The sequence below is a fragment of the Burkholderia sp. BCC0097 genome (genome assembly GCF_902832985.1).
Classification (GTDB): Bacteria; Pseudomonadota; Gammaproteobacteria; order Burkholderiales; family Burkholderiaceae; genus Burkholderia; species Burkholderia orbicola.
In genome coordinates, this window is record NZ_CADFDM010000002.1 from 739,066 (window position 1) to 796,736 (window position 57,671).

General features: G+C 68.2%; 46 protein-coding genes and 1 pseudogene (1 of these 47 running past the window's edge). 22 read left to right on the forward strand and 25 right to left on the reverse strand.

Annotation, left to right across the window (positions count from 1 at the left end):
* Nucleotides 1-79: 79 nt before the first annotated feature.
* On the forward strand, nt 80-631 hold the full coding sequence (locus HWX07_RS08590; RefSeq protein ID WP_175875980.1) for a sigma-70 family RNA polymerase sigma factor: 552 nt from the start codon (nt 80-82) through the stop codon (nt 629-631).
* Nucleotides 632-702: 71 nt separating this feature from the next.
* Here HWX07_RS08590 and HWX07_RS08595 read toward each other — a convergent pair whose 3' ends face one another.
* The 12 genes from HWX07_RS08595 to HWX07_RS08650 form a co-directional block, all read right to left on the reverse strand.
* On the reverse strand, nt 703-1,131 hold the full coding sequence (locus HWX07_RS08595) for a Fis family transcriptional regulator (protein WP_175875981.1): 429 nt from the start codon (nt 1,129-1,131) through the stop codon (nt 703-705).
* Nucleotides 1,132-1,162: 31 nt separating this feature from the next.
* Complete coding sequence (gene tldD / locus HWX07_RS08600) at nt 1,163-2,650, reverse strand: metalloprotease TldD (RefSeq protein WP_175875982.1); 1,488 nt, start codon at nt 2,648-2,650, stop codon at nt 1,163-1,165.
* A gap of 49 nt (nt 2,651-2,699) precedes the next feature.
* A complete protein-coding gene (locus HWX07_RS08605) occupies nt 2,700-4,058 on the reverse strand; it encodes a metallopeptidase TldD-related protein (protein WP_175875983.1) in 1,359 nt (452 codons plus the stop codon).
* A gap of 224 nt (nt 4,059-4,282) precedes the next feature.
* Entirely contained in the window at nt 4,283-5,503 is a 1,221-nt protein-coding gene (gene trxA, locus HWX07_RS08610; RefSeq protein ID WP_175875984.1) for a thioredoxin, read from the reverse strand.
* 78 nt (nt 5,504-5,581) lie between these two features.
* Nucleotides 5,582-7,384: an ABC transporter ATP-binding protein/permease gene (locus HWX07_RS08615; protein ID WP_175876161.1), complete on the reverse strand. Its 1,803-nt coding sequence runs from the start codon at nt 7,382-7,384 to the stop codon at nt 5,582-5,584.
* Nucleotides 7,381-7,803, reverse strand: a complete 423-nt coding sequence (locus tag HWX07_RS08620; protein ID WP_175875985.1) for a biopolymer transporter ExbD — start codon at nt 7,801-7,803, stop codon at nt 7,381-7,383. The genes HWX07_RS08615 and HWX07_RS08620 overlap by 4 nt, the downstream gene beginning before the upstream one ends.
* Nucleotides 7,804-7,814: 11 nt before the next feature.
* Entirely contained in the window at nt 7,815-8,555 is a 741-nt protein-coding gene (locus tag HWX07_RS08625; RefSeq protein ID WP_027808560.1) for a MotA/TolQ/ExbB proton channel family protein, read from the reverse strand.
* A gap of 23 nt (nt 8,556-8,578) precedes the next feature.
* On the reverse strand, nt 8,579-9,367 hold the full coding sequence (locus tag HWX07_RS08630) for an energy transducer TonB (protein ID WP_175875986.1): 789 nt from the start codon (nt 9,365-9,367) through the stop codon (nt 8,579-8,581).
* Nucleotides 9,357-11,744: a TonB-dependent receptor gene (locus HWX07_RS08635; RefSeq protein ID WP_244129956.1), complete on the reverse strand. Its 2,388-nt coding sequence runs from the start codon at nt 11,742-11,744 to the stop codon at nt 9,357-9,359. Before HWX07_RS08635 ends, HWX07_RS08630 begins: the two co-directional genes overlap by 11 nt.
* Before the next feature lie 294 nt (nt 11,745-12,038).
* Complete coding sequence (locus tag HWX07_RS08640; RefSeq protein WP_122478310.1) at nt 12,039-12,503, reverse strand: Lrp/AsnC family transcriptional regulator; 465 nt, start codon at nt 12,501-12,503, stop codon at nt 12,039-12,041.
* A gap of 135 nt (nt 12,504-12,638) precedes the next feature.
* Nucleotides 12,639-13,586: a DUF4880 domain-containing protein gene (locus HWX07_RS08645; RefSeq protein WP_175876163.1), complete on the reverse strand. Its 948-nt coding sequence runs from the start codon at nt 13,584-13,586 to the stop codon at nt 12,639-12,641.
* A gap of 183 nt (nt 13,587-13,769) precedes the next feature.
* A complete protein-coding gene (locus HWX07_RS08650; RefSeq protein WP_175875987.1) occupies nt 13,770-14,972 on the reverse strand; it encodes a sugar transporter in 1,203 nt (400 codons plus the stop codon).
* Between the two features lie 202 nt (nt 14,973-15,174).
* On the opposite strand from HWX07_RS08650, the gene HWX07_RS08655 reads away from it, so the two are divergent.
* From HWX07_RS08655 to HWX07_RS08675, 5 genes are all read left to right on the forward strand, one after another.
* On the forward strand, nt 15,175-15,849 hold the full coding sequence (locus HWX07_RS08655) for an HAD family hydrolase (protein ID WP_175875988.1): 675 nt from the start codon (nt 15,175-15,177) through the stop codon (nt 15,847-15,849).
* Between the two features lie 640 nt (nt 15,850-16,489).
* Nucleotides 16,490-17,452, forward strand: a complete 963-nt coding sequence (locus HWX07_RS08660; protein ID WP_175875989.1) for a class I SAM-dependent methyltransferase — start codon at nt 16,490-16,492, stop codon at nt 17,450-17,452.
* 13 nt (nt 17,453-17,465) lie between these two features.
* Nucleotides 17,466-18,566, forward strand: a complete 1,101-nt coding sequence (locus HWX07_RS08665) for a methyltransferase type 12 (protein ID WP_175875990.1) — start codon at nt 17,466-17,468, stop codon at nt 18,564-18,566.
* 12 nt (nt 18,567-18,578) lie between these two features.
* Entirely contained in the window at nt 18,579-19,634 is a 1,056-nt protein-coding gene (locus HWX07_RS08670; protein ID WP_175875991.1) for a Rieske 2Fe-2S domain-containing protein, read from the forward strand.
* Nucleotides 19,631-20,683, forward strand: coding sequence for a Rieske (2Fe-2S) protein (locus HWX07_RS08675; protein ID WP_175875992.1), 1,053 nt, complete (start codon nt 19,631-19,633; stop codon nt 20,681-20,683). Before HWX07_RS08670 ends, HWX07_RS08675 begins: the two co-directional genes overlap by 4 nt.
* A 36-nt stretch (nt 20,684-20,719) precedes the next feature.
* Here HWX07_RS08675 and HWX07_RS08680 read toward each other — a convergent pair.
* From HWX07_RS08680 to HWX07_RS08705, 6 genes and pseudogenes are all read right to left on the reverse strand, one after another.
* Nucleotides 20,720-21,088, reverse strand: a pseudogene (locus HWX07_RS08680) (4Fe-4S dicluster domain-containing protein); the annotation flags it as partial.
* 124 nt (nt 21,089-21,212) lie between these two features.
* Nucleotides 21,213-21,434, reverse strand: a complete 222-nt coding sequence (locus tag HWX07_RS08685) for a hypothetical protein (RefSeq protein ID WP_175875993.1) — start codon at nt 21,432-21,434, stop codon at nt 21,213-21,215.
* Nucleotides 21,435-21,582: 148 nt separating this feature from the next.
* Complete coding sequence (locus HWX07_RS08690) at nt 21,583-22,707, reverse strand: putative zinc-binding metallopeptidase (RefSeq protein WP_175875994.1); 1,125 nt, start codon at nt 22,705-22,707, stop codon at nt 21,583-21,585.
* A gap of 33 nt (nt 22,708-22,740) precedes the next feature.
* Nucleotides 22,741-23,220, reverse strand: coding sequence for a hemerythrin domain-containing protein (locus tag HWX07_RS08695; protein WP_175875995.1), 480 nt, complete (start codon nt 23,218-23,220; stop codon nt 22,741-22,743).
* A gap of 320 nt (nt 23,221-23,540) precedes the next feature.
* On the reverse strand, nt 23,541-24,248 hold the full coding sequence (locus tag HWX07_RS08700) for a succinate dehydrogenase/fumarate reductase iron-sulfur subunit (protein ID WP_175875996.1): 708 nt from the start codon (nt 24,246-24,248) through the stop codon (nt 23,541-23,543).
* 89 nt (nt 24,249-24,337) lie between these two features.
* Nucleotides 24,338-24,580, reverse strand: a complete 243-nt coding sequence (locus HWX07_RS08705) for a DUF6566 family protein (RefSeq protein WP_023476627.1) — start codon at nt 24,578-24,580, stop codon at nt 24,338-24,340.
* A gap of 176 nt (nt 24,581-24,756) precedes the next feature.
* On the opposite strand from HWX07_RS08705, the gene HWX07_RS08710 reads away from it, so the two are divergent.
* The 13 genes from HWX07_RS08710 to HWX07_RS08770 all read left to right on the forward strand — a co-directional run bounded on the left by HWX07_RS08710 (nt 24,757) and on the right by HWX07_RS08770 (nt 49,322).
* Entirely contained in the window at nt 24,757-25,452 is a 696-nt protein-coding gene (locus tag HWX07_RS08710) for an MgtC/SapB family protein (protein ID WP_027808544.1), read from the forward strand.
* Nucleotides 25,449-25,772 carry a hypothetical protein gene (locus tag HWX07_RS08715; RefSeq protein ID WP_175875997.1) on the forward strand — a complete coding sequence of 108 codons (324 nt, stop codon included), beginning with the start codon at nt 25,449-25,451 and terminating at the stop codon, nt 25,770-25,772. The genes HWX07_RS08710 and HWX07_RS08715 overlap by 4 nt, the downstream gene beginning before the upstream one ends.
* Nucleotides 25,773-25,786: 14 nt before the next feature.
* A complete protein-coding gene (locus HWX07_RS08720; RefSeq protein ID WP_244129957.1) occupies nt 25,787-27,964 on the forward strand; it encodes a VTT domain-containing protein in 2,178 nt (725 codons plus the stop codon).
* A complete protein-coding gene (locus tag HWX07_RS08725) occupies nt 27,955-28,746 on the forward strand; it encodes an endonuclease/exonuclease/phosphatase family protein (RefSeq protein ID WP_175875999.1) in 792 nt (263 codons plus the stop codon). The genes HWX07_RS08720 and HWX07_RS08725 overlap by 10 nt, the downstream gene beginning before the upstream one ends.
* Nucleotides 28,747-28,775: 29 nt before the next feature.
* The gene (locus tag HWX07_RS08730) at nt 28,776-29,264 is read left to right on the forward strand and encodes a phage protein NinX family protein (RefSeq protein WP_175876000.1); all 489 of its coding nucleotides are present in this window, start codon (nt 28,776-28,778) and stop codon (nt 29,262-29,264) included.
* Between the two features lie 154 nt (nt 29,265-29,418).
* Nucleotides 29,419-32,811: a maltotransferase domain-containing protein gene (locus HWX07_RS08735; RefSeq protein ID WP_175876001.1), complete on the forward strand. Its 3,393-nt coding sequence runs from the start codon at nt 29,419-29,421 to the stop codon at nt 32,809-32,811.
* The gene (gene treS, locus HWX07_RS08740) at nt 32,811-36,221 is read left to right on the forward strand and encodes a maltose alpha-D-glucosyltransferase (protein WP_175876164.1); all 3,411 of its coding nucleotides are present in this window, start codon (nt 32,811-32,813) and stop codon (nt 36,219-36,221) included. Before HWX07_RS08735 ends, treS begins: the two co-directional genes overlap by 1 nt.
* Nucleotides 36,218-38,428 carry a 1,4-alpha-glucan branching protein GlgB gene (gene glgB / locus HWX07_RS08745; protein ID WP_175876002.1) on the forward strand — a complete coding sequence of 737 codons (2,211 nt, stop codon included), beginning with the start codon at nt 36,218-36,220 and terminating at the stop codon, nt 38,426-38,428. The genes treS and glgB overlap by 4 nt, the downstream gene beginning before the upstream one ends.
* Nucleotides 38,429-38,466: 38 nt before the next feature.
* The gene (glgX, locus tag HWX07_RS08750) at nt 38,467-40,584 is read left to right on the forward strand and encodes a glycogen debranching protein GlgX (RefSeq protein WP_175876003.1); all 2,118 of its coding nucleotides are present in this window, start codon (nt 38,467-38,469) and stop codon (nt 40,582-40,584) included.
* Between the two features lie 8 nt (nt 40,585-40,592).
* A complete protein-coding gene (gene treZ, locus HWX07_RS08755; protein ID WP_175876004.1) occupies nt 40,593-42,464 on the forward strand; it encodes a malto-oligosyltrehalose trehalohydrolase in 1,872 nt (623 codons plus the stop codon).
* Entirely contained in the window at nt 42,461-44,680 is a 2,220-nt protein-coding gene (gene malQ, locus HWX07_RS08760; protein ID WP_175876005.1) for a 4-alpha-glucanotransferase, read from the forward strand. Before treZ ends, malQ begins: the two co-directional genes overlap by 4 nt.
* Nucleotides 44,677-47,469: a malto-oligosyltrehalose synthase gene (gene treY, locus HWX07_RS08765; RefSeq protein WP_175876006.1), complete on the forward strand. Its 2,793-nt coding sequence runs from the start codon at nt 44,677-44,679 to the stop codon at nt 47,467-47,469. Before malQ ends, treY begins: the two co-directional genes overlap by 4 nt.
* A 239-nt stretch (nt 47,470-47,708) precedes the next feature.
* On the forward strand, nt 47,709-49,322 hold the full coding sequence (locus HWX07_RS08770) for a Fic family protein (RefSeq protein ID WP_175876007.1): 1,614 nt from the start codon (nt 47,709-47,711) through the stop codon (nt 49,320-49,322).
* 10 nt (nt 49,323-49,332) lie between these two features.
* Here HWX07_RS08770 and HWX07_RS08775 read toward each other — a convergent pair whose 3' ends face one another.
* On the reverse strand, nt 49,333-49,566 hold the full coding sequence (locus tag HWX07_RS08775) for a hypothetical protein (protein ID WP_175876008.1): 234 nt from the start codon (nt 49,564-49,566) through the stop codon (nt 49,333-49,335).
* Between the two features lie 116 nt (nt 49,567-49,682).
* On the opposite strand from HWX07_RS08775, the gene HWX07_RS08780 reads away from it, so the two are divergent.
* Nucleotides 49,683-50,933 carry a phosphatidylserine decarboxylase family protein gene (locus tag HWX07_RS08780; protein WP_175876009.1) on the forward strand — a complete coding sequence of 417 codons (1,251 nt, stop codon included), beginning with the start codon at nt 49,683-49,685 and terminating at the stop codon, nt 50,931-50,933.
* 22 nt (nt 50,934-50,955) lie between these two features.
* On the opposite strand, the gene HWX07_RS08785 is transcribed toward HWX07_RS08780, so the two are convergent.
* The 5 genes from HWX07_RS08785 to HWX07_RS08805 form a co-directional block, all read right to left on the reverse strand.
* Nucleotides 50,956-51,201, reverse strand: a complete 246-nt coding sequence (locus HWX07_RS08785) for a hypothetical protein (RefSeq protein ID WP_175876010.1) — start codon at nt 51,199-51,201, stop codon at nt 50,956-50,958.
* Nucleotides 51,202-51,489: 288 nt separating this feature from the next.
* Nucleotides 51,490-51,822 (reverse strand): DUF1488 domain-containing protein, encoded by a 333-nt coding sequence (locus HWX07_RS08790; RefSeq protein WP_175876011.1) that lies wholly within the window; start codon nt 51,820-51,822, stop codon nt 51,490-51,492.
* A 4-nt stretch (nt 51,823-51,826) separates the two neighbouring features.
* Entirely contained in the window at nt 51,827-52,375 is a 549-nt protein-coding gene (locus HWX07_RS08795) for a type 1 glutamine amidotransferase domain-containing protein (protein WP_175876012.1), read from the reverse strand.
* A gap of 247 nt (nt 52,376-52,622) precedes the next feature.
* Nucleotides 52,623-52,988, reverse strand: coding sequence for a DUF3022 domain-containing protein (locus HWX07_RS08800; protein ID WP_012336625.1), 366 nt, complete (start codon nt 52,986-52,988; stop codon nt 52,623-52,625).
* Between the two features lie 85 nt (nt 52,989-53,073).
* On the reverse strand, nt 53,074-53,523 hold the full coding sequence (locus HWX07_RS08805) for a hypothetical protein (RefSeq protein ID WP_175876013.1): 450 nt from the start codon (nt 53,521-53,523) through the stop codon (nt 53,074-53,076).
* A gap of 157 nt (nt 53,524-53,680) precedes the next feature.
* Here HWX07_RS08805 and HWX07_RS08810 point away from each other — a divergent pair, with 157 nt between their 5' ends.
* Both HWX07_RS08810 and HWX07_RS08815 read left to right on the forward strand, forming a co-directional pair.
* A complete protein-coding gene (locus tag HWX07_RS08810; protein WP_175876014.1) occupies nt 53,681-54,049 on the forward strand; it encodes a DUF3175 domain-containing protein in 369 nt (122 codons plus the stop codon).
* A 54-nt stretch (nt 54,050-54,103) separates the two neighbouring features.
* The gene (locus HWX07_RS08815) at nt 54,104-55,426 is read left to right on the forward strand and encodes a cation:proton antiporter (RefSeq protein WP_175876015.1); all 1,323 of its coding nucleotides are present in this window, start codon (nt 54,104-54,106) and stop codon (nt 55,424-55,426) included.
* A 4-nt stretch (nt 55,427-55,430) separates the two neighbouring features.
* Here the strand turns inward: HWX07_RS08815 and ligD are convergent, their stop codons facing one another.
* A protein-coding gene (gene ligD / locus HWX07_RS08820) for a DNA ligase D (RefSeq protein ID WP_175876016.1) crosses the window boundary here: on the reverse strand, nt 55,431-57,671 show its 3' portion. Its footprint extends 567 nt past the window's final position; 2,241 of the gene's 2,808 nt are visible here — the last part of the coding sequence; the start codon falls outside the window, past its right edge; its stop codon occupies nt 55,431-55,433.

The following is a 57,671-nucleotide window of genomic DNA, read 5'->3' on the forward strand; positions in this document are numbered from 1 at the left end:
AATAATATGCGCTTCTTCATGTGCTGTTTTCGTGCACGCTTGCGTGCGTTGACGCCGCAGGTCCAGGAATCCGTTTCATATGAATTACAGTTCACCGATCGGTGGCTCCCCCACGAGATGCAATGTCGACGACGAACGCACGCGCTCGCGCGCGGCATGGCTGACCAGTGAATTCCGCGCGAGCTATGCATGGCTGAAGTCGAAACTGCAGAGGCGCGTCGGCTCGCCTGCCGATGCGGAGGATCTCGCGTCGTCGTCGTTCGCGGAACTTGCCGGTATGCAGGACCTGACAGCAGTGCGCGATGCACGAGCCTTTCTCACGGTCATCGCCCAGCGCCTCACCTACGAGATGTGGCGGCGCCGCGACCTGGAGCGCGCGTATCTGGAAACGCTCGTCCATCGGGAAGAAGCCGTCACGCCGTCGGCGGAAAGCATGGCGGAAGTGACGCAGGCGCTCTTGCTCGTGGATCAGGCGTTGAACGGCCTGTCACCCAATGCGAAAAGCGCTTTCGTGATGAGTCAGATAGACGGCCTCACGCACGCTGAAATCGCCGAGCGGCTCGGCGTGTCGGTGAGCATGGTGCGCAAATATATCGCGCAGGCACTGACGCAGTGCTATCTGATGGCATGAGCCGGCTGCGTCGGCGCTCGGCTGCCGGCTGACATCCTCCCCTGCCGTTCGTTGTCGCGAACGTGCCGCTTTCACTGCGCCGCACCGGGTCGCTCCAGTTGTCGTGCGACGATGTCGATCACCCGGACGGGCGCTGTCTCCAGTTGGGAGTCGTGATCCGTCACGAGCGCCGCGAACACGCGGAAGGCGGCCGAATCGAATCCGTAGCGGCCTTCCTCTCCCGATTCATAGGCATAGCCGGCAATGCGCTCGTATTCGTCGGCCGCGTGCAGGCGTTGCCCGCCGTAGCCGAGCTCGCGCAGGATCGCCGCGGCCATCGCCACCCGCAGCAGGATGCGCAGCGCGGTCAGCGAGCCGGCCCCGGCGCGCAGCGCTTCGAGCTGAAGGTGATACTCCAGCGAAAGCGCGTCGCGAATGGCTTTCGGCAAAGGCAGAAGTTCCGTCTTGTCAGCCCGCGACCGGACCCTCGACTGGTCGAGACGCTGCGTCCACCCTCTCATCTTCGGCTCGCCATCCGTCCGCACGCATTCGTCATGCCGTGCCGCCGACCGTCATGTCGTCCACGCGAACGGTAGGCTGCCCCACGCTCACGGGCACCGACTGGCCGGCCTTGCCGCACACGGCGCGGCCCGTGTCGAGTTCGAGGTTGTTGCCGACCATGCTGATTTTCTGGATCGTTTCCAGCCCGTTGCCGGTGATCGTCGCGCCTTTCACCGGTGCGCAGAGCTTGCCGTTTTCGATCAGGAATGCTTCCGAGGCCTCGAACACGAACTGCCCGCTCGTGATGTCGACCTGCCCGCCCTCGAGCCCCGCCACGTATATCCCGCGCTTTACCGACGCGATGATCTCCTCGTGCTCGCGATCGCCGTTGAGCATGAACGTGTTGGTCATACGGGGCATCGGTAACACCGCATAACCCTCGCGGCGGCCATTGCCCGTCGGCCGCATGTTCATCAGTCGTGCGTTGAGCGAATCCTGCATGCAGCCGCGCAACACGCCGTCCTCGATCAACACCGTGCGTTGCGTCGGACAGCCCTCGTCGTCGACATTGAGCGAGCCGCGGCGGCCTTCGAGCGTGCCGTCGTCGACGATGGTGACGTCGCGCGCCGCCACGCGCTCGCCAATGCGGCCCGCGAACACCGAGGTCTTCCGCCGTATGCCATCGGCCTCGAGACCATGGCCCACGGCTTCGTGCAACAGCACGCCGTTCCAGCCCGGCCCGACGACGACAGTCATCGTTCCCGCCGGCGCGGGCCGTGCATCCAGTTTCGTCAGCGCGGCTTCGACGCGGTCGTGCACCAGCGCGCGGAGGTCGTCGTCCGACCACGAAGCGAGCCCGTAGCGGCCGCCGATCCCGCCGCTCGCGCTTTCGACCCGGTCGCCCGATTTGACCCGAACGTTGATCGCCAACCGCAGCATGGGCCGCACGTCGCCGACGCCGAGCCCGTCGCAACGCGCGATCCACACCGTCTCGTGCGTCGCGGCGAGCATGGCGTTGACCTCGACCACGCGCCGATCCTTCGAACGCGCCAGTTCGTCGACGCGCTTGAGCAGCGCGAGTTTCCGCTCCGCGCCGATCGCGCCAAGCGAGGCGCGCGGAAGATAGATCGATCGCGCCGCCGCGGAACCGGCTGGTTCGCCGCGACGCGTTACGCGGGAAAGAACCTCCGGTCCCGACCGAATCTGCCGCGCGATCGTGCGCAACGCGTCAGCCCCGATTCGTTGCGAACTTGCGAACGTCGTCTCCTCGCCGTTCAGCACGCGAATGCCGAATCCCGAATCGCACTGCCAGGCGCCGCCCCGCACGGCGCCGCCTTCGAGTGACCACGATTCGGCGATCGACTCCTTCAGATAGATGTCGGCGAAGTCGCCGGACTGCCCGAGCGCGCTGTTCAGCGCGGCGAACAAATGCGTTTCGTCGATGCCGTGTTTGTCGAGCAGCCCGGTATACGCCGCGCGACGCATGTCGTCGAGCGAGGGGCCGCGGGTGTCAGTCAGGGTTTCGTGCGTGTCCAGCATGGTGTCGTACCGGTATGTGACAGGAAAGGATGGCCGCGCATCGCGCGCGTCAGCTGCCGCCGATTCTCATTTCATCGATCAGCCACGAACCCGTGCGGAAGCTCCCTCTGGTCACGGTGTCGGCCCCCACGGCGAGCAGGCCGGAAAACATCGCATTCAGATTCGACGCGATCGTGATGCCGGTGACCGGAAAGCGGATCTGGCCGTTCTCCACCCAAAACCCCTTCGCGGCACGCGAGAAATCGCCGGTCAGCCGGTTTACGCCGCCGCCTGCCATCTCGGTGACGAACAAGCCGCGATCGAGCCTTTCCAGCATCGCGTCGATCCCGTCCGAGTTCGCGGTTTTCGCACTGAGCACTTCGAGGTTGTGCGGACCCCGGCCGTTGCCGGTCGGCGCCATGCCGAGACGGCGGGCCGCGTACAAGCCAAGAAAATAGCCGCGCAACACACCCGCTTCGACGACCGATCGCCGGGATACGGCAACGCCATCGGAGTCGAAGCAGCGACTCGCCATTCCCCTGGCGACGAATGGATCTTCGTACAACTGAATGTGATCGGCAAAGACTGGGGTACCGAGACGGCGAGTCAGGTACGAACCCGTCCGATAAAGCGCATCGCCCGACGCCGCGTTGACGAATTCGCCGAGCAGCGACATCGCGGCCATCGGCTCGAACAACACGGGGCAACGCTGCGTTTCAATCTGCGTGCCGCCCAGCAGCGCGAGCGCGCGCGTCGCGGCTTGCGTGCCGATCCGTGCGGGTGCGTCGAGATCGACATAGGCGCGCGCGCCGTCGCTCCAGAATCCCATTTGCTTCTCGCCGCTGCCTGCGGCGACGGGCATGCACGACACGAAATGCGCGGACCACGGCACGCTGTGCCCGAACCCCTCGCTGGTCGCGAGCAGCGACAACCCCGCGGAAGTCCCGACGCTGGCGCCGTTGGTCGTCACGATGGCGGGGCTCGTGGAAAATGCGGCCTCTTCCGCGCGACGGGCGTCGTCGAGCATGTCGTCGAGCGACAGATCGAGCGGATGATACAAGTCCAGATCGATGAAGTCCGTGGCGAGCAAGTCCGCCGGGGCCAAGCCGGCAGCAGCATCGACGTCCGTGACCGACGCGATGTCGATGGCGGCCGCCACCGCACCGGCAAGGCCGTCGGGGGACAAATCGGACGAGGTCGTCGCGCCGCGTCGGCCATTGCGATAGACCGCGAGCGAGACAGATGAAGACAGTCGAAGGCTCCGTTCGGTCGGCATCCGGTTGCGCACGGTGGCTGTCCGCGATTCGACATGATCGACCTCCACACGAACGCCGTCGGCCCCTGCGCGTCGTGCGAGATCGAGTGCACATTCGGCCGCCGCCTCCAGGCTGGATTTCACGTCGCGCCACTGCGTACCGCCGTCATGCATGAAAATTACTCCGAGTGTTGGAATGCCGTGTGCCCAATGAGTCCGCTCATCTGGCGAGACGTTTTCGCGTCATGTCGAGCGGGAGCACATTGGAAATAGTCTATCGAGCGCGATCGGAATTTTTTTACGAAAGAAATCACCGTCTCGCGAATTCGTGGAATCGTTTTGCGCGCACGCCGGCGTATCCGGAATTTACGTTCGACGCGCGCTTTTTCTCACATGACTTACGCGCAGCGCTGCGTGATCGCGATCAAACGATCGCCGATGCTCGTGCCGGCCTTTTTCATGGCCTGCGTGCCCTCGCCGTAGTGAGATCGAAACCGCGCGATGAGTTCAGCATCCACCAGCCCGATTCGCTCGAGGGTCTTGTCGCCTTGCGAAGCCTCTTCGCCGCGCTCCACCGCGCGCTTCGACGTTTCATCCGCGAGCTGCATGAAGCGTCGGTCGTCGTCGGGCGTCCAGTTGCAGGCCGCGCGCAACAACTCCCAATGCGCGCCCGCAAGGCCGAATATGAAATCGGTGACGATCCCGGCATCGCCGAGCGGCTGAGCGATCAACACGAGAAGCCGTGTCGCCAACGCGTGTGCGGCGCCGGCCGGGGTGGTATCGGCTTTCGCGAGCGCCTGCTTGATCGCGGCCAGTTCCGGGTCCAGGAGCCCTTCCGCCCGAGCGGGGTCATGCTGCGCGGCCAGCCGGTCGCGAATCGACAGCAACGCCGCATCGCCGCCGATCAACTCGGTCATCTCGTCGCCGGACAGCAGATCCGTGACCAGCATTTGCGGCAGCCACGAGAGATTCGCTCCCACCGGAATGGCGTCAAGCCACTGCGCGACGAACTCCGCCCCGTTCAGATGGGTGCTGCGATAGCTCGACAGCGATTCCACCACGGCCAGCACGTTGGCCGGAATACCCAGCGTTCTTGCGCAATCGTCCACGTCCGCGGTGTTGCAGACGAACTGAATGGCGCTGCCGATTTCGCCGTCCCACATCGCTTCGGAAGGCGCGGCTCGCTTGCGATCCAGCCACACGCGCAACGCGGCAAGGCGTTCCGTCTTGAGCTGGGCGTTGCCGCCGAATGCATTCGGTGCAACGGCGATCGCCGCCGGCAACGGCGTCACGGAGCCGAGGTGATTGTCGATGAAGCCGGCCAGTTGCGTGGCGGAGCGATTGCCGACCACGCGGCCGAGCTCCTTGCCGCCGCTCAGCAGGATCAGTGTCGGAATACCGCGGACACCGAATCGTTCTCGCACGCCTTCATTCTCGTCCACGTCGATCTTCACGAACGCCACGTTGCCCTGAAACTGCTCGCTCACTTTCGACAGCGTCGGCGCGAGCGCCTTGCACGGACCGCACCAGGGCGCCCAGAAGTCGATCAGTACGGGCAGCGGGTTGTTGATCACGTCGGCTTCGATGGTTTCCAGCGTCACTGCTTTCAGATTGCTCATGGATCGACCTTGTCCTGTTTCGTTTGTTGGCGCGCCGTACATTGTTCAAATGCACGGCGTCGGTTGGGATCGTGGCGCTCAGCACAGTTGCGTTCCGACGGATGCGCGACCGCCGGCGTGTGCGCCCTCCGTTTCGTCGGCCGCGTCCTGTCGTGCTTCCGGTGCCGCCGGTGCGGGAAAATCGAGCGTCGTGTCGTGAAACGCCAGCAGTTCCTTGCGATGCGCGACGCTGACGACCGTGGCCTGAGGCAAACGCTCGATTAGCAGACCGTAAAGTTCCTTCTCGCTCTGGCTATCGAGTGCGGACGTGCATTCGTCGAGGAACACCGTGGAAGGTTTGGCGAGCAGCACGCGCGCAAATGCCACGCGCTGTTGCTCGCCGCCGGACAACCGTGTGCTCCAGCGGTCCTCCACATGGAGCTGGGAGGCATAGGTCGACAATCCGCACGCATGCAGCAGTGCCTCGCATTCGCTGTCCGGGTACGCCGAAGCGTCGCGCGGATAGGTCACGGCCGCCTTCAGCGTGCCCGGCGGGATATAGCTGCGTTGCGGCAAGAAAAACGTGCCGACTGCCGGACGCACGATCGTGCCTTCGCCGTAGGGCCATAGGCCGGCCAGCGCGCGCAGCAACGTGCTTTTTCCGCACCCCGAGCGACCTCGCACGAGGCACCGCCGGCCGGCCAGGAGCACGAAGTCGGGCACGCGCGACAGTGTGGCGCCGGACGCGTCGCGCAAGACGAGCCCGCTCGCGGCGACCGCTCCAGTGTGGCTTTCGTCCAGCGCGATGTCCTGCCGCGGCTCATGCTCGCTCACGTGCAGGAATTCGCGCAAACGGTTGGCCTCCGCACGCCACGACGTAAATCCTGGATACACTTGCGGAAAAAATGCCAGCGCTCCCGTGACGGAATGAAATGCGCCGTTCGACTTCATCAGCCCGCCGAGCGTCAGCCCACCCGACATCAGTTGCGGCAGCACCAGCAAGGTCGGAATGACCGAACTGACCTGACCGACGATATTGGTGAAGAATAAGAGGCGCGTATTCACCCACAGCGTCGCGTAGAGATTCGATACCACGAAGCGAAACGATGCCCGCAGACGCCCATGCTCGGACGTTTGCCCCTGAAAGAACGCGATCTGTTCCGCGAATTCACGCACGCCCACCATGAGCACGCGAAAATCGCCCTCGACACGATGCTGTCTGGCCGTCAGCGTGATGAGCCTGCGGCCCAGATAATGCGTCGCTGCGAAAATGACGGCGGTGTAGGCAAATGCGGCGAATACCAGATAACCGTGCAATACGTATGACGATCCGCCGACGTGCATTTGAAACGGGCCGCCCATGCGCCACAGCACGACGCTGAACGACACGACGCTGACCGGTACCGAAAGAAACCCGAGACCCAGCAGCAGCGTGTCGTTGACGAACAGCTTCACGTCTTCAGCGATACGCTGGTCGACGTTCTCGAGTTCCCGGTCGCGTTCGATCCGATAATAGTTGTTGCGTGCGAGCCATTTTTCGGCGAGCCAGGTCGTGAGCCACCGGCGCCAGCGAATCTGCACGATTTGCTGCAGCACCACCCCGGTAATCTGCACGACCGCGCCGGCCATCGCCACGAGCAGGAAACGCACGAGCAGCTCCGGCAGCACCTTGAATCGGGAAGCACCGATCGCATCGTAGAACGTGCCGGTCCAGTTGTTGTTCCACAGCATCACGTACGTCGTGGCCCAACTCGACCCGATCACGAGCATCAGCAATATCAGCGAGAACACGCCTTCGCGCGTACGCCAGTACGGCAGCAGCAGGCGCCACACCGGCGGAAAGCGGCGGCGCGCTTGCGCGTCTTCCGCGCGGTCAACGGGGAAAGCGCCGTTCACCGTCATTGGTGCGCCTCGGGCGGTTGCATCACGAAGTTGATCTTGTTGAGACCACCGCCCTGGAGCGCCGCCAGAATGGTCGCGACCTTGCCGTACTCGACGTGCTGATCCGCGTTGATGTTGACCGCGGGCGGCTCGCCCTGCGCCGCGGCCTCGGCCACGTGCGCCTTCAACGCATCCGCGTCGACCGGTTGCTTGTTCCACAGCACCGTCTTGTCGGCCGTGATCGACAGATCGATGTCCTGCGTTTTCGACACGGCCGGCTGCGCCGCCGCCTGCGGAAGATCGACCTTCACCGCCTTGTTGATGACGGGCAGCGTCACGATGAAGATGATCAGCAACACCAGCATGACGTCGATCAGCGGCGTCATGTTGATGTCGTTCATGACGCCTTCGTCGCCGCCGCCATCGGTAATCATTGACATGGCGGGCTCCTTCAGGCGGCCAGGTTGGGCGTGGCGCGCTTGGTCGCGACTGGTGCGCCGACCGGTCGGCTAGCGTCGGCGCGGGCCTTTGCGCCGGTGACGAAATACACGTGCAGCTCGTGCGCGAAGCGGTTCAGCCGATGGCTCACGCGCTTGTTGCCGCGGTTCACGTAGTTGAAGCCGAGCACCGCCGGAATGGCGACGAACAGCCCGATCGCCGTCATCACGAGCGACTCGCCCACCGGGCCGGCAACGTGATCGAGGCTGGCCTGCCCCGACATGCCGATCGCCATGAGTGCGTGATAGATGCCCCAGACGGTACCGAACAGCCCCACGAACGGCGCGGTGCTGCCGATCGAGCCCAGCACGGCCAGGCCGTTCTGCAGGCGCGCGACTTCATCGTCGAATGCGTTGCGCAGCCCGCGCGCCACCCATTCGCTCGCGCTCAGGCTGCCCTGCATCGACGGTTCGTTGCCCGCATGCTGTTCATTCGCTTCGCGCCCGGCAAGCACCAGCGCACGATAAGGATTGTCACCGCGCTCGCCCAGCGCCGCGATGCCGTCGCTGATCGACGCACTGGACCAGAAACCCGTTTGCGCGCGCTTGCCGAGCGATTCGAGGCGCCGATTGGCGAATCCTTTCGTCAGTATCACGAACCACGAGACGACGGACATGCCGATCAGGAAAACGAAGATGAAGCGGGTAACGAAGTCACCCTGTTGCCAGACGTTGGCGATGCCATACTGTTCCATGTATTGCTCCGATTGGTGCGGGTTCAGTCGTTCAGGTTGAATGCAATGGGTTGGGAAGCTTCGACCGAGCGCGCGATGCCCGCGGTCTCGTACGGGTGACAGCGGCCGGCACGGATCGCCGCGACGGCGGCCGCGTCGAGCAGCGGCGAGCCGCTGCTCTGCGCCACGCGCGCGGACGTCACCGCGCCGTCGGTGCCGATGCTCAGATGCACGACCACGGTGCCTTCCTGTTGCAGCCGTCGCGCTTTCGCCGGGTAGTCGGGGCGCGGTATCTGGCATCCCAACTGCTTCAACTCGCCCGCGCTGATTTGCTTAGGCGCGTCCAGCAGGTTCGGCCCCGGCGCGGGTTGCGCGACAGGTTGCGCGGGCGCCGCTTCGGGTGCGGGATGCGGCGTGGGCGACGGCGCGGCCGACCGCGTTTCGGCCGGTTTCGGCGCCTCCTGGGGCGCCGCTTCGACCGTACGCGGGCTCGGCGCGTGCGACGCCAACACGTGCGCCTTTTCCGGCTTCGCCGGCGCCACCGGTTTCGGTGGCTCGGTCCGCGGCTTGGGCGGCGCAGGCGGGGTTGGCGCGGGCCGCGGCGCCGGCGCGGCAACCAATTGCACCTGCACCGTGCCGCCCGCGGGACGCCCGGCCTCGAGCCTGAGCGTCACCGCGCTTTGGTGGACTGCGACGTACAGCCCCAGCGCATGGGCGAGCAGCACCCCTGCGGCACACGCGATGCGGCGTGTGCGTGCATGGGGTACCTGGGACGGATTCTCGCGCGCGGCGACGTCGTCCCAGGTGCGGGCGGGCAAGGAATCAGAAGTCATAGGTACCGGTCAGCATGACCGTCCGCTCCGGTCCCATCGGGATCAGGCTGGGCGTCGTGCTGCTGTAGTAGAGCTTGCGATTGAATACGTTCTTGATCGAAAGATTCAGGCCGTAACCTTTCTTCCGATAGAACACACCGAGATCCGTCTCCACCTGGCTGGGGATGCGGTACGCCGAGCCCGAGCCGATGTACTGCCCGCTCGCGAAGAAGAGCCCCGCGCCGACCCCGAAACCCCGGAGCTTTTCGGTCTGGAAGTTGTAGGTCGCCCACAGGCTGGCGCTGTTCTTGGGGAGGTTCACCGCCAGCTTGGTGTCCGGGGGCTGCACGAAGTCGTTGTACGTATAGCTGCCCACCACATTGACGCCAGGCAGCGGCTGCCCGGTAATCTCCGCTTCGAATCCGCGGCTCACGGCGCCGCCGGCGGGAAGATAGAAACCGCGATGAAGCGGATCGGCAACGTTGTAATTGCTGAACGAGGTGCGATAAGCCGAGGTCGTGATGGCCAGCTTGTCGTCCAGCAGATTGAACTTCATGCCCACTTCGACTTGCTGGCTGATCTGCGGAGGAAGGATGCCGCCGCCGAATTGAGTCGCCGTGCCTGGCTCAAAGCCGCGGTTATAGCTGGCATAAGCCGAAACCTCGGAGGTCAGTTCATAGAGTAGGCCGACGCTTGGGCTATAAGCGTTCTGATGGTTTCCCGGTGATCCGTCGCCGCCGATCGTATTCGTCAGATAGGTATCCCGCCGCACGGAAGCGAGCGCGTGGAAATTCCTGTAGGAAAACTGATCTTGAAGGTACAACCCTGTTTGCACGAAGTGACTTCCGAACGTCGGCGCCACGTTCCCCGTATCGGACGAAGGCAACGAAGGAGGGCCGAAAACATTCAGAACGGAAATGAATTTCGAGGTCGTGGTGTCAGCCTGATACTGGTTGTAACGACTGAGATCCCAACCTGCTATTACGGTGTTCTTCACACCGCCGATATCGAACTTGGCTCGCAGGTAATTCTGGAAGCTCCAGCTGTAGTAATCCGAAATAGAATCGAAGTTGAAGAACGCCGCGCCATTGGTCGGCGAGAGCGTCGTCGCCGTCGCCCAAACCTGCTGCGTTTGCTGGGTACGCGTATAGGAACCCTTGCTCACGAAGGTCAGCGCCTTGCCGAGCTTTTGTTCGAGGTGAAAGAAAATATTGTCGGTTTGCGCGCCGAAGTGGTCGGACGGTGAGCCAAGCGGACGATCGATATAGTTTCGGTAGATATCGCCCGCGGCATAACCGACCGTGAACTGCGGAACCGGCTGGCGATCAACCGTGCGCTCATAGCCGACCGTCAGGTCCGTGGTCGAATCCTTCCATTGCACGGTCGGCGCAAAGTAGAAATTTCTCTGGCCGTCATACCCCATGGCATTCTGGCCGACCCGCTCCCCCGAGATGATGAAGCGATACCGGAGCTTCTTGTCGTCGGTAATCGCGCCCGTGGTGTCCAGCGCGATCTGCGTGTCACCGTACGTGCCATAGCCTAGTTTGATTTCGTGAAACGGGTCGGCCTGCGGTGTCTTCTTGACGATATTGATCACGCCACCCGGCGGGCTGTTACCGTTCACGATCGCCGACGGCCCCTTGATCACTTCCACGCTCGAGATCGCGATCGTCGGCGTGACGTTGGGCGCTGATCCGACTGTCGCGAGGCCGTCCGAGGTCAGGTTTTCCGCAGCAAACCCGCGAATCATGTACTGCGGCACGCCCAGCGGCCCCGGCCGCGTGACGACACCGGAAGCATTCCTCAGCACATCGGAGAGCGACTGAGCGGCCTGGCTCTGGATCACCGCCGCGTTGATGACGCTGACCGATTTCGGCGTCTCGCTCAGCGGCACATCCGATCGCGCATAGGTGGACGACGATTCCGCGACGAAGCCGGTGCCGCCGGAGTCCCGGCTGGCTGCCACGCTGATGAGCGGAAGCGTGGTATCGACAGGCCCCACGGAGGCTGCCGCCGCCGACGCCGCGACGGGCGCCGCCGCGGCCGGCTTCGCAACCGCCTTCTGAATGGTCAGACCACCGCTGCCCGTCGCGACAAGGTCGAGGCCGGTGCCTCGGAGCGCTTGTCGAATCGCGGCCTCGGCGGTGTAGCTGCCCTCCACGGGCGACGATTTCAACGATTGCACGAGGCCCGCGTCGTAGCTCAACCTCACGTTGGCCGCCTGCGCAATTTCGACCAGCGTACGGTCCAGCGGACCGCTCGCGAGATGCCATGAATGCTGGGCAGCCTGTTGTGCATGCGCCGACGCCGCAATGAAAACCTGTGCAACGGCGACCGCGATGGCAACCCCTGATGCCTGGCTCGAGATGGCCCGGCGCGTTCTGATGTTGAGCTTCACGTTTGAACCGCTCCCTTGTCGAATGTATTGGCTCTTCGTCCGTTCTGTCAGTATTCCTACGCGTAATCGCGTCATCATCGTGTCGCAAAGTACCGTCATGCTTCAAATCGGGCTTCGGTCAGCCTCTGCCCGAACGCGTCATCGATGAAACAAGTCTATCGTCCGGGCCTGGAATGTTTTTTTGAAACAATTCCGTTGCGCCGCCCGTTTTGGAATTCCATTCCGCGGTTTCCGCCGCGCCGGTGAAATTCCGTCCTTCTCCGTCCCTGTCGATAAACTGCGCGACCCGTGAGGTCACAGCATGTAATCGAGCGGTAATACGGTGGTCTGCTTAATGGTCTCCATCGCGAAGCTCGAACTGACGTCGAAGATGTCGACCGCGCCGATCAGACGCCTGTATACGCTGTCGTACGCGTCGATATGCGGCACCACGACCTTGAGCATGTAGTCGATGTGCCCGCTCATGCGATGGACTTCCACCACTTCGGGAATCGTCGCCACCACGTCGCAGAAACGCCGCAACCATGCGGCGGTATGTTCCGCGGTCTTGATTTCCACCAGAACGGTCACGCCCACGTTGAGCTTCTTCGCGTCCAGAAGCGCCACGCGGCGCGCGATCACGCCGTCCTGCTCGAGCTTCTGAATGCGTCGCCAGCATGGCGTGGTCGAAAGGTTCACGCGGTCGGCGATTTCGGCCACCGAGAGCGTGCTGTCCTGCTGCAGCACGGACAATATGGCCTTGTCGATAGCGTCGAACACACTTCCTCCACTCGAGTGCACGGGTTGATGTCGAGCGATTCGATGCGCTCTTGATTACCTTGTGCAACGAGCGGCGAAAAGTGACACCGCGAATCGAAAAAATTTCGGAGGGGACTGGAGGGGCTGCCTGCGATTTCAGGCAGGTGTGGCGACGGCGAGCATGTTGCCGTACAGATTCAGGGAAAACCCGAGGCTTTCGGCCAGTTGCCGGAGTGCGGCCGGCGCGTCGTCGAGCGGAAAGACGCCGCTCACGCGGCGCGACAGCGCGGCCTCCGGAAACCGGATATAGCCGCCAAAGTAACGGCCCAGCGTTTCGATCACGTCCGGCACCGCGCGGTCGAGCACGACCAGCGTGCCGCGTGTCCACGAGAAGATGTCGGCCGACGTTTCGGGCATGCGGGCGATCTGCCCGCCGGACAGCGACCATGCCGATCCATCGGGCACCCGCAAGCGGCGCCCGCGAGGCACGGCCAGGACCGCGTCGCCGCCTTGCACGGCCACGACGGTATGCAGGCGCAGAACGTCCACGCTCACGCGCGCCCGCTCGGTGCGGACCATGCCGTCGCGGGTGGTCACGACGACCGGCTGATCGCCCGCGCGATTCGGATCGGTTGCAACCTGGCCGGCGGCCAGATAGAGGTCGGCCTGCTCACGTGCATGGGTATACACCCGCGTGGCCGCGCCGGCCGTGACCGAAACATTGCCGTCGAACTGGACCCGTTGTGGGACCACCTCGCCATTGTGGTAGTCCGCGTCGAGCGAAAACGTCGAAACGAGCTGACGCGTGCCGATCCCGGCGAGCACGATGCCTCCCAGGCCCGCGCCGGCTTTCAGCCATCGTCTGCGGTGACGCGACGGCTCGTCGAGCGCCCGCCGCACCGCCGTACTCGACGTGCCCTGCAACGGGCCCAGCCTGCCGAGCCGCTGCTGCAGCCGCGCCCACGCTTCTTCGTGGGCCGGGTCCGCGCGCCGCCATGCCAGGAATGCGTCGCGCTCCTCCTGCGAAATCTCGCCGGAGCGCAGCCTCACTTCCCAGTCAATCGCCTCTTGCGCCACGGGATCGAGCGTGGAGTTACCGTTCATGAGCGTCAATCAATCGAGGGCGAACGGCCGTGCCGCTCGAACGCGGCCCGTTGCCGAGCCGCTCATTCCGGAGCACGGTTTCGCGCGGAGCATAACACGCCGTAACGAGCGCATCGCAACGAACGATGCGGCGAAATGCGCGTGGGTCAGGTGCGTAATCTCGGGCCTCGCGGCGCGGCGGCCTTAACGCGCGGGGGCCGCGACCGCCGCTTCCCGTTTCGCATGCAGCCGCAACGCGAGCCACGCGACACCGCCCGCGAAGATCGCGACCACGCCGCCGAAGGTGCCGATCCACGGCAGCCCGAAGTCGCCCGCGATATGGTTGCCGAGCAGCGCGCCAGCGCCGATGCCGACGTTGTACAGCCCCGAGTAGATCGACACGGCCAGGTCGGTCGCGTCCGGCGCCAGCTTCAGCACCCATGCCTGCATCGCCAGCCCGAAGCAGACGATCGCGCCGCCCCACACCAGCGTGTGCACGGACAGCGTGACGATGTTCAGCGCGCACGGGAACAGGATCAGCAGGCAGCCCGACAGCGCGACGATCGACGCCAGCAGGAAATCGTCGGGCCGGTGCGGATAGACGCGATTGAAGCAGACCGCGGCCGGCAGGCCGGCGATGCCGAACAGGATCAGCACGTACGTGATCCGGCTGTTGCTCGCATGGTTGATGCTCTGCACGAACGGCTCGATGTACGTGTACGACGTGAAGTGCGCGGACACGACCAGCACGGTGATCGCATACAGCGCGACCAGCGCCGGCTTGCGCAGGAACACGCCGATGCTGCTCAGCGACCCGGCGCCCTGGCTCGGCAGCAACGGCAACGTGGCGCGCAGCAACAGCAGCGCGATGCCCGCCGTGCCCGCGATGATCAGGAACGTGACGCGCCAGCCGAACGCCTCGCCGATCACGCGGCCGAGCGGAATCCCGGCGACCATCGCGATCGCCGAGCCCATCGCGATCAGGCTGAGCGCACGGCTTTTGCGGTCGCTCGGCGCGAGCCGCACCGCGAGCGGGATCGAAATCGACCAGAACACCGCATGCGCGCACGCGATGCCGAGCCGGCCGATCATCAGCACCGTGAAATTCCACGCGACGCCGGTTACCACATGGCTGCCGATGAACACCAGCAGCGCCACGCTCAACAGCTTGCGGCGCTCGACGTGGCGCGTGACGAACGTCAGCGGCAGCGACACGACCGCGACGGCCCACGCGTAGATCGTCAGCATCAGGCCCACGGCGGTCGGCTGCATCTGCAGGCTGTCGCCGATCGCGCTCAGCAGCGCGACGGGCACGAATTCGGTGGTATTGAAGATGAAGGCGGTGAGTGCGAGGGCCAGAACGCCCCACCACGATTGTTCGGAACTGACGGCGTCGGGGGTTGCCATACGGGGATTCGACGAGGGTTGGGCGCGCGCGGGCGGCTCGCCCGGCGCATCCGCGCGATTGTACCAGCGCGGTTCGACACGCTGCCGCCAGGCGCGGCGCGTGCGGCGCGGGACATGGCGGCGACACGGCCGTGCACCGATAATGTGACGAATTGGGTTTTGCCGACGATTTGCCCGAATGCCATCGGGCCAGGAGATTCACATGCGCATTGAAACGTCATTTCTGTTCGATCTCGACGGCACGCTCGTCGACAGCGTCTATCAGCACGTACTCGCGTGGAAGGAAGCGCTCGATGCCGAAGGCATCGAACTGTCGGTGTGGCGCATCCACCGCAAGATCGGGATGAGCGGCGGCCTGTTCCTGAACCAGCTGCTGCGCGAAACGGACGGCGACATCGACGCCGACCGTGTCGAACGGCTCGCGCGGCTGCACGCGGCCGCGTACCAGCGGCTGCGCGCTCAGGTCCGGCCGCTGCCGGGCGCGCGCGAGCTGCTGGCCGCGCTGTCGAATGCCGGCATTCGCTGGGCGATCGCGACCAGCGGGCGGATGGAAACGGCGGCGATCAATCTGGAGGCGCTCGGCGTCGATCCGACGAAGAACGTGGTCGTCACGCGCGATCAGGTGAAATATGCGAAGCCGGACCCGGACCTGTTCCTGACTGCCGCCGCGAAATTGAACGTGCCGATCGAGCATACGGTGGTGGTCGGCGACAGCATCTGGGACATGCTCGCCGCGGCCCGCTGCCGCGCGCTCGGCGTCGGGCTGCTGGCGGGCGGGTATGGCAGCGACGAACTGGAACGGGCGGGCGCGCTGCGCGTGTACGACGATCCGGCGGATCTGCTGTGGCATCTGGACGAGGTAGCCGCGCGACCGTAGGCGCCGGTCCACCGCGCCCGGTCCGCTCCTGCGTGAGCGGGCATGTCAGTCGAGCTTGACATCATGCGGCCCCCCCGGACCCGGCCGGCCGCGCAGCCGCGCGCACGATCGTTCGCGGCGCGGCTGCCTTTTTGATTCATCGAATCGAAATAATCCCCACCGCCATTGACAAGCGCGATTTTAATATTTTTATCGGCGCCTGTTTTCCCGTGTTTTTAAAACACACGGGAAGATTCTTGAAAAATCGAATCGCCTTTCATATAACAAAAACACTTCGCTTCCGGTTCACGATCGTAGTGCCAGAATCGTGAAAATACGAGCGACGTACGGAGCCGAACCGGCCAGCCGGCGCCAGCCCGCGTCGCGTCGCCAGACGCCCCAGGCATGATATGGGGCCTGTGTCGCGATGTGGCGTCGTAGCGCCCTTTCCGCCATTTATCCGGGGATTCTATAAATGCGCACGGATCTTTCACCTTCATAACGTTTCGACAGAAGCATTACCCCGATTTATTCAGTCGCACGATCACAGGTATCGGCCGGCGTATTTTTGTGCCGACGTTTCGTGAAGACGTGCGCCGCCGCTCGATCGGCGGACATTGTTTTGTCCGGTTTGACGGAAATGGACGACGCGAGGATTTCGATGAATCAGATCAGCGAACAGGCGATCGCCGAACTGCGCGCGCCGCACCTGGAACCCGCCCTGCCTATCCGGGTGCTCCATGGCGAGACGGTGAGCGATTACGAGCGGAAAGTGCAGACGACCTACGCCGGCAGCCCGGACGACTGGCGCAAGGCGATCGGCGAGTACCTGTTGTTCCAGTTCGGTGTGTACGACGATCCGCGCTCCACGCCGCCGATCTCGCTCGATGAATCGGGCATTCGGTACTTCGAACGCCAGCTTCACCTCGCCGGCTTCGACGACCCCGTTCCCGCGCGCGTCGAACGCATTCTCGACATCGGCTGCGGCTGGGGCTACATCCTCAAGTATCTGGCCGCCCGCTTCCCCGGCTGCATGCGCCTCGACGGTGTCAACGTCAGTCGCGAACAACTCGACTACTGCGCCCGCTTTCATGCGCAACACGGGCTCGCGGAACGCGTCAACCTGTATCAGTGCAACGCACAGGACGTCGATCGACTGCCCGATCCCGCAACGCCGTACGATCTCGTGATCATTCGCGGCGTGATCTCGCATTTCCCGAACCCGCTGTACGAAAAGGCGATGCGCGCGCTGCATGCGCGTGTGCGCGGCGGCGGCTCGGTGGTCATCTCGGACAATCTGTACAACGTCGACCTGAGCGAATACGAGTCCGACACGCCGGACGAGATCGACCGGATCGCATGCAAGCACCGCAAGACGCCCGATTATTTCAGGCAGGTGCTGATCGACGCCGGATTCGCGATCCGCGACATGCGCGTGTTGCCGTCGAACATCGACGTCGCACGCTGGCTGATGGATGCCAAGGCCAACATCGACCGCCATTTTCCGCACCGTGCACCGGACACGCTGGAAGAGCTGCGCGTGCTCGCCGAAAACTGGTCCGTCGCGCTGATCAAGAACAAGGTGTCGACCTACAGCATCGTCGCGGTCAAACCCGACGCGTAGGCCGGAGAGCCGCATGCAAGCATCCGGAACGCCGCGCGCCATGAGCGCCCCGCCCGGCGAGACGCAAACGCAAACGCTGGTGCTGCCGCTGCCGCGTCTCGTGCTGCCCGTCGCACGGCACCCGCAGCATGAAGCAATCGAGCGGCAGCTCGCGATCGACGACTACCCGTACATCGTGCAGCACTATCGCAGCGACGCAGCGGCGCGCCGTTTTCTCGCGCAGCGCATTCCCGCGTATGGCAGCCTGTGCTACCCGAATGCGCGGCCCGATCGCGTGTACGCGCTCCATCGCATGATGAACGTCACGACGCTGATGGACGACGCCTTCACGCATCTGGCGCGCACCGGCGATCAGGCGGGGCTCGACGCGTTGCGCGAGCATTTCCTTGCCGCCGTCGACGGCACGCCGCCGCCGGCCGACGTGCCTTCCGCGCGGCTGCTGTACGACACGCTGCAGTTGATGCGCGCCCAGGGCGAAGCGCGCCCGGCCTTCTGGCGGCGGTTCGTCGAATGCATCCGCGAGCAGATCCATACGCAGGCCAGCCCGACGGCAACCGATGCAGCGCGCCTGTCGCTGGCCGACTATCTGGCGTTTCGCCGGGTCGAGGGCTTCGGCCACTGGATCACGCTGCTCACCGAATACGCGCTCGACATCGACATGGGGCAGCGCCTCGCGCAACACGCGGCACTCGCCGATGCGCGCGATGCGACGATCGATTCGGTGATCCTCGTCAACGACCTGTTTTCGTTTCGCAAGGAATGGTCCGCGCACGAGCGATTCAATGCCGTGTGGATCCTGATGCGCGTCGAGCAACTGAACGCGCAGGCGGCGCTCGACCGGCTGGCGGTACTCTGCACGTCGAACGAACACCGTCTGATCGACGCACGTGAAGCGGTCGCGACGGGCGCGCTGGCCGGCGACGCCGACGCGCAGGCCTACGTGACGGAGCTGGGTTACATGAGTGCGGGGAATGCGGAGTTTCATGCATTCAGCACCCGCTATCACGGCGACGATCTCGGCGGCGGCCGCTTCGCTGGCGGCGCAGTCGCGATGACGGCGCTGCCGACGCTCGAGGAAATCGCGGCGGCGGACCGGCATGCTTCGCCCCGGTGACTGGAGACGCACATGCACGCACCGATCCCTGTTGTGCCCGAACCCGCCGCCGCTTCGCGACATCGCTATCCGGACGGCTGGTTCGCACTGGCCTACAGCCGCGACGTCAAACCCGGCGCGCTCGTCGTGACACGTTTCATGGGCGCGGATGTCGTGCTGTATCGAACGGCATCCGGCCTGATTCGCGCGGTCGCGCCGCATTGTCCGCACCTCGGCGCGCATCTCGGGCACGGCGGCGTCGTGCGCGGCGAGGAGATCGTGTGCCCGTTCCATCACCTCGCGTTCGCGCCGGACGGCACCTGCGTGCGCGCCGGGGGGGACGGCAAGCCGCCCGCGGCCACGCTGCGGCAGCGCCACGTGCTCGAATGGAACGGCCTCGTGCTCGCGTGGCAGGACCGTGCGGGCGCAGCGCCGTCGTGGTCGCTGCCCGAACTCGACCTCGACGGCTATTCGCGGCCGCGCGGCCAGTGCCATACGCTGAACGGCAGCCTGCAGAATCCGGCCGAGAACGGCGTCGACGTCAACCATTTCAGCCCGGTGCACGGCTGGTCGAATCCGGTGCTGGAGCCGCCGCAAGCCGACGGCCACCGGATGACGATGCGCTCGACGCTCGTGCTGCTCGGGCAGCGGCTGCTGCTGGACATCACGATGCACGGCCTGGGCTGCATGGCCGCGCGCATGGAACTGCCGGACCTCGGGCTGCACGCGCGGGTCGTGCTGTTCCCGACGCAGATCGAACCCGATCGCTGGACCTGCCGTGAATTCGTCGCGCTGCGCGTCGAACGCGCGTCGGCGTGGCCGTCGCCGCTGCGTCGGGCCCTGCACGAGGTCCTCGCGAGCGCCGCGTACCGGTTGTGGTTCGTACCGCAATTCAAGCGTGACCTGCGCATCTGGGATCACCGCGACTACGACGCACGCCCGACGCTGATGGCCGGCGAGCTGCCGATCATGACGTTCCGGCGCTGGGCCGCGCAGTTCTACCCGGCGCCCGGCGGCGACGCACCCCACGGGCAAGACGGCGCAGGGCCGCGGGCCGTCATGCAAGCCGATCGGGAATTCGCGCGATGAGTGCCATGCCGATGCAGGAGCACGCGATCCATGCAGCCGGCCCCGTCGACGAAACCGCGCCACTGCCCTATCCGGACGGCTGGTTCGCGCTGTGTTTCAGCCGCGAGCTGAAGCCCGGGGCCGTGCTCACGACGCCTTTCATGGGACGCGATGTCGTGCTGTACCGGACGGCCTCGGGCGCCGCCTGCGCGGTCGACGCGTATTGCCCGCACCAGGGCGCGCATCTCGGCCACGGCGGTACGGTCGACGGCGAACAGATCGTCTGTCCGTTCCATCACTACGCGTACGGCCCCGACGGCCGGCGCATCACAGCAGGCTGCGCGAAGGGCGGCCAAGGGCTGACGCTTCACACCCGGCATGTGCGCGAGTGGAACGGCTTCGTGTTCGTATGGCAGAACGCCGACGGCCTGGCGCCGACCTGGGAACTGCCGGAAGTGGACATGACCGGCTTCTCGGCACCCGTCGGCCAGGCATTCACGCTACGCGGCGTGATGCAGAACCTGCCGGAAAACGGCTTCGATCTCGAACATTTCGGCGCGCTGCACCGCTGGAAGGACATGAAGCCGCATACGCCCGTGATCGACGGCCCGCGCATTTCGATGCAGGTGGACATGGCGTGGAAGAACATCAGATGGAGCACGCTGATCGGCGTTCACGGCCTTGGCTGCGTGTCGTCCGATCATGAAATGAAGGCGATCGGCCTCGAAGCGAAGATCTTCGCGTGCGGCGTGCAGATCGCGCCGCTGCGCTGGACCTTCCGGGACGGTATTTCGTTCCGCTTTTCGTGGCTGTCGAGGTGGCCGGCTCCGTTGCAGCGGATCGTCTACGCCGCGCTCGGCCGGTTGCTGCACCGGCTGTGGCTGGTACCGGTGTTCAAGGAAGACATCATGGTGTGGGGCAATCGCGACTACACCGGCTACGGTACCCCGGTCGCAGGCGACGGGCCGTATCCGGTGTTCCAGCGATGGGCGCGGCAGTTCTATCCGGGTGGCGATCGCGTTGCGGCACGGCATCGCGCCGCGCAGGCGGACGCGTTCGTTGAGAAATAGCGCGAGCCGGCGGCATCCGCCTCGTAGCGCTCTGCACTAAACCGTCCGCCTGACCAGCGTCGTCCGGATCTCCGAAATCGCCGTGGTCGGATTCAGCCCCTTCGGACACACGTCCATGCAATTCATGATCGTCCGGCAACGGAACAGCCGGTACGGATCCTCCAGATCGTCGAACCGCTCGGCCGTCGCCAGATCTCGCGATTCGGCGATGAACCGGTACGCCTGCAGCAGCCCGGCCGGCCCGACGAACTTGTCCGAATTCCACCAGTAGCTCGGGCACGACGTCGAACAGCATGCGCACAGGATGCATTCATACAGCCCGTCGAGCTGGTCGCGCTCCTCCGGCGACTGCAGCCGCTCGCGCGCGGGCGGCCTCGTGTCGTTGATCAGGTATGCGGCGACAGCATCTTTCCGCGCCGATTTCACGCCATTCGGCGAAGAGGCCGCCACGAGCCATCCGGATTTCCGCCATGGTCACCCAGCCGGAACGGAAGAGCGGCAGCAGGCCGCGGCCGCTCTTCCCGCCGCGTCACTGCGAGGCGGCCGCCGCCGCGCTCGCCTCTTTCGCCTTCTTCGCCGCGTGGTGGTGGCCAAGCGCACATCCCGCCGCCGCGCCAACCGCGCCGTGATGGCCGGCGACGTGCCCGGCTACCCCACCCACTGCCGCGCCCTTCAGGCATCCCGCCGCCTGAACCGATAGGGAAGCGGCCGACAACGCGACGCACACTATTGCGATCGAGAGGAATCTCATGCGGAATTCTCCTTGAAAAAACGGGGTGCCCGTGCAGGCCGATCCTGCGTGAAAGCACTCGCCGTTGTACGAAACACTTGCGACATGCAGCACGCGCATGCAGGAAGTCCGTCGTCGAACTGTTTCGGTTCACGCCGCGCCCGGACGACTACCGCACGCTGCCCGGCTCCGCCCCGCTCCCCGCCGCATAGGCGACGAGCGACGGCTGGACAGCCGCCGAATCGCCCGACGCGGCCACGACATCGTGCACGAAGCGCAGCTTCGCGACGACGGCGGGCGCCAGCACGAACGGATAGGCGTCCGGCGTTCCCATGCTGCGGTTCAGGCTGTTCAGTGCGTAAGTCAGCGGGAACCAGCGCCGCATCAGGCTGCTGAAGCTCGCTTCGTCGACCGACGTCTGGTCGGCCAGCGTCGGCAGGCTCGCGTCGTCGGGGGCAAGCACGAGCCCGCATGCGGTCGCGGTATCGAGCGTATCGACGATATGCAGGTAATGCGCCCACGTCTCGGCCCAGTCTTCCCACGGGTGCATCCTCGCGTACTCGCTGACGTACGCGCTCTCCCAACCCGTAGCTTCGTTATTGGCATAGTGTGCGTCGAGCGCCGCTTGGTAGTCGGCACGCTCGTCGCCGAAACAGGCGCGAAACGGTTCGATCCAGCGGCTGCCTCGCACGAGACGGTCGAAATAGTAGTGGCCGATTTCATGCCGGAAATGGCCGAGCAAGGTGCGATAGGGTTCGCGCATGTCCATGCGAATCCGCTCCCGCTTCGCGTCGTCTGCTTCGTCGAGGTTCACCGTGATGAGGCCGTCCGCATGGCCGGTCATGACGGGTTCGGTATCGGTCGATGCCTTGAACGCGAAGCCCATTCCGCATGCCGGCTGCTGCGCGCGCGACTCCACCGGCAAGCCCAGCACGACGAGTGTGTATAGCAGCCGTCGCTTCGCAGCCTCGAGACGGAACCACAGTAGCCGGTTGTCGGGCGACGACAGGTTCGGGATCGTCTCGGTGAGCACGCACGCGCGGCATAGCGTGTCGTCGCTTTCCGCCGGAATCATCCAGTTGCAAACATGCTCGACGGCGTAGTTGGTGCATTGTCGATAGCGTTTCCCGGACACGGCCGCGTGCAGGCTACGCCATGTTCCGTCGCCCGCGGGCTCGAACGCGCCGACTTCGCCAACGTCCGGCAGATAGCCGAGCAGCGCATCGCAGCGCTCGCACTTCACGTTCTCGAAGAACACCAGTTGCGAACATCGCCCGCAGTGGAAGGTTTTCATGACGTGCCGTCCGGGTAGAGGATTACGTCGTCGCTAGGCGCGGGTGCTGGCCGGCCGCGCTTCGTCCGCCAGCCGCACGTGCATGCGCCGATAGTCGTTCCTGTATCGCTTCGCAAGCGTCGACTTGTCCGGCTCGCGCAGGATTTTTCCGGATATCTGAAAGAAGATCTTTTCCTCTTCCTTCAGATGCTCGTGCAGTTCTTGAGACAGTTTCCTGGCCGTTGCCAGCCAGCCGCGCGCGCCGGGGTCACGGCCGCGCAGAGTGTCGACGATCTCGTCCATCCGGTGATGATCGGCAAGTGCATCGCGTGAGGGATGAAGCCCGCGGTCGTCCATCAGTATCGGAGCGTAGAGAAAGCGCTCCTCCGCGGCCTCGTGCGCGCCCAGTTCGATGCGCAATTGTTCGAACAGCATGCCCCGATCCGGGCCTGGCCTCGACCGCAGCAGCCGGCGCATCAATGCGCGCTGGATCTCATGACTTTCGCGCAGTGCATCGAAGATCGTTTCGGACATGCAGGACTCCCCGGTGATCGGCATCGGACGCATTGCGCCGTAGATCCGACATAGTTACAAAACTGGGTGCCTCCCGACAGTTGCAAATGCACCAGTGTGTATCCACGCCATGCCTGCACACCCATCGATCTCGCGATAGATCGATCCGAATGTGCTGCGCCTCAGTATAGGGACATCCTCAGGTAGCCCATCATGTTCAAATGCACCGCGAAGACTAGTGCATTTGAGTGGGGAAAAGCGGCGGTCAGCGCGGTGCGGCCGGCGCGCATTCGAACATTCCCTACACTCCACGGAGCGCCCGGACGAGCCGCCCCGCCTCGCTACACCGTCCGCCTCACCAGCATCGTCCGGATCTCCGAAATCGCCTTGGTCGGATTCAGCCCCTTCGGGCACACGTCGGTGCAGTTCATGATCGTCCGGCAGCGGAACAGCCGGTACGGATCTTCCAGATCGTCGAGCCGCTCGGCCGTCGCGAGATCGCGCGAATCGGCGATGAAGCGGTACGCCTGCAGCAACCCGGCCGGACCGACGAACTTGTCCGGGTTCCACCAGTAGCTCGGGCACGACGTCGAACAGCACGCGCACAGGATGCATTCGTACAGCCCGTCGAGCTGGTCGCGCTCCTGCGGCGATTGCAGCCGCTCGCGCGCGGGCGGCGTCGTGTCGTTGATCAGGTATGGCCGGATCGAGTGGTACTGGTTGAAAAAGTCGGTCATGTCGACGATCAGGTCGCGCACCACCGGCAGCCCCGGCAACGGCCGCAGCACGATCTCGCGCGGCAGCGTCTGCATGTTGGTCAGGCATGCGAGGCCGTTCTTGCCGTTGATGTTCATCGCATCCGAGCCGCAGATGCCTTCGCGGCAGGAGCGCCGATACGACAGCGTCTCGTCGTCGCATTTCACGCGGCCCAGCACGTCGAGCAGCATGCGGTCGTCCGGGTTCACGTCGATCTCATAGCGCTGCATGTAAGGCGCCGCGTCGCGGTCGGGGTCGTAGCGGTAGATATGCAGGGTACGCGGATCGCTCATCGGTTCCTCCCGGCGCGGGCCGGCATGGGTTCACAAGGTACTTGCTGGGTGCGCTGTCGCGGCGCACGGCGCCGCGAGCGCCATGCCGCTCAATCGTCGTCCACCCGTTTGTCGATCAGATAGCGGCCGCGCTCGAGGCCTGCCCGCAGCGCCTCGACCTCGGTCAGCCATTCGGGCCCGGCGGCTTCCGGCACCACCAGCTCGATGCGCGCGCCGTTGACGTACACCTGCACCTCGTCGCGCCATGCGCCGCGCTCGTTGGGCCGCGCCCAGACGAAAATCTCGTGGCCGCGATACGGGTCCCGAACCTGTGCGTCCTGTTGATGTGCCACGGTGGCCTCCTGTCTTATCTGCGATAGCGATGCAAAAAATGCGCGCCGCATGCTCGCCAGGCGCGCCGTCGGCCTTGCGCGCACGCGCCGTGCCCGGCCGGCACGCTGCTTGCGTCCCTTTTCCGCATCGAACCGCTACCGGCCCGCCTCGCTGAGGGCCGGAAGGGATGCACATCATGATCGGCCACCTCGAATTACTCGGACGCCTGCTGCTGGCCGCGCTGCTCGGCAGCGTGATCGGGCTCGAACGCGAACGCCTGAACTGGGCCGCCGGCCTGCGTACGCACATGCTCGTGTGCGTGGGCTCCGCGCTCGTGATGCTGGTGTCGACGTTCGGCTTCGAGGACGTGCGCGGGCAGAACGGCGTCGTGCTCGATCCGTCGCGGGTCGCCGCGCAAGTGGTGTCCGGCATCGGCTTTCTCGGCGCGGGCTCGATCCTGCTGCGCGGCGAAGTGGTGCGCGGGCTGACGACGGCCGCGAGCCTGTGGGCGGTGGCCGGCGTCGGGCTCGCCGCGGGCGGCGGCATGGTGGTTGCGTCAGTGGGCGCGACGGCGATCGTGCTCGCGATTCTCGCGGGCGTGAAGCCGCTCGAGCGCCGCTTCATCGCGCAGCGCCAGCAGCGCACGCTGCAGCTCGTGGCCGAGCGCGGCGGCCTCACGCTCGGCACGCTGCACGAGGCGCTCGGCCCCGGCCGGGTGCGCGTGAAACGGTTCATCGTCCAGCAATCGGACGACGATCCGGACACCGACGACATCTCCGTCTCGTTCTCGCGCACGAGCGGGCCGGAATTTGCGGCGATCTGCGAGACGCTGCAAAACATCGCGTGCGTACGGACCTGTCAACCCGACACCTCGTCAAGGAGTTTCGTGTGACCCAGACCGATCTGCTCTCCTATCTCGTGACGAGCCAGCTCGCCGCGCGCATGCGCAGCGGAACATGGCTCACGACCAGCCAGCTGGTGGGCGCGCTGCGCGCGTGGCTCGCGTGCCAGCGCGCCGAATGCGACTGGCTCGACCGGATCAGGATCGCGCACGCATCGGCGACGATCGCGCAGGAGATCTACGACATCGCGGTCGCGCACGGCGAGCATGCGCGGCTCGACGCGCATTCGCCGGAGTTGCAGGGGCTTCGCGCACGCTGCGATGCGCTGCTGCAGCGGATCAACGGCAACCGGGACGTCGGGGCCCGATGACCGCGCCGGATCGCATGACCCGCGCCGACGACCGGCGCGTCGACGCCGCGCCGACGGACGGCCCGTCGCGGCACGGCCTGCTCGAACGCGGGCGCAACTGCGACACGATTCGCCACGCGGACCGCTTCACGATGCTGGTCGACGGTGACGCGTACTTCTCGACGTTGCGCGCCGCGCTGCTGCGTGCGCGACATACGGTGTTCATCGTCGGCTGGGACGTCGACAGCCGAATGCGGCTCGCGCCGGGCGGCGCGGACGACACGCTGCCCGACACGCTCGCGGCGTTCCTGCATGCGCTCGCGTCGGCCCGTCACAACCTGCGCATCTACGTGCTCGCGTGGGATTTCGCGATGATCTACGCGCTGGAGCGCGACTGGCCGCCCGTGTATCGGGCCGGCTGGCGCGCGCATCGCGGCATCCGGTTCCGGCTCGACGATGCACACCCGCGCGGCGCGTCGCATCACCAGAAGCTGGTCGTGATCGACGACCGGCTCGCATTCGTTGGCGGCCTCGACCTGACGCGCGCCCGCTGGGACACACCCGCGCATGCGGCCGACGATCCGCGCCGCCGCGACGAGCAGGGCATGCCGTACGGGCCGTTCCACGACGTGCACGCGATGTTCGACGGCGACGCGGCCGCCGCGATCGGCGACCAGGCGCGGGCCCGCTGGCTGCAAGCGTGCGGGCGTCCGATCGCGATCCGCGCGCAGCGGCATCTCGAGCGGCGCGACGACGATCCGTGGCCGCGCGAGGCGCGCGTCGACGTGCGCGACGTGCAGCTCGGCATCGCCTATACGGCGCCGCGCCACGGCGGGCGTGAACCGGTGCGGCAGGTGCGCGCGCTGGTCGAGGATACGATCCGCGCCGCACAGCGGCACCTGTATGTCGAAAACCAGTATTTCACCGCGGCGGTGGTGCGCGAAGCGTTGTCCGCGCGCCTCGCCGATACGGACGGGCCGGACGTTACCGTCGTCGCGCCGCGCGTGCAGAGCGGCTGGCTGCAAGAGGCGACGATGGGCGTGCTGCGCGCGCGGCTGCACGCGACGCTCGCGTCGGCCGACCGCTTCGACCGCTACCGGCTGCTGTATCCGCACGTCGACGGGCTCGGCGACGGGTGCGTGAACGTGCACAGCAAGATCGCGATCGTCGACGACGAATGCATCGTGATCGGCAGCGCGAACCTCAATAACCGCTCGATGGTGCTCGATACCGAATGCTGCATCGCGCTCGTCGCGGCCGGCGATCCACGCATTCGCGGCGCGATCGCCGGCATGCGCGAGCGGCTGCTGGCCGAGCATCTCGGCACGACGCCCGCCGAGGTGGCCGACGCGTTCACGTGCGGCGAGCGGCCGAACGTCGTGCTCGACCGGCTGCGCGCGAAGCCTGGCCGCACGCTGTGCACGCTCGATCCGGCCGTGTCGCCGCAATTCGAAGCGCTCGTGCCGGTCAGCGCACGGCTCGACCCCGAGCAGCCGATCGAGCCCGACCGGTTCGTCCGCGAATTCGTGCCGCACGAACAACACCGCTCGCTCACCGCGCGCTTTTTCCTGCTGGGCGCGATCGTGCTCGCGATCGCCGCGCTGGCGCTCGCGTGGCGCTTCACGCCGCTGGGCGCGCACCTGAACGTCGCGTCGCTGTCGCGCGCGGTGGCCGGCATCGCGCGGCTGCCGGCCGCGCCGGTGCTGCTGCTGGCGGCGTACGTGGTCGCGGCGACCTGCGCGGTGCCGATCACGCTGCTGATCGCCGCGACGGGGCTCGTGTTCGGCGCATGGCCGGGCTTCGCGTATGCGGGCATCGGCTCGATGGCGGCCGCCGCCGCGACCTACGCGCTGGGCCGCTGGCTCGGGCGCGACGCGGTGCGCCGGCTCGCCGGCCCGCGCGCGAACCGGCTGAGCGAGCACATCGGCCGGCGCGGCGTGGTCGCGATGGCCGTGCTGCGGCTGCTGCCGATCGCGCCGTTCACCGTCGTGAACCTCGTCGCCGGCGCGTCGCACATCGGGCTGCGCGACTATCTGATCGGCACCGCGCTCGGGATGCTGCCCGGCATCGTGCTGACCGTCACGTTCGCGCACCAGCTGACCGCGGCGCTCAGCCATCCGGGGCCCGGCGCGTTCGCGTGGCTCGCGGCGATCGGCCTCGCGCTGGTCGGCGTGTCGATCCTGCTCGTGAGGATGCTGCGACGATGGCGCTGAGCAAACAACCGGCCCCGGCGCCGCACGTCGTCACCGCCGACGCGGCGCCCGCCGCCGCGCCGGGCGGGCGCGACCTGCGGATCGCGACCTACAACATCCACGGCGGCTACGGTGCGTGGCCGGCGCGTGCGGTCGACCGGATCGCGGCCGTGATCGACGAACTCGACGCGGACGTGATCGCGCTGCAGGAAGTGCCGCTCGGCGGCACGCGCGCGCCGGACGTGCTCGCGCACCTGCGCGACGCGACCGGCATGCACGCGGCGGCCGGCCCGACGATCGACACGCCCGAGCGCCGCTACGGCAACGCGGTGCTGTCGCGCTGCCCGATCCGCGCGGCGCGCACGCTCGACCTGTCGTTCCATCCGCGCGAGCCGCGCGGCGCGCTCGACGCCGACATCGACTGCAGCACGGGCCCGATCCGCGTGGTCGCGACCCATCTCGGGCTGTCGGCCAGCGAGCGCAGCGCGCAGGTGCAGCGGCTGCTCGCGGCATTCGATACCGGCGCGATGCCGGTGATCCTGCTCGGCGACATCAACGAATGGTTCGTGCGCGGCCGCGCGCTGCAGGCGCTCGTCACGCGGTTCCGGCGTGCGCCGGCGCCGCGCACCTTCCCGACCATATGCCCGGTGTTCTCGCTCGACCGGATCTGGATCCATCCGGGCGAGCTGCTGGTCGACGTGGTCGTGCACCGCAGCGCGCGGGCACGGCATGCGTCGGACCACTACCCGCTGGTGGCGCGGATGCGTTCGACGCCCGCGACGGGCACGGCGCTTGCGCGGTGAGGCGTTTTTCGATCCGACGGAGGCAGCCCATGCGAACCGACGCACTCGACGGAAAGGATCTCGACTACTGGTGCGCACGCGCGTTGTGCGCCGATGACGAAGACACGCTGCGCTTCACGGCGGTCGCGCCGACCGTCGTCGTGACGGCCGCCTGCGATGCATTCCGGCATCTCGACGCACCGTTCGCGCCGTCGGCATCGTGGGGCGACGCGGGCGCGGTGCTCGATCGCGTGGAGGATCTGCGGCTCGCCCGCCACGACGACGAGGTCGAATGCGACGCGACCTTCGTCGACGGCCCGTCGACCTGCGGCGCTCGTGGCCGCGATGCGCGTGAGGCGCTGCTGCGCGCATTCGTGCGCGCGCGCTTCGGCGACGAGGTGGACGAGACGCCGCCGTTCCCGCACCGGATCGAACATGGTGCGGTGGTGCGGTATGACCCGGGTGTGCCGATTCCCTCGACGGACGATGACGCCGCGACGGGCGACAGTTCGGATATCCGGTCGATACCGCGCATGTAGTACATACGCGAACCCGGCGGTCATGTAAAAACGACAGCCCCCTTCAACCGGGCGTTCCGCCCACCCCCTGCCCGCAGGGAATCGGGCAGCAGGCACGCAGGTTGCGACGAACCGGCTTTACCGCTCGCGCCACCCGCCCACGCCACGCCCCGCCATGGACTCCACACCACCGTTCGCTCCGCACCTCTACTTCTGCGACGCCCGCCTCGTCGGGCCGCTCGACGCATGGCCGCAAACCTTCGCGCATATCGCGGGGATGGGCTTCGATCACGTGCTGGTCGGCGCGTTCTGGGCCGCGAGCGTGGCCGGCTTTCCGCGCCACGTGGCCGATTTCCGGCGGCCGGCCCAGTCGTTCGAGACACGCGCGAGCGCGCTCGAAACCTTCTCGAGGCTCGCGCAACTGGCGAAGGGCCACGGGCTGCGCCTGCTGCTCGAAGTCGTGCCCGATCGCATCGCGCGCGACAACCCGCTGCGCGCCGAGCATCCTGACTGGTACGTCGAGCGTACGCACGACGACGCGCTGATCGATCCGCGCGGCACCGCGCACGCACTGGATATCGCGCATGCGAACACCGCCGATGAAGCGGTGCGCGACGCGCTGTCCGCATGGTGGTGCGCGCATCTCGCGACGTACGCCGACGCGGGCGCGGCCGGCTTCCTGATCGACGCGCCGCATCATCTGCCGGCCGACTGGTGGCCGGGCTGGCGCGCGGCGCTGCGCCGTGCGCGCCCGGACGTCGCGGTGCTCGCCGGGGTGCCCGGCCATGCGCGCGACGCGCTCGCGCAGCTCGAAGCCGCCGGGTTCGACGCGGTGTTTTCGTCGGTACGCTGGTGGGACCTGCGCGCGCCGTGGTTCGCGGACGAACACCGGCTGCTGCGCCGTATCGGCGCGCCGATCGCGTTTCCCGATGCGCCCGACGGCCCGCGCCTGGCCGACGACTGGCCCGACGCGCCGGACGACACCGTCGCCCGCGCGTATCGCCGCGCGCTGTGGACGGCCGCGGCCGTCGGCACCGGCTGGCTCGTGCCGATGGGCTTCGAGCGCGGCGTGACCGTGCCGTTGATGGCCCGCGACGCGGATGCCGCGCGCTACCGCGCCGCGTTCGAGCACGCGCGTTTCGACTTGTCGGGCGCGCTCGCCGATGCGAACGCGTGGCGCCGCGCCACGCCCGTCGCGGCGGCGCGCGGTGAAATCGTGCAACTGAGCGCGCCGGGCGCGAGCGCGACCGCATTGCTGCGCGGCACCGGGCCGCTGCTCGAACACGACGACGCGGCGCTGCTGATCGCATTGAATCCCGATCTCGACGCACCGGCGACGGTCGACCCCGCGGCGATCCTGCCCGGCGTGCCGGGCGGTTTCACGCGCGTCGTCACGCAGGCCGGCGCGCACACGCATCCGCCGGCGGCGCTCGAGCCGTTCACGCTCGCCCCCGGCGCATATGCGCTGTTGCATGCATGGCGGGCGCCGCCCGTCACGACGCGCCTCGACGCCGCGCGCGAGCGCACCGCGCTGTCGGCCGCGCTCGTGGCCGACCGGATCGCGATCGAGCGCGTCGAGCCGTCGGTCGACGACGGCCGCTTCGCGATCAAGCGCGTGATCGGCGAGCCGCTGGTCGTCCGTGCGTCGATCTTCACGGACGGGCACGCGCATCTCGCGGCCGTACTCCAGTGGCGCGCCACCGACGACGACACCTGGCGCGAAGTACCGTTCGAAGCCGAGCCGAACGACCGCTGGCAGGCGCGCGTCACGCTCGACCGGCTCGGCCGCCATGAATTCCGCGTGGTCGCGTGGCGCGACGACTGGGCGTCGCTCGTCACCGATATCGCGAAAAAGCGCGCGGCCGGCCAGGACGTGACGCTGGAGGTGCGCGAAGCGCAACTGCTCCTCGCCACCGCGCTGAAGCTCGCCGATCCCGTCGATCCGCGCGCGCTCAAGCAGATGGAACGGCTCGTCGCCGAACTCAAGGACGCGTCGCCCGACGACCGCCTCGCGCTGATCGGCGGGCCCGCGCTCGCCGACGCCTTCGCGGCGCTGCGCTACCGCCCGTTCGTCACGCACGACGCGACGACCTACCCGGTCGACGTCGAACGCCGGCAGGCGCGCTTCTCGAGCTGGTACGAAATGTTTCCGCGCTCGGCGAGCAACGACCCGCACCGGCACGGCACGTTCGACGACGTGATCGCACATTTGCCGCGCATCCGCGACATGGGGTTCGACGTGCTGTATTTCCCGCCGATCCATCCGATCGGCACGTCCGCGCGCAAGGGCCGCAACAACAGCCTGACCGCCGGCCCCGACGACGTCGGCAGCCCGTACGCGATCGGCTCGCCCGACGGCGGCCACACGGCCGTGCATCCGCAGCTCGGCACGCTCGAGTCGTTCCGCGCGCTGGTCGACGCCGCGCGCGGGCACGGGCTCGAGATCGCGCTCGATTTCGCGATCCAGTGCTCGCCCGACCATCCGTGGCTCGCCGCGCATCCGGGCTGGTTCGCGTGGCGGCCCGACGGCTCGCTGCGTTTCGCGGAGAACCCGCCGAAGCGCTACCAGGACATCGTCAACCCCGATTTCTACGCGCCGGACGCGCTGCCCGACCTGTGGATCGCGCTGCGCGACGCGGTGCTGTTCTGGGTCGACGCGGGCGTGCGGATCTTCCGTGTCGATAATCCGCACACGAAGCCGCTGCCGTTCTGGGCATGGATGATCGCCGACGTGCGCGGCCGGCATCCGGACGTCGTGTTCCTGTCCGAGGCGTTCACGCGGCCGGGGATGATGTACCGCCTGGCGAAAGTCGGCTTCTCGCAGTCGTACACGTACTTCACGTGGCGCGAGTCGAAGCGCGACTTCATCGACTACCTGACCGAGCTGACGGCCGGCCCGCCACGCGAATTCTTCCGGCCGAACTTCTTCGTCAACACGCCCGACATCAATCCGCGCCACCTGCAGAATGCGCCGCGTTCGCAGTTCGTGATCCGCGCGGCGCTCGCGGCGACGCTGGCCGGCTCGTGGGGCCTGTACTCGGGCTTCGAGCTCGGCGAATCGGCGCCGCTGCCGGACAGCGAGGAATACGCGGATGCCGAGAAATACGAGCTGCGCGCGCGCGACTGGAGCAAGGCCGCGCACATCGGCACGGAAATCGCGCGGCTGAACCGCGCGCGGCGCGATCACGCGGCGCTGCAGACGCATCTCGGGCTCACCTTCATCGAGGCCGACAACGATTCGGTGCTCGTGTTCATGAAGGCCACGCCCACGTTCGACAGCGTGGTGATCGTCGCGATCAGTCTCGACCCGTGGCATCCGCAGGCCACGAACTTCACGCTCGATGCGGCGCTGTGGCGCGGCCTCGGGCTGGCCGACGGCGAACCGCTCGATGCGCTCGAACAGGACGCCGCGCACGCGCAGACCTGGCGCGGCCATCGCCAGTACGTATCGCTCGATCCGCACGTGCGGCCGTACGCAATCTGGCGGCTCGCGCCGTCTCCGGGCGCCGCGCGGGCGGCGGCGCCCGAACCGGACCCCGCCCGCCGCCCTTCGGGAGCGCATGCATGATGAAACGCGAAGATTCCCTCGACGACGTGCGCCGCGCGCAATTCCCGTCGCTCGCGCCGGCCGGCACGCCGCGCCGGCGCCGCGCGCGCCGCCGCGAACCCGCGCTCTGTGCGGACGATCCGCTGTGGTACAAGGACGCGATCATCTACCAGGTGCACGTGAAGTCGTTCTACGACTCGAACAACGACGGCATCGGCGATTTCCCCGGCCTGATCGCGAAGCTCGATTACATCGCCGAACTCGGCGTCGACACGATCTGGCTGCTGCCGTTCTATCCGTCGCCGCGCCGCGACGACGGCTACGACATCGCCGACTACCGCGACGTGCATCCCGACTACGGCACGCTGGCCGACGTGCGGCGCTTCATCCGCGAGGCGCATGCGCGCGGCATCCGCGTGATCGCGGAACTCGTGATCAACCACACGTCGGACCAGCATCCGTGGTTCCAGCGCGCACGCCGCGCGAAGCCGGGCTCCACGCATCGCGACTACTACGTGTGGTCCGACACCGACACGAAATACGCGGGCACGCGGATCATCTTTCTGGATACCGAAACGTCGAACTGGACCCACGACCCGGTGGCCGGCCAGTACTACTGGCACCGCTTCTACTCGCACCAGCCGGACCTGAACTTCGACAACCCGGCCGTCGTGCGCGAAGTGATCCAGGTGATGCGCTTCTGGCTCGATCTCGGCATCGACGGGCTGCGGCTCGACGCGGTGCCGTACCTGGTGGAGCGCGAAGGCACCAACAACGAGAACCTGCCCGAGACGCACGCGATCCTGAAGCGGATCCGCGCGACGATCGACGCCGAGTATCCGAACCGGATGCTGCTCGCGGAAGCGAACCAGTGGCCGGAAGACGTGCAGGAGTACTTCGGCAACGAGGACGAATGCCACATGGCGTTCCACTTCCCGCTGATGCCGCGCATCTACATGTCGATCGCGAGCGAGGATCGCTTCCCGATCCTCGACATCATGCGGCAGACGCCAGCGCTCGCGCCGAGCAACCAGTGGGCCGTGTTCCTGCGCAACCACGACGAGCTGACGCTCGAGATGGTCACCGATTCGGAGCGCGACCTGCTGTGGCAGACCTATGCGAGCGACCGCCGCGCGCGGCTGAACCTCGGCATCCGGCGCCGGCTCGCGCCGCTGATGGAGCGCGACCGGCGCCGCATCGAGCTGATCAATTCGCTGCTGCTGTCGATGCCCGGCACACCGGTGATCTACTACGGCGACGAGATCGGGATGGGCGACAACATCCACCTCGGCGACCGCGACGGCGTGCGCACGCCGATGCAGTGGTCGTCGGACCGCAACGGCGGCTTCTCGCGCGCCGACCCCGAACTGCTGGTGCTGCCGCCGGTGATGGGCTCGCTGTACGGCTATGACGCGATCAACGTCGAGGCGCAGACGCGCGATCCGCATTCGCTGCTGAACTGGACCCGCCGCATCCTCGCGACGCGCCGCGCGTCGCAGGCGTTCGGGCGCGGCACGATCCGCTTCCTGCGCCCGGAGAACCGCAAGGTGCTCGCGTACCTGCGCGAACTGGACGGCCACGAGCCGGTGCTGTGCGTCGCGAACCTGTCGCGCGCGTCGCAGGCGGTCGAACTCGACCTGTCCGAATTCGCGGGCCGCGTGCCGATCGAGATGACCTCCGATTCGCCGTTTCCGCCGATCGGCCAGCTCCCGTATCTCCTCACCTTCCCGCCGTACGGGTTCTTGTGGTTCGTGCTCGCCGAGCACGGCCGCGAGCCGTCGTGGCGGCAGCCGCATGCGGAGCCGCTGCCCGAATACGTGACGCTCGTGATGCGGCGCGGCGATACGCGGCCGGACGTGTCGCAACTGCATGCGCTCGCGCACGACGCACTCGCGTCGTGGCTCGCGCGGCGGCGCTGGTTCGCATCGAAGGATCGCAAGATCGGCGACGCACGGCTGAACGTCGTCACGCCGATCCCGGACGAGCCGTTCCAGTATGCGGAGGCGTGGGTGTCCGCGAGCGACGGCGGCGTCGAGCGCTACGTGGTGCCGCTCGCGACCGCATGGGGCGGCGAGACGTCCCATCCGCTATTCGCGCAACTGGCGCTCGCGCGCGTGCGGCGCGGCCATACGGTCGGCTACCTGACCGATGCGTTCGCGCTGCCGGCGTTCGCGCGCGGGATGCTGCGCAAGCTGCGCGACGGCGCGACGGTGCCGACGTCCGACGGCGGCCGGCTCACCTTTCTCCCGGAAGACGCGCTCGCCGGGCTCGATCCGGGCGACGACGCGGAAGTGCGCTGGCTCGCGGCCGAGCAGAGCAACAGCTCGCTCGTGATCGGCGACGCGATCGTGCTGAAGCTGGTGCGCAAGGTCGCGCACGGCATTCATCCGGAGGCGGAAATGAGCCGGCACCTGACGCGCATCGGCTATGCGAACACCGCGACGCTGGCCGGCGAAGTCGTGCACGTCGACCCGGACGGCACGCCGCATACGGTCGCGATCCTGCAGCGCTACGTCGACAACCAGGGCGACGCGTGGACGCGCTCGTTCGACTTCCTGCGCCGCGCGATCGACGAGCTGGCGCTGCCGGCCGCGGACGAAGGCGAGACGGCCGAAACGGACGAGGAGCCCGATGCGCTGCTCGGCTACGCGGCGTTCGCGGGCATCATCGGCACGCGGCTCGGCCAGTTGCACGTCGCGCTCGCGCAGCCGTCCGACGATCCAGCATTCGCGCCGGAGCGCGCGACGCCCGATCACGTCGACGGCTGGTGCGTGGACGCGATCGCGTCGTTCGAACGCGCGCTCGACGTGCTGCGCACGCGGCTCGACGCGCTCGATCCGGCCACCCGCGCGTCGGCCGACGCGCTGCTCGCGTCGCGCGACGCGGCCGTCGAAGCGCTCGGCGAACTCGTGCCGCGCACGCTCGATGCGCAATGCACGCGGATTCACGGCGATTTTCATCTGGGCCAGGTGCTCGACGTGCAGGGCGACGCGCTGCTGATCGACTTCGAAGGCGAACCGGCGCGCCCGCTCGAGCGGCGGCGCGCGAAATCGCATCCGCTGCGTGACGTGGCCGGCCTGCTGCGCTCGCTGTCCTATGTCAGCGCGACCGCGCAGTTCGCGATCGAGAAGGCGCCGCCGCAAGCGGCCGGCCGCAAGCGCGCGCTGTTCGACCGCTTCGGGCAGGCCGCCGCCGACCGCTTCGTCGAATGCTATCGCGCGGCGGCCGACCTCGCGCCCGCGCGCTTCGTCGATCCGCACTACGCGGACCGCCTGCTCGCGCTGTTCCTGATCGACAAGGCGTCGTACGAGCTGTGCTACGAAGCCGCGAACCGGCCCGACTGGCTGAGCGTGCCGGTCGGCGGGCTCGCGGCGCTGGTCGACCGGCTGCTCGGCGACGGCGTGCTGCCCGACGACGGAGGAAACCCATGACCGATACGCTGTTCGAACGCACCGATATCGATGCGCTGCTCGCCGGCCGCCATCCCGACCCGTTCGCGTGCCTCGGCCCGCACGAACAGGACGACCGGATCGTCGTGCGGGCGCTGCTGCCCGGCGCCGAGCGCGTGCGCGCGCTGTCGCCGGACGGCGCCGAACTCGGCACGCTCGCGTGCGTCGATCGCGCGGGCTGCTTCGCGGGGACGATCGCGCACGATGGCGGCGCGCCGCACTATCTGCTCTCGATCGACTGGCCGGATGCGCATCAGGTGACCGACGATGCGTACGCGTTCGGCACGCTGCTCGACGAAGCAGCGCTTGCGCGTTTTTCGGCCGGCGATCCCGAAGCCGTGCTCGACTGCCTCGGCGCGATACCGGTGCGCATCGACGACACCGACGGCGTGCGGTTCGCGGTGTGGGCGCCGAGCGCGCAGCGCGTGTCGGTGGTCGGCGATTTCAACGCATGGGACGGCCGCCGCCATCCGATGCGGCTGCGGCGGCCGTCAGGTGTGTGGGAGCTGTTCGTGCCGGGCATCGGCCCGGGCGAGCGCTACAAGTTCGAGCTGTGCGCGGCCGACGGGCGCGTGCTGCCGCACAAGGCAGACCCGTGCGCGCGGGCGACCGAGGCGCCGCCGCGCACGGCGTCGGTGGTCGCCGACGTCGCGGCGCTCCACGCGTTCGCATGGCACGACGACGGCTGGATGCACGCGCGGCCGCGCCACGACGACCGCTATCGCGTGCCGTGGTCGATCTACGAGGTCCATCCGGAGTCGTGGCAGCGCATCCCCGAACAGATGGACCGCAGCGCGACGTGGGACGAACTCGCCGAGCGGCTGATTCCGTACGTGAAGGGGATGGGCTTCACGCACGTCGAGTTCATGCCGATCGCCGAATACCCGTTCGGCGGCTCGTGGGGCTACCAGCCGCTCGCGCAGTTCGCGCCGTCCGCGCGCTTCGGGCCGGTCGAGGGCTTCGCGCGCTTCGTCGATCGCGCGCACGCGGCCGGCGTCGGCGTGCTCGTCGACTGGGTGCCCGCGCATTTTCCGAACGACGCGCACGGGCTCGCGCAATTCGACGGCAGCGCGCTGTACGAGCACGCCGACCCGCGCGAGGGGATGCACCCCGACTGGAACACCTGCGTGTTCAACGTCGGGCGCACCGAGGTCAGTGCGTTCCTCGTCGCGTCGGCGCTCGCGTGGGCCCGCCGCTATCACGTCGACGGCATCCGCGTCGACGCGGTCGCGTCGATGCTGTATCGCGACTATTCGCGCAAGGAAGGCGAATGGGTGCCGAACGTGTACGGCGGCCGCGAAAACCTCGAATCGGTCGCGTTCCTGCGCCGGCTGAACGACACGCTGCACGGTGACGCCGCGCCGGCCGGCGTCGTCACCGTCGCGGAGGAATCGACCGCGTGGCCGGGCGTCACCGCGCCGACCGCCGACGGCGGGCTCGGCTTCGACTTCAAGTGGAACATGGGCTGGATGCACGACACGCTCGCGTACCTGCACGAAGACCCGATCCACCGCCGCTATCACCACGACCGGATGACGTTCGGGCTCGTGTACGCGTTCTCCGAGCGCTTCGTGCTGCCGCTGTCGCACGACGAGGTCGTGCACGGCAAGGGTTCGCTCGTCGCGAAGATGCCCGGCGACGCCTGGCAGCGGCTCGCGACGCTGCGCGCGTATTTCGGCTTCATGTGGGCGCACCCCGGCAAGAAGCTGCTGTTCATGGGCAGCGAATTCGCGCAGTGGAGCGAGTTCGCGCACGACGCGACGCCGCACTGGGATTTGCTCGACGCGCCCGCGCATCGCGGCGTGCAGCGGCTCGTGCGCGATCTCAACCGCGCGTACGCGGCCGAGCCGGCATTGCATGCGCTCGACTGCCACGCGGAAGGGTTCTCCTGGCTGATCGGCGACGACCGCGACAACAGCGTGTTCGCGTTCGCGCGCCGCGACGATGCGGGGCATCTGGTGGTCGCCGTCTGCAACTTCACGCCCGTGCCGCGCGGCGGTTACCGGCTCGGCCTGCCCGCGCCCGGCCACTGGCGTGAACTGATGAACACCGATGCCGCGTCGTACGGCGGCACCAACGCCGGCAACGACGGCGCCGTGTGGGCCGAAGCCGTGCCCGCGCACGGCGAGGCGTGGTCGGCGAGCTTGCGCCTGCCGCCGCTCGCGACGCTGTGGTTGACCCCCGCCTGACTGTCCACGCCCTAGCCCTCGACACGGAGATTCGCCCCATGCCGACCGCCCTGCCCGATCGTCTCGAACCCGGCCGCAGCTATCCGCTCGGCGCATCCTGGGACGGCCTCGGGACCAACTTCGCGGTATTTTCCGCGCACGCGCACCGGATTCAGCTTTGCGTGTTCGATCCGACCGGCCGCAAGGAACTCGCGCGCCTCGACCTGCCCGAATGCACCGACGAGGTGTGGCACGGCTACCTGCCCAACGCGCATCCGGGCACCGTGTACGGGTTCCGCGCGGACGGCCCGTACCAGCCGCAGCACGGCCATCGCTTCAATCCGACCAAGCTGCTGCTCGATCCGTACGCGCGCAAGCTGGTCGGCCAGTTCCGCTGGTCGGATGCACTGTTCGGCTATCGCGTGCATTCGAACCGGGCCGACCTGTCGATGGACCGCCGCGATTCGGCGCCCGCGATGCCGAAAGCCGTGGTCGTCGACGAAGCGTTCGACTGGCGCAACGACCGCCGCCCGGACGTGCCGTGGCGCAGCACCGTGATCTACGAGACCCACGTGCGCGGCGCGTCGATGCGCCGCGCCGGGCTGCGCCCGCCGGAGCGGGGCACGTTCGCGTCGCTCGCGCATCCGGCGTTCGTCGATCACCTGCTGTCGATCGGCGTGACGACGGTCGAGCTGCTGCCCATCCACGCGTTCCTGCAGCAGCGCGAACTCGTGAACCGCGGGCTGCGCAACTACTGGGGCTACGACACGGCCGCGTTCTTCGCGCCGGAGCCGTCGTATCTGACGACGCGGCGGCTCGACGAAATGCGTATCGCGGTGCGCCAGCTGCATGCGGCCGGCATCGAGGTCGTGCTCGACGTGGTCTACAACCACACGTGCGAAGGCAACCAGCTCGGGCCCACGCTGTCGTGGCGCGGCCTCGACAACGCGAGCTATTACCGGCTGCGGCCCGACGATCCGCGTTATCACGTCGACGAAACCGGCTGCGGCAACACGCTGAACATGTCGCATCCGCGCGTCGTGCAGATGGTGATGGATTCGCTGCGCTACTGGGCGACCGCCTTCAACATCGACGGCTTCCGCTTCGATCTCGGCGTGACGCTCGGCCGCGAGGATCACGGCTTCGAGCCGGGCGCGGGGTTCTTCGATGCGCTGCGGCAGGACCCCGTGCTCGCGCAGCGCAAGCTGATCACCGAGCCTTGGGATCTCGGCCCCGGCGGCTATCAGCTCGGCCGCCACCCGCCCGGCTTCGCCGAATGGAACGACCGGTTTCGCGACACCGTGCGGCGCTTCTGGCGCGGCGACGCGGGGCAGCGCCCGGAACTGGCCGCGCGCCTGTCGGGCTCGGCCGACCTGTTCAATCACGGCCGGCGCCGCACGTGGGCCTCGATCAATTTCGTGACCGCGCACGACGGCTTCACGCTGGCCGACCTCGTGTCGTATGCGGGCAAGCACAACGACGCGAACGGCGAGGACAACCGCGACGGCCGCGACGACAACTGCAGCGCGAACTGGGGCGTCGAAGGGCCGACCGACGATGCGGCGATCCGCGACGTGCGCCAGCGCGTCGCGCGCTCGATGCTCGCGACGCTGTTTACCGCGCTCGGCACGCCGATGCTCGTGGCCGGCGACGAATTCGGCCGCACGCAGCAGGGTAACAACAACGCATATTGCCAGGATAACGAACTGTCATGGCTCGACTGGGACCTGGCGCACAGCGACGAAGGCGTGCAGATGACGCGCTTCGTGTCGCGGCTCGCCGCGCTGCGGCGCATGTATCCGGTGATGTCGGCGCCGCGCTACCCGTCGGGCGACCGCGACGGCGCGCCGGGCATGCGCGAGATCGACTGGTTCGACGAACGCGGCGACGCGCTCTCCGTGCCCGCCTGGGAAGACGGCGAACGCCGCGCATTGACGATGCGGCGCGTCGGCACCGGCCGCACCGGGCGCACCGAGGCGTTGCTCGTGATGCTGAACGCATCGGCCGACACCATCACGTTCATGCCGCCCGCGCCCATGCTCGCTTATCGCATCCTGCTCGACACCGCGACGCCCGACTCGGGGCCGCGCTCATGGCCGGAAGCGGGGCTCGACGTCGCCGCGCATGCGGCCGTGATCGCGGTCGCGGCCGTGCCGCCGCCCGATCAGTCTTCCTGAGGACCGCCATGACTTCCCGTTCCGCCCGCCCCACCGGTACGCATGTATTCGAATCGTCGTTCGGCGCGACCTGCGTCGATGCCGACCGCACGCGCTTCCGGCTGTGGGCGCCCGCGAGCCGCACCGCCGCCGTCGAGCTGCAGGACGCAGGCGGCCGCGCGATTCCGATGACGCCCGTCGGCGACGGCTGGTTCGAGACGGTCGCGCCGTGCGGCCCCGGCACGCTGTACCGCTACGTGCTCGACGGCACGCTCTCGGTGCCCGATCCCGCGTCGCGCTTCCAGCCCTACGACGTACAGGGCCCGAGCCAGGTCGTCGATCCGGCCGCATACCGCTGGCGCCACGACGGGTGGCGCGGCCGCCCGTGGCACGAAACGGTGCTGTACGAGCTGCACGTCGGCGCATGCGGCGGCTACGCGGCGGTCGAGCGCCGGCTGCCGGCGATCGCCGAACTCGGCGTGACCGCCGTCGAGCTGATGCCGGTCAATGCGTTTCCCGGCGCGCGCAACTGGGGCTACGACGGCGTGCTGCCGTTCGCGCCCGACGCGTCGTACGGGCGCCCCGAGGAGCTGAAATCGCTGGTCGACACCGCGCACGGGCTCGGGCTGCAGGTGTTCCTCGACGTCGTGTACAACCACTTCGGCCCCGACGGCAACCTGCTGCCGCGCTACGCGCCCGACTTCTTCCGCGCGGACCGGCACACCGCGTGGGGGCCGGCGATCGACTTCTCCCGCCCGCAGACGAGCGCGTTCTTCATCGACAACGCGCTGTACTGGCTCGACGAATACCGTTTCGACGGGCTGCGCATCGACGCCGCGCACGCGATCGACGACGACGCATGGCTGCGCGAACTCGCGCGCCGCGCACGCGCGCATGCGGGCGATGCGCGCCACGTGCATCTCGTGCTGGAGAACGAACGCAATACCGCGAGCCTGCTCGGCCCCGACGGCTTCGACGCGCAATGGAACGACGACTTCCACAACAGCGCGCACGTGCTGCTGACCGGCGAGCGCGACGGCTACTACCGCGCGTACGCCGACGCGCCGCTGCGCCATTTCGCGCGCACGCTCGGCGAAGGCTTCGCGTACCAGGGCGAGGCGTCGCCGCTGCACGACGGCGCCGCGCGCGGCGAGCCGAGCGCGCACCTGCCGCCGACCGCGTTCGTCGTGTTCCTGCAGAACCACGACCAGGTGGGCAACCGCGCGTTCGGCGAACGGCTGCGCGCGCTCGCGAACGACGATGCGGTGCGCGCGGCCACCGCGCTGATGCTGCTCGCGCCGTCGATCCCGCTGCTGTTCATGGGCGAGGAAGACGGCAGCACGCAGCCGTTCCAGTTCTTCACCGACTATCGCGGCGCGCTCGCCGATGCGGTGCGCGACGGCCGGCGCCGCGAATTCGCCGCGTTTCCCGCGTTCGCGGACGCCGCCCATCGCGACGCGATTCCCGACCCGAACGACATCGCGACCTTCGTGCGCTCGTCGTTACATCATCCGCCTGACGAGTCGTGGCCCGACGCGGCCGCGTGGCGGCGCTTCTACCGCAGCGCGCTGGCCGTGCGCGCGGCGCTCGTGACGCCGCATCTGGCCAACGCACGGTCGCTCGGCGTCGAGCTGCTCGCGGGCGACGGCGACCCGCCGGCACTGGTCGCGCGCTGGCGCCTCGGCGACGGCAGCACGCTGACGATCGCGCTGAATCTCGGCTCGCACGACGCGGCGCTGCCCGCGCTGCCGGTCGGCAAGATCGTGTTCGAGACGCCGCCGCGGGCACGCGACCGTCTGCCCGGCGGGCACGTGCCGCCCCGCGCGTGCATCGTATGGCGCGACGGCGCGGTCAACCGGGATGCGCGGTATCACAGCACGAACGGACGGAGCGCATCATGACGACCGACGTCCCGATCGCAGCGCTCGCCCGTGCGGCCGGCCTGCAACCCGACTGGACCGACGCGGGCGGTGTCGCGCGGCGCGTGGACGACGACGCGCTGGTCGCGCTCGTCGATGCGCTCGGCTGGCCGTGCGGCACGGCGATCCAGCGGGTCGACAGCGCGGCCGCGCTCGCCGATGCGAACGCGTTGCCGCCGCGCCTCGTGACAGGCGACGCCGGCCTGCCGCTGACGCTGCCCGCGACCATCGCGCCGCCGGGCGCGCGCTTCAGGATCTCGCTCGAAACCGGCGGGCACGTGGACGGACGCGTGGGCGGCACGGACGAACACGGCACGCTGCCGCCGCTCGCGATGCCCGGCTATCACGCGCTCGACATCGGCGAGCAGCGCATCGGGCTCGCGATCGCGCCGCCGCGGGCGCAGCCGTTCGACGCGTTGGCCCGCACCCACGACGCGGGCCGCTGGGGCATCGCGGCGCAGCTCTACAGCCTGCGCCGCACCGGCGACGACGGCGCGGGCGACTACACGGCGCTCGCGCGACTCGCCGCACAGGCGGCGCGCCACGGCGCGCAGGCGGTGGCGATCAGCCCGACGCACGCCGGCTATCCGGCGCTTCCCGCGCACGACAGCCCGTATTCGCCGTCGTCACGGCGCTGGCACAACGTCGCGTATCTCGACTGCGACGCCGTGCCGGGCGCCGACGCGGCACATCGCCCATCCGCTGCCCCAGCCGACGCCGCGCTGATCGACTGGCCCAGCGTGCTGCCGACGAAGCTGCGGCGCCTGCGTGCGTGCTTCGACGCATGGCGCGCGAGCGACGACCCGTCGCGCGACACGTACCAGCGGTTTCGCGCGGCGGGCGGCGCGGCGCTCGACGCGCATGCGCGCTTCGATGCGCTGCAGGCGTTCTGCATCGAGCACGGGATCGGTGCGGACTGGCGGCAATGGCCGTCGCAATGGCGCATGTCGGGGTCGGCGGAAGTCGACGCGTTCGCGCACGCGCACGCCGACACGATCGCGTTCCACACCTTCCTGCAATGGTGCGCGTCGCGCGCGCTCGGCGACGCGCAACACGCGGCGCGCGGCGCGGGCATGGCGACCGGGCTGATCGCCGATCTCGCGGTCGGCTCCGATCAAGCCGGCAGCGACGCGTGGGCGCACGGCACGACGCTGCTGCGCGGCGTATCGCTCGGCGCGCCGCCCGACCTGTTCAATGCGGCCGGTCAGGCGTGGGGCGTGACGACCTGGACGCCCGACGCGCTGCGCGCGGACGGCTTCATGCCGTTCATCGAACTGCTGCGCGCCGCGTTCGCGCATGCGGGCGGCATCCGCATCGACCACGTGCTCGGCTTCGCGCGAATGTGGATCGTGCCGGACGGCGGCTCGCCGCGCAGCGGCGCGTACCTGCGCTATCCGCTCGACGATCTGGTGCGGCTCGTCGCGCTCGAGGCGGCGCGCCATCGCGCGATCGCGATCGGCGAGGATCTGGGCACCGTGCCGGCCGGGTTGCGCGAACGGCTCGGCGCGCAGGGTGTCGCGGGCATGCGCGTGCTGTGGTTCGAGCGCGATGCGGATGGCGCGTTCCGGCCGCCCGCCGCGTGGGATCGCGACGCGATCGCGATGACCTCGACGCACGATTTGCCGACCGTGGCCGGCTGGTGGCGCGGCGTCGATCTCGGATGGCGGCGCGTCGCGGCCGAGGCCGAAGCCGCTAAACGGCGCGACGGATCGCAACCGCGCGACGTCGCCGCGCCGACGCCGGACGCTGCGAGCGCGTACGATTCGGACGAGATAGTGCAAGGCATGGCGTTCGGACACGACAGCGTGCCGCGCCCCGATTCGAATCACTCGACGCCTCCACCGCCTCCCGAGCTGCTCGCCGCTCATGCGGAACGCGCCACCGAGCGCGCCGCGCTGTGGCGCGCGCTGCAACACGCCGGGTGCGCGCCGGCCGGCGCCGCGACGCCGCCGGCCGACATGCCGCCGGTAAATGCGATCCTGGCCTATGTCGCAAGCAGCCCGTCGCCGCTCGCGCTGCTGCCGCTCGAGGATCTGCTCGCTCTCGACGCGCAGCCGAACCTGCCGGGGCCGCCGTGCGGCCATCCGAACTGGCGGCAGCGGCTGCCGCGCACGATCGACGCGCTGTTCGACGCCGACGTGCGCACGCGCATCGCGGCCGTCGTGGACGCGCGCCGCTCGCGGAGGCATGGCCCATGACCCCACGCGCGACGCTGCGACTGCAGCTGCATGCGGGCTTCACGTTCGACGACGCGGCCGCGCACGCCGACTACTTCGCGCGGCTCGGCGTGAGCCACCTGTACCTGTCGCCGGTGTCCACGGCCGAGCCCGGCTCGCGGCACGGCTACGACACCGTCGACCACGGCGCGCTCGGCGCGGAACTCGGCGGCGAAGCCGGCTTCATGCGGCTCGTCGACGCGCTGCGCGCGCGCGGCCTCGGCATCGTCATCGACATCGTGCCGAACCACATGGGCGTCGGCGGGTCGTCGAACGGCTGGTGGAACGACGTGCTCGAATGGGGGCCGGCGAGCCCGTACGCACGCTATTTCGACATCGACTGGCATCCGCCCGACCCCACGCTCTACGGCAAGGTGCTGCTGCCCTGCCTCGGCGCGCCGTACGGCGATGCGCTCGCGGCCGGCGACATCACGCTGCGCGCCGATCCGGCCACGGGCCGCTTCACCATCGCGTGCCCAGGGCGGCAGTTGCCGGTCGCCGCCGCCACCTACGCGGAGATCCTGCGCATCGCGAACCGCGCGGACCTGAACGCGCTCGCCGAGCGCTTCGATGCCGCACCGGCACGCGACAGCGCGCGGCTCGCCGCCGCCCATGCGGCGCTGCGCGATCATGCGGCCGCGCACGGCCCGCATGCGTTCGACGCGGTATTGCGCGGCGCCGACCCGCGCCGCGCCCGCTCGCGCGCGTGCCTGCACCGGCTGCTCGAACGCCAGCACTACCGGCTCGCCTGGTGGCGCACGGCCGCCGACGAGCTGAACTGGCGGCGCTTCTTCGACATCGCGACGCTCGCGGCCGTGCGCGTCGAGGACGATGCGGTGTTCGACGCCGTGCATGCGCTGCCGCTGCGCCTGCATGCCGCCGGGCTCGTCGACGGCGTGCGCGTCGATCACGTCGACGGCCTCGCCGATCCGCGCGCGTATTGCCGCCGGCTGCACGCGCGGCTCGCCGCGCAGCGCGACGCGCGACCCTACGTCGTGGTCGAAAAGATCCTCGCGCCCGGCGAAGCGCTGCGCAGCGACTGGGCGGTCGACGGCACCACCGGCTACGACTTCATGAACGACGTCGGCGCGCTGCTGCACGACCCGGCCGGCGCCGAACCGCTCGCCGCGCACTGGGCGGCCGTGTCGGGTTCGGCGCGCACGTTCGCGCAGGAAGCGCTCGACGGCAAGCGGCGCGTGCTGATGCGCCAGCTCGCCGCCGAGCATGCGCGGGTCGCGCGGTTGCTGCACGAGATCGCCCGGGCGTCGCCCGCGACGCGCGACGTCAGCCGGATCGCGATCCAGCGCGTGCTCGGCGAACTCGCGGTGCGGCTGCCCGTGTACCGGATGTATCCGGCGCTGGGCGACGAGCCGGCCGACGAAGACCGGCGCGTGCTCGCCCACGCGTACGAAGGCGCGTACGCGGCGGTCGATCCGACCGACCGGTTCGGGCTCGAACGGGTCGCCGCGTGGCTCGGCTTGCCGGTCGTGCGCGTGCCGCGCGCGAACGCCGATGCGCTGCTGGCGGCGCGCGTCGCGTTCGCGCAGCTCACCGCGCCGCTGGCCGCGAAGGGCGTCGAGGATACCGCCAACTATCGCTACGGCCGGCTGCTGTCGCGCAACGAGGTCGGCGCCGACGCCGGCGACTTCAGCCTCTCTCGCGGCGCCTTCCATGCGCGCAACCGGCGCCGCGCGCGCACCGTGCCGCACGGGCTCGTCGCGACGGCCACGCACGATCACAAGCGCGGCGAGGATGCGCGTGCGCGGCTCGCGGTGCTGAGCGAGATGCCCGATGCGTGGCGCGCGATATCGCTCGACTGGTCGGCGCAGAACCTGCCGCATCGCGGCGGCGCGCACCGCGACCTCGCGTGGACGCCCGGGCCGGCCGCCGAGGCGATGCTGTACCAGACGCTGGTGGGCTGCTGGCCGCCGACGCTCGCCCCCGACGATGCCGCCGGGCTCGACGCGCTCGCGACACGCGTCGTGCAGTGGCAGACGAAGGCGCTGCGCGAAGCGAAGCAGTACACCGACTGGCTCGCGCCCGCGCCGGATTACGAGCACGCCTGTGAAGCGTTCGTCCGCGCGATCCTGACGCCGCGCGGCGCGGGCGATTTTCCGCATCGGCTGCATGCGTTCGTCGCACGGATCGCGCCGGCCGGCGTCGTCAACAGCCTCACGCAGACGGCGCTGCGGATCGCGTCGCCCGGCGTGCCGGATCTGTATCAAGGTACCGAGTCATGGGATCACTCGCTCGTCGATCCGGACAACCGGCGCGACGTGCCGTTCGCGACGCTGGCGGCCGAACCGGTCGATGGGCCGGTCGCATCGTATCTGCCGACGTGGCCCGATGCGCGCGTGAAACGCGCGCTGATCGAGCGGATGCTGGCGCTGCGGGCCCGATGGCCAGCGACGTTCGCGGACGGCGCGTACGTTCCGCTGCGGGTGCGCGGCAAGCTTGCGCGGCACGTGGTGGCGTTCGCGCGATGTGATGAGGCCGCCGCCGTGGTGGTGGTCGCGACACGGCTCGCGTGCCGGTTGCTGGGGGAAGCGCCAGAGATACCGCGCGTGGAGCCTGCGCAATGGGGCGATACGGCGGTCGTGCTGCCGCGCGGCGTTGAAGGGCCGTGGAACGACTGGTTGAATGCGAGCGCCGCGATCGATGCGCCGGAAGGTGTATTGGCGCTCGATCGCTGTCTGGCCGAGTTACCTGTGGCGGTGCTGATCGCTGGGCGGAGGAATCAGGATCGTCCCGGCCACGCTCGCGCCCGGTAGTTCACCCCTCGGCCCGTCGTCACCTACTGAATGGAGAACCATAGCCTCAATTAAAGGGGTCGAAATAAATTTCGATGACGGTCGTGTCCGCGCTGTCCGTCGGGGGCTCGAAGATAATCGAATTTATGCAAAACCGGCCGCGTATAATCGTTTTTGTACATCCATAATCGATTTGTGCACAAAACCGACGTTTCTAATCGATTTTGCGCAGAGGCTGAGCCGACTGACAGGACTTTCCCATGCCTGAATTGCCCGACGATCCAATTGGCGCCGCGTGGTTGATCTCGAACTGCGACGTTGCGCCGATGGCTCGGCCTCCTGTACTCAGTCGCATCGGGAGCCGACGAGCCACCGAAATCGTCGACGGCTACCGACTCGAAACCTACCCGGAACTGATGCGCCCTGCGGATGACTTCGCCGCCCATCTCCAGTTTCATCTGCGCCACGAGGTCCCGCAACTAGAGCTTCTCACGCGCTTGTTCGAGAAATCGGGACCCGGTGCCATCCAGGCGTGGATCGACGCCGAGCCGACCGGTCAGTATGCCCGTCGCGCCGCTTTTCTTTACGAATGGCTCATCGATGACCACCTGAGTGTTCCCGAGCGACTGGGTGGGAACTACGTCGACGTCCTCGACGACGTCAAGATCGTCACTTCGTCCCGCAACCACGTTCTGAGAAATGCGCGGTGGCGGGTGAACGACAACCTTCCGGGTACGCGTTACTTCTGCCCGACCCTCGTAAAGACTGCTGCTTTCATGGAGGCCGCCGCGCTTGACGTGCCGAGCCTCTTCGCCGATCTGGCAAAGGAGTTCGGCGAGGATTTGTTGATACGTGCAGCAACCTGGATGACATTGAGGGAAAGCAAGGCCAGTTTTGCCATCGAGGGAGAGGCTGACCACACCACTCGCATCCAGCGCTTCGCCGACGTCATGGCCCGACGTACCGCTCAAGGCGAACAGCCGCTGACAGACGCCGCCGCTGCGGAACTACAACGGGAAATCCTCGGCGAACGAACCACGCTCACGCATTTCGGCTTCCGGCAATCGCCCGTATTCGTCGGAGAGACCATACGCTTTAGCGAAGTCGTCCACTACGTGGCGCCTGGACAAGACGATGTGCCGACAATGCTCGACGGACTTCGCGCATTCCTGGAGCGCACTTCGGGGCAATCCCCGGTGATGCGCAGCACGGTCGCAGCCTTCGGTTTCGTCTATGTTCATCCACTAGCAGACGGAAACGGCCGCGTCCATCGCTTCCTGATCAACGACGTCCTCCGCAGGGACGGCGCCATTCCCGCGCCGGTGATCCTTCCCGTTTCTGCAGTGATCATGGACGACGCCGGCGAACGCCGCGGATACGACAGCGTACTGGATCAGGTATCCGTTCCCCTGATGGAACAAGTGCGCGACAACATATCGTTCACAGCGGCTCAGACCTCTTATCCGGACGGTGTCGTATCCAACTTCGCGTTTGACGGCGCCGGACGGGCAAGACCCCTATGGCGGTATCCGGATCTGAGTCCGCATGTGCAATATCTAGCCAACATCATCCGGCGTACGCTCACGGAACACATGCGTGAGGAGTCGCGCTATTTGCGAAGCCACACGCTGGCCCGGCAGGCGCTCAAGGAAATCGTCGAAATGCCGGATCATCAAGCCGACCGCGTACTACGATCGATCGAGCAAAACCACGGACAACTCAGCAACGTCCTCGCAAAGGAGATGCCCGTTCTGCAACGACCCGGTATTTGGCCGGCTATCGTCGATGCGGTTTCCGCGGCATTTCGCGACAGTGAATCGGTCGATGTGGCGATTGCCGACCGTTATCGGCCCGAGCGGCCTGCGGGCCAGTAAGCGCTCCACCTCACGACCACTCTTCCGGCGGCAACGTCCCGCTGTCGTCTTCCCACAGCGGTTTCCCTGCTGTATCTTCGCCGCGGCTCGGCGTCACCGGCCCGTTTCCGCCGCCATTGCCGCGCGGCGCCGCCTGCGGGCGTTTCCGCGTGCGCGTCGGCGTCACGGTCCGCTGCCCGTCGCGGCGGCGTTCGTCCGTCGATCCCGCCTCGTTCGCCTGTCGTGCATTCGAAGCTGTAGCCATGCTGTTCTCCTGAGTCATCGAAAACAAACCGGTCGCTCGCATGCAGCAATTTCAATGCCGCCGCTCGGGCAAGCGTCTTGCTTCATCGATTCGACCAAAACCTTCCGGAGGAGACGATGCCGACGAATCGCAACACGCCGCCCGCCACTCGCCGCCGCCTCGGCGGATGGATGGCCAGTGAGGAAGCGCACATGGCCGCGTTCCGCGAAAAAATCGCGAACGAAGCGCGCGCGCATGCCGGCGACCGGTTGCGCACGCCGGCCGTGCAGGAGCTCGCGCGGCTGTTCGACGACAACGCCGTGCTGCGCATGAGCCTCACCCGCGCGATCGACGAAGCGCGCGAAGCGGGATACCGGCTCGGCTACGCGTCGATCGGCGAACTGATGACGGTGATCGACCATCTGATGACCTATACGCCGCCTTTCAGCGAGGAAAGCCTGATCGTGTGCCCGGTGAACGCGTTCCTCGACTGGCCGATGTGCATGCCATCGGGCCACGCGGTGTTTCGCGACGCCGCCGTCAACGCGCAATTGAAGCGCGTGCTGAACGTGTGGTGCGATTTCCTCGGCGGCCCGCATTCGCGCGCGCATCTCGACACGTCGGCGCCCGACGGCTGGTTCTGCGATGAAGCACGCAAGCGCCTCGGGCTGTCGCAGTTCCAGTATCGCGAAGACCAGCCGCACTGGGGCTTCGATTCGTGGAACGACTTCTTCACGCGGCGCTTTCGCGAGGGCGCGCGGCCCGTGGCCGCGCCCGAGGATCCGCACGTGATCGTCAGCGCGTGCGAAGCGTCGCCCTATCACACCGAAACCAACGTGAAACTGCGCGACACGTTCTGGATCAAGTCGCAGCCGTATTCGCTGCGCGACCTCTTCACGCCCGCACGGCTGTCGCTCGCCGAGCGCTTCGTCGGGGGCGACGTCTACCAGGCCTACCTCAGCGCGTACAACTACCACCGCTGGCATGCGCCGGTGCGCGGCGTCGTCACGCACGCGTATCGCGTCGACGGCACCTACTACTCGGTCGCCGAAGCAGAGGGCCCGGACCCGGCCGGCCTCAACGACTCGCAGGGCTACACGACCGCGGTCGCCGCGCGCGCGGTGGTCGCGATCGCCTGCGACGATCCCGGCATCGGGACGGTCGCGGCCGTGTTCGTCGGGATGGGCGACGTGTCGTCGTGCGTGATCGAGGTCGTGCCGGGCCAGCGCGTCGACAAGGGCGACGAGATCGGCTATTTCCAGTTCGGCGGCTCGACCTACTGTCTGCTGTTCGAGGCCGGCGTGATCGACCGCTTCCTGTACGCGCCGCCGTTCGAAGGCGAGCCGCCGGTCGTGCAGGTCAATGCGTCCGTCGCGATCGCGCGGTGAATGCGCCGCGCGGGCCGGCGTGTCACGCGTCGGCCCCGTCGCTCATGCCGATGGCGTGGAATTCGGCAGCGTCATGACGCTGCACGCACCGCAGGACCGACAGTCCGTCGGCCGTCAGTGCAGGGCGGTGCGCGCCCGACGTGTCGTCGGGCTGCAGCACGATCAGGTGTTGTTCGACGAGCGCGACGACGTCGTCACGGTCGATCTGGATCTGTTCCGGCGCGTGATGCGCGAGGAACAGCACGGCAAATTCGTGGGCGGTCAGCATGCTCGTTTCCCCGTTGACGGCTACGCACGATGCAACACCGGCGTCGCATCGGCTGGCGGCGCGAATCGTGCGCCGGCAACGTTACAGGCATGCAGGGAACGTGCCAGCCGGCCTCGTGCGGCCGCTGTCCGTGCGGTGCGCGCGCCGCGCGATGTGGCACCGCGCGGCGCGTTCGAACCGCTGCAAAGTTTTCAACGGCATGTAAGGGGCGGCCGCAGGGGTGGCCGCGGCAGGTGACCGACGCGGCCGGAGAAAATGCGCGGAAGACGTGCAGAGAACGCGCGACGCTCACGGCCGCGAGCGAAACAACCCGGCCCGCGCACGCCCGGCCGGTGCCCGGAAATAGCCGCTGTGCAGCACCACGTCGTGGTTGCCGCTCGCCACCACGTCCGCGCACGCGGCTTCGATCCGCGCGCGGCCACGCTCGAACGCGTCGCGCAGATCGGCCTCCAGCGCGGAGCGCGCGCCGAAATGATCTTCCAGCGCCTCGACCGTGATCGCGCAGGACTGCGGCACGCCGTCGACGTCGACGACGAAGCGCAACTGCAGCGCCGCGCCATCGAACGTGGGCGGTTCATCGGTCAGCGTCACGCGGCGCGGGGTATCGGAATCGGCCGGCATCGGCTCATGCCCCCCGCGACGCGAGGCGCTCGACCAGCGCGCCGTTGAACGCGGGCAGATCGGCCGGCTTGCGGCTCGTGATCAGGTTGCCGTCGCGCACGACTTCCTGGTCGACCCACTTGCCGCCCGCGTGACGGATGTCGTCCTGCAGGCTCGGCCAACTCGTCATCGTCTTGCCCTCGACCAACTCCGCCGACACGAGCAGCCAGCCGCCGTGGCAGATCGCCGCGACCGGCTTGCCGGCGCCGACGGCCGCCGTCACGAATTCGCGCGCGGCCGGCACCATCCGGATCGCATCGCCGTTGATGACGCCGCCCGGCAGCACGACCGCGTCGTAGTCGCCTTCGCGCGCATCGTCGAACGTGCGGTCGACCTTCACGCGTTCACCCTTGTCGACGTGCCGGAAACCCTGGATTTCGCCGGGCTTCTGCGAAATCACGTCCACCTGCGCGCCTTCGGCCGCGAGCGCGCGCTGCGGTTCGACCAGTTCGGCTTCCTCGAAGCCGTCGACCGCGAGAATCGCTACCTTGCAATGATCCAGCTTGCCGCTCATGGATGCCTCCGTGGAATGGGATAGGGACACGGCACACGTGGTGTCGTGCCGTGCCGGTGGGGCAGCAAGCGCCGTTCCGGCCGCGCAGGCCGTAGCCTGCCGGCGCGGTCGTGCGCGTGCGCCTTCGTGTAACCGGGGAACGACCCGCGATCGGATTCGATCGGCGGGCGCACGGCCGCTCGGCCCGTGCCCGGCTGCAAAGATTTCAACGGGATGTAATGCAATGTCGTGCGCCGATCCCGTGCGATTACTGCAAATGACGCACGGCGTCGAGCATCGCGTCGGTCAGCTCGACCGTCAGCGTCAGGTTCTCGTCGGTATCGGGCAACTGTTCCAGCGTCTGCTGCACGGCGTCGTGCAGCATCGCGTGGACGCGCATTCGCGCGCCTTCGTCCAGATCCGCGTAGCGCTCCATCGTCGAGCATTCGAGCGCGAGCACGACCGAATGGCGGGCCGCCTCGGGCGGCGCCTCGACGGGGTTCGCCCACGCCGCATGGAACATGACCCTGCCCGTTTCGACGTCCACATGGACCGTCGTGTCGAGATCGTCCGTGTCGCTTGCGTCGCCGTCGATCTCGTCGTTGTCCACCAAAATCCGGGAATTCGATTGCATGATGTCCTCCTGCGTGGCGGCGGCGCGCCCGTCCCGGGAAACCGCGCCGCCATCGCGCCATGCCGGCCGCGCCGGCACGACACCGTCAATAACCGCTGGAACCGCCGCCCGTCCCGCCGGCCCCGCCACCGCCCGTGCCCGTCGAGCCGGCCGAACCGCCGTTGCCGGCGCCGGTGCCGCCCGAGCCGCCGGCCCCGCCCGACCCGCCGCCGACACCGCCACCCGTGGCGCCGCTACCGCCCTGACCCGCGCCGTTCGGGCCGCCGCCCGGCTTCACGTGGCCGGCCGACCCGCTATGCGAACGCATCCCGTGCTTCGCGCCATGCCGCTGCGTGCCGGCCGGTGGCGGCGGCGCGGTCGTATTGCCGTTGGTGCCCGGCGTCGACATGTCCATCGACGGATTCGGCGCGCCGGTGCCCTCGTCCGAGCGCTGCGAATTCTGCGCCCACGCGGGCGGCGCGGCCGCGACGATCGCGACAGTCGCGCACGCCAGCACGTGGCGCGCGACACACTTCGATTCGAATGCTGACTTCATGGCGTTTTCTCCCTGTGGATGATCGCTCGATGGAAATTCCTGCTTCGGTCCTTCAGCAAGGCCCATGCCGCCGTCGGCGGGTTCGCGACCCGGCACGCGGTTTGCGTCCGGCGTCTTCGCACGACCTTCCTGTGATTCCCTACGGAGCCCCCGCCTCATGCCTTCCGCTTCTGCTTCCCACGCGCACGACAAGTCGCACGGCAAACGCCACACGCGCCGCCCCGGCCGCGCGCGCAGCGCCGACCCGGCCCACCGCCAGCGCTGGTCCGGCAACGTCACGCAAAAAAGCGATGCGCTCGACATCGAGCCCGACATCTTCAAATCCGACGATCCGGCCGCGATCGCCGCGTCGCTGAAGCGCTCGGCCGAACACAGCCGCCGCCGCAAGGCGTCGCCGTTCCAGTCGGCGATGTCGATGCTGAACTTTTACGTGAACCGCGCCGGCCGCAACCTGCCGAAAACGCGCCGCACCACGCTCGAACGCGCGAAGCGGAAACTGCGCGAAGCCTTCGGCCGCAAGCCCTGACGGCTGGCGCGCGGCTCGTATGCCCATGTCCACCCCTCCGCTGCGATCACACGCATGCACGAAACCCTCTGGTATCTGATCATCGGCGCCGTGCTGCTGGGCATGGGCGTCGTCACGTCCGCACTGCGCCACCTGCCCTGCAGCTCGGCGATGATTTACCTGGTGCTCGGCATCGCGCTCGGCCCGGCCGGCGCCGGCCTGCTGCATCTCGACCTCGAACGCGACGGGCAACTGCTGCGCGAGATCGTCGAGGTCGCGCTGCTCGTGTCACTGTTCGCGATCGGGCTGCGGCTGCGCGTGCCGCTGTCCGACACGCTGTGGCTCGTGCCGTGCCGCCTCGGGCTGCTCGCGATGGTCGTCACCGTGCCGCTGCTCGCCGCGTGCGCGGTACTCGCGCTCGGTCTCGGCTGGGGCCCCGCGCTGCTGCTCGCGGCGATCCTCGCGCCGACCGACCCGGTGCTCGCGCACGACGTCCAGGTACACGATCCGGGCGATCGCGATCTGGTGCGCTTCGCGTTGTCCGGCGAAGGCGGGATGAACGACGGCATCGCGCTGCCGTTCGCGCTCGCGGGGCTCGCGCTGTGCGGCGCTCCGGATGCGACGTATGGCATCCCGCCGCTGTCCGGCACGTTCGCCCTCGTCGCGCTGTGGGGCATCGCGGGCGCGGCCGCGATCGGCGGCGGGCTCGGCTGGGCCACGACGAAGACGATCGGCTGGCTGCGCACGCGGCACGCGCAGGCGCTCGGCCTGGAAGGCTTCTTCGCGCTCGCGCTGATCGTGCTGTCGTTCGGCGCCGCGCAGCTCGCGCACACGTTCGGCTTCATCGCGACGTTCGCGGCCGGCGTCGCGATGCGGCGCGTCGAGCATCGCGCGAGCGGCGACCGCCCGCCGCGCGAAGTGATCGGCCAGATCGATTCGGAAGACGTGGTCGCCACCGAGAAGCATCCGGAGAAAGCGCATGCGTTCATGGCCGAATCGGTGCTCGGCTTCACGATCGAGCTCGAACGGATCGCCGAAGCGATCGTGATGACGATGATCGGCAGCGTGCTCTCGACGCTGCCCGGCCCGCTGCTCACGTGGGGCGCCGTCGCGCTGGCCGCCGTGCTGTTCGTCGCCGTGCGCCCGCTCGCGGTGCTGGTCACGCTCGCCGGCTCGCGCGCGACGCATGCGCAGCGGCGGCTGATGGCGTGGTTCGGCATCCGCGGGATCGGCTCGTTCTACTACCTGCTGTTCGCGCTCGAGCACGGGCCGTCCCAGGCCGTGCGCCCGCTCGCGGCGCCGGTGCTGGCCGTGGTGTCCGCATCGGTGGTCGCGCACGGGATTTCCGCGACGCCGCTGATGAACTGGTACTACCGGTTGCAGCAGCATCGGCGCTGACGGTTCACGTGTCGGCGCCGAGCCGCGCGCGCATCGCCGCGGTGATGCGCTGGCGCGCCTTCGCGTAGCCTTCCCACGGGTCGCGCTTCAGCGTGTCCAGCCGTTCGTGCAGCGTGTCGATCGTCCATTGCGCGCCGCCCGTCGTGTCGGGCACCTCGTCCCAGTCGAGCGGCACCGACACGCCCATGCCGGGCCGCGCGCGCACCGAATACGCGGCGATCGTGCTCGCGCCGCGCCCGTTGCGCAGGTAGTCGACGAAGATCTTGCCGCGCCGGTGGCGCGGCCCCATCGTCGCGGTGAAGCGGTCGGGCAGCGTGCCGGCGACGTGCTGCGCGACCGCGCGCGAAAAGTCCTTCACGTCGTCCCAGCCCGCATGCCGCGTGAGCGGCACCACGACGTGCAGCCCCTTGCCGCCGCTCGTCTTGCAGAACGACACGAGCCCGAGCTCGTCGAGCAGCCCGCGCACGAGCTGCGCGGCGTCGATCATCGTGCGCCACGGCAGCGCCGGGTCGGGATCGAGGTCGAACACGATGCGGTCGGGCCGCTCGATGTTCGACGCATGCGCGTTCCACGTATGCAGTTCGACCGTGCCCATTTGCGCGGCGCCGAGCAGCGCGTCGACGCTGTCGATCGACAGCAGCGGCCCGTGGCCCGGGTCGAGCCCTTCGTGCTGCGTGACGAACGGGATCTCGCGGCGCTCCGCGTGCTTCTGGAAGAACAGCTCGCCGGCGATGTCGCCCGGGGCGCGCACGAGCGACACCGGTCGGCCCTTGAGGTCGGGCAACAGCCACGGCGCGACCCATTGCCAGTACCGTGCGAGGTCGATCTTGCGCGTGCCGCTTTGCGGGTCGAGCACGCGCTCGGGATGCGTGATGCGCACGCGGCCGAGCTGGTCGGGGCCGGACGCGTCGCCTTCTCCTCGGGCGGCTGCGCGAGACCGTGCGGACTGCTTGCGCTCGCCGGTGTCACGAGCGGCATGCGATGCGCGCTTGCGTGTGTCGTCGTGCGGGGTCGGGCGTTGGTCCATCGTCACCTCCGTTTCCGTGTGTTTGGGCATCTCGCGGACGATCTGCGCCGCCGGCTTGTCCTCGCGCAGCGCGATGAACGCGGCCTGCCGCACGATCCCGTCGCCGGTCCATTCCGCGAATTCGCATTCGGCGACGAGCGTCGGCTCGACCCAGTGCACGCGGGTGCGCGTGCGTTCGCGCGGCGGGGCGTCGAACGGCATCGTGTCGCGCTCGTGTTTGCGCAGGATCGCGGCGAGACGGTCGAGCATCCGCGCGTCGAAGCCGGTGCCGACGCGGCCGACGTAGCGCAGCGGGCCGGGCCCGCGCCGCCGTTTGCCGGTCGGCGCCGGTTCGTGCACGCCGAGCAGCAGCGCGCCGAAGCCGTGCCGGCTGCCCGACGGCTCGGTAAAGCCGCCGATCACGAATTCCTGCCGGCGCCGGCATTTGAGCTTGATCCACGCGGGCGACCGGCCGGCGCGATAGCGCGAGTCCGCGCGCTTGCCGATCAGCCCTTCGAGGCCGGTGTCGCAGGCGCTCGCGATCAGCGACGCGACGTCCTCGCCGAGATCGGGCGAAAAGCGCACGCGCGCCGGATCGCTGTTCGCGAGCAGCGGTTCGAGCAGCGCGCGACGCTCGGTGAGCGGCGCGTCGCGCAGGTCGTAGCCGTCGAGATAAGGCAGGTCGAACACGAAGAAGGTGATCGCGTCCGAGCGGTCCGTGCCGAACGCGTTCTGCAGCGCCTGGAAATCGGGCAGGCCGTGTTCGCCGAGCACAACGGCCTCGCCGTCGAGCCATGCGTCGTCGAGGTCGAGCGCCGCGAGCGCGTCGCGCTGCGCGCGCAGCTTCGCGGTCCAGTCCCGGCCTTCGCGCGTCATCAGCGTGACCCGCCGACGCGCGCCCTTGCCTGCGATGCGCGCCAGGATGCGGTAACCGTCGAACTTCAGTTCGTAGCACCAGCCGCCCTGGGCCGGCGGTGCATCGACCAGCGTCGCGAGTTGCGGCGCGACGCGCTCGGGCAGCGGCGCGCGCACCGCGCCTTCGACCTGCGACGGGTCGTTGGGGCGCTGGCTTGCGTGGCTTTCGTGGCTTTCGTGGCTTGCGTGCCGCGCGTCATGTGCATCGCCGTCCGCGTCGGTCGACCGGCCGCGCCGCGCCGCGCGCTTGCGTGCCGCGCCGTGGGTCGCGCCGTCGTGCACGCTCCCCGGCCGCTCGCCGACGACGTCGAATTCATCGGCGCT

Excerpts from the sequence above, each read along its gene's own strand:
- HWX07_RS08800 (WP_012336625.1), bottom strand. The coding sequence starts at position 52,988 with ATGCAATCGAATTCCCGGATTTTGGTGGACAACGACGAGATCGACGGC.
- HWX07_RS08780 (WP_175876009.1), top strand. The coding sequence starts at position 49,683 with ATGCCGACGAATCGCAACACGCCGCCCGCCACTCGCCGCCGCCTCGGC.
- HWX07_RS08690 (WP_175875994.1), bottom strand. The coding sequence starts at position 22,707 with ATGAAAACCTTCCACTGCGGGCGATGTTCGCAACTGGTGTTCTTCGAG.
- HWX07_RS08795 (WP_175876012.1), bottom strand. The coding sequence starts at position 52,375 with ATGAGCGGCAAGCTGGATCATTGCAAGGTAGCGATTCTCGCGGTCGAC.
- malQ (WP_175876005.1), top strand. The coding sequence starts at position 42,461 with ATGACGACCGACGTCCCGATCGCAGCGCTCGCCCGTGCGGCCGGCCTG.
- HWX07_RS08665 (WP_175875990.1), top strand. The coding sequence starts at position 17,466 with ATGCAAGCATCCGGAACGCCGCGCGCCATGAGCGCCCCGCCCGGCGAG.
- HWX07_RS08720 (WP_244129957.1), top strand. The coding sequence starts at position 25,787 with ATGACCCGCGCCGACGACCGGCGCGTCGACGCCGCGCCGACGGACGGC.
- HWX07_RS08735 (WP_175876001.1), top strand. The coding sequence starts at position 29,419 with ATGGACTCCACACCACCGTTCGCTCCGCACCTCTACTTCTGCGACGCC.
- treS (WP_175876164.1), top strand. The coding sequence starts at position 32,811 with ATGAAACGCGAAGATTCCCTCGACGACGTGCGCCGCGCGCAATTCCCG.
- trxA (WP_175875984.1), bottom strand. The coding sequence starts at position 5,503 with ATGAGCAATCTGAAAGCAGTGACGCTGGAAACCATCGAAGCCGACGTG.
- HWX07_RS08700 (WP_175875996.1), bottom strand. The coding sequence starts at position 24,248 with ATGAGCGATCCGCGTACCCTGCATATCTACCGCTACGACCCCGACCGC.
- HWX07_RS08815 (WP_175876015.1), top strand. The coding sequence starts at position 54,104 with ATGCACGAAACCCTCTGGTATCTGATCATCGGCGCCGTGCTGCTGGGC.
- HWX07_RS08695 (WP_175875995.1), bottom strand. The coding sequence starts at position 23,220 with ATGTCCGAAACGATCTTCGATGCACTGCGCGAAAGTCATGAGATCCAG.
- glgX (WP_175876003.1), top strand. The coding sequence starts at position 38,467 with ATGCCGACCGCCCTGCCCGATCGTCTCGAACCCGGCCGCAGCTATCCG.
- HWX07_RS08630 (WP_175875986.1), bottom strand. The coding sequence starts at position 9,367 with ATGACTTCTGATTCCTTGCCCGCCCGCACCTGGGACGACGTCGCCGCG.
- HWX07_RS08770 (WP_175876007.1), top strand. The coding sequence starts at position 47,709 with ATGCCTGAATTGCCCGACGATCCAATTGGCGCCGCGTGGTTGATCTCG.
- HWX07_RS08645 (WP_175876163.1), bottom strand. The coding sequence starts at position 13,586 with ATGAACGGTAACTCCACGCTCGATCCCGTGGCGCAAGAGGCGATTGAC.
- HWX07_RS08730 (WP_175876000.1), top strand. The coding sequence starts at position 28,776 with ATGCGAACCGACGCACTCGACGGAAAGGATCTCGACTACTGGTGCGCA.
- HWX07_RS08620 (WP_175875985.1), bottom strand. The coding sequence starts at position 7,803 with ATGTCAATGATTACCGATGGCGGCGGCGACGAAGGCGTCATGAACGAC.
- HWX07_RS08625 (WP_027808560.1), bottom strand. The coding sequence starts at position 8,555 with ATGGAACAGTATGGCATCGCCAACGTCTGGCAACAGGGTGACTTCGTT.
- HWX07_RS08710 (WP_027808544.1), top strand. The coding sequence starts at position 24,757 with ATGATCGGCCACCTCGAATTACTCGGACGCCTGCTGCTGGCCGCGCTG.
- HWX07_RS08775 (WP_175876008.1), bottom strand. The coding sequence starts at position 49,566 with ATGGCTACAGCTTCGAATGCACGACAGGCGAACGAGGCGGGATCGACG.
- HWX07_RS08685 (WP_175875993.1), bottom strand. The coding sequence starts at position 21,434 with ATGAGATTCCTCTCGATCGCAATAGTGTGCGTCGCGTTGTCGGCCGCT.
- HWX07_RS08650 (WP_175875987.1), bottom strand. The coding sequence starts at position 14,972 with ATGGCAACCCCCGACGCCGTCAGTTCCGAACAATCGTGGTGGGGCGTT.
- HWX07_RS08785 (WP_175876010.1), bottom strand. The coding sequence starts at position 51,201 with ATGCTGACCGCCCACGAATTTGCCGTGCTGTTCCTCGCGCATCACGCG.
- glgB (WP_175876002.1), top strand. The coding sequence starts at position 36,218 with ATGACCGATACGCTGTTCGAACGCACCGATATCGATGCGCTGCTCGCC.
- HWX07_RS08675 (WP_175875992.1), top strand. The coding sequence starts at position 19,631 with ATGAGTGCCATGCCGATGCAGGAGCACGCGATCCATGCAGCCGGCCCC.
- HWX07_RS08725 (WP_175875999.1), top strand. The coding sequence starts at position 27,955 with ATGGCGCTGAGCAAACAACCGGCCCCGGCGCCGCACGTCGTCACCGCC.
- tldD (WP_175875982.1), bottom strand. The coding sequence starts at position 2,650 with ATGCTGGACACGCACGAAACCCTGACTGACACCCGCGGCCCCTCGCTC.
- HWX07_RS08810 (WP_175876014.1), top strand. The coding sequence starts at position 53,681 with ATGCCTTCCGCTTCTGCTTCCCACGCGCACGACAAGTCGCACGGCAAA.
- HWX07_RS08615 (WP_175876161.1), bottom strand. The coding sequence starts at position 7,384 with ATGACGGTGAACGGCGCTTTCCCCGTTGACCGCGCGGAAGACGCGCAA.
- HWX07_RS08595 (WP_175875981.1), bottom strand. The coding sequence starts at position 1,131 with ATGAGAGGGTGGACGCAGCGTCTCGACCAGTCGAGGGTCCGGTCGCGG.
- HWX07_RS08790 (WP_175876011.1), bottom strand. The coding sequence starts at position 51,822 with ATGCCGGCCGATTCCGATACCCCGCGCCGCGTGACGCTGACCGATGAA.
- HWX07_RS08605 (WP_175875983.1), bottom strand. The coding sequence starts at position 4,058 with ATGCATGACGGCGGTACGCAGTGGCGCGACGTGAAATCCAGCCTGGAG.
- treZ (WP_175876004.1), top strand. The coding sequence starts at position 40,593 with ATGACTTCCCGTTCCGCCCGCCCCACCGGTACGCATGTATTCGAATCG.
- HWX07_RS08670 (WP_175875991.1), top strand. The coding sequence starts at position 18,579 with ATGCACGCACCGATCCCTGTTGTGCCCGAACCCGCCGCCGCTTCGCGA.
- HWX07_RS08805 (WP_175876013.1), bottom strand. The coding sequence starts at position 53,523 with ATGAAGTCAGCATTCGAATCGAAGTGTGTCGCGCGCCACGTGCTGGCG.
- treY (WP_175876006.1), top strand. The coding sequence starts at position 44,677 with ATGACCCCACGCGCGACGCTGCGACTGCAGCTGCATGCGGGCTTCACG.
- HWX07_RS08660 (WP_175875989.1), top strand. The coding sequence starts at position 16,490 with ATGAATCAGATCAGCGAACAGGCGATCGCCGAACTGCGCGCGCCGCAC.
- HWX07_RS08590 (WP_175875980.1), top strand. The coding sequence starts at position 80 with ATGAATTACAGTTCACCGATCGGTGGCTCCCCCACGAGATGCAATGTC.
- HWX07_RS08655 (WP_175875988.1), top strand. The coding sequence starts at position 15,175 with ATGCGCATTGAAACGTCATTTCTGTTCGATCTCGACGGCACGCTCGTC.